The 57671-nt window shown below is 60.9% G+C and carries 49 protein-coding genes and 1 pseudogene (2 of these 50 cut by a window edge); 23 read left to right on the forward strand and 27 right to left on the reverse strand.

What is annotated here, in order from left to right; translation table 11 throughout:
* Positions 1 to 119: the start of a pyridoxal-phosphate dependent enzyme gene (locus HJB91_RS12200; RefSeq protein ID WP_221122893.1), read on the reverse strand. It extends 814 nt beyond the left edge of the window; the window shows 119 of its 933 coding nt (coding positions 1-119); the start codon lies at positions 117 to 119; the stop codon falls past the left edge of the window.
* A 166-nt stretch (positions 120 to 285) separates the two neighbouring features.
* Between HJB91_RS12200 and leuB the strand changes: the two genes are divergently transcribed.
* The gene (gene leuB, locus HJB91_RS12205; protein ID WP_210632762.1) at positions 286 to 1398 is read left to right on the forward strand and encodes a 3-isopropylmalate dehydrogenase; all 1113 of its coding nucleotides are present in this window, start codon (positions 286 to 288) and stop codon (positions 1396 to 1398) included.
* Between the two features lie 176 nt (positions 1399 to 1574).
* On the forward strand, positions 1575 to 2327 hold the full coding sequence (lpxE, locus tag HJB91_RS12210) for a phosphatase PAP2 family protein (protein WP_221154834.1): 753 nt from the start codon (positions 1575 to 1577) through the stop codon (positions 2325 to 2327).
* A 39-nt stretch (positions 2328 to 2366) separates the two neighbouring features.
* On the opposite strand, the gene HJB91_RS12215 is transcribed toward lpxE, so the two are convergent.
* From HJB91_RS12215 to HJB91_RS12235, 5 genes are all read right to left on the reverse strand, one after another.
* Positions 2367 to 4253 (reverse strand): MFS transporter, encoded by a 1887-nt coding sequence (locus HJB91_RS12215; protein ID WP_210632764.1) that lies wholly within the window; start codon positions 4251 to 4253, stop codon positions 2367 to 2369.
* A gap of 187 nt (positions 4254 to 4440) precedes the next feature.
* Complete coding sequence (locus HJB91_RS12220; protein ID WP_221154836.1) at positions 4441 to 5709, reverse strand: FtsX-like permease family protein; 1269 nt, start codon at positions 5707 to 5709, stop codon at positions 4441 to 4443.
* The gene (locus HJB91_RS12225) at positions 5706 to 6398 is read right to left on the reverse strand and encodes an ABC transporter ATP-binding protein (protein WP_221123906.1); all 693 of its coding nucleotides are present in this window, start codon (positions 6396 to 6398) and stop codon (positions 5706 to 5708) included. The genes HJB91_RS12220 and HJB91_RS12225 overlap by 4 nt, the downstream gene beginning before the upstream one ends.
* 6 nt (positions 6399 to 6404) lie before the next feature.
* Positions 6405 to 6866: a hypothetical protein gene (locus tag HJB91_RS12230; protein WP_210632767.1), complete on the reverse strand. Its 462-nt coding sequence runs from the start codon at positions 6864 to 6866 to the stop codon at positions 6405 to 6407.
* 198 nt (positions 6867 to 7064) lie between these two features.
* Positions 7065 to 8819, reverse strand: a complete 1755-nt coding sequence (locus HJB91_RS12235; protein ID WP_221154838.1) for an alkaline phosphatase — start codon at positions 8817 to 8819, stop codon at positions 7065 to 7067.
* A gap of 90 nt (positions 8820 to 8909) precedes the next feature.
* On the opposite strand from HJB91_RS12235, the pseudogene HJB91_RS31135 reads away from it, so the two are divergent.
* The 3 genes and pseudogenes from HJB91_RS31135 to HJB91_RS12250 form a co-directional block, all read left to right on the forward strand.
* A pseudogene (locus tag HJB91_RS31135) lies at positions 8910 to 9119 on the forward strand (hypothetical protein); the annotation flags it as partial.
* A gap of 111 nt (positions 9120 to 9230) precedes the next feature.
* Positions 9231 to 10265 (forward strand): aspartate-semialdehyde dehydrogenase, encoded by a 1035-nt coding sequence (locus HJB91_RS12245; protein WP_210632769.1) that lies wholly within the window; start codon positions 9231 to 9233, stop codon positions 10263 to 10265.
* A gap of 170 nt (positions 10266 to 10435) precedes the next feature.
* Positions 10436 to 11260 (forward strand): lytic transglycosylase domain-containing protein, encoded by an 825-nt coding sequence (locus tag HJB91_RS12250; RefSeq protein WP_221122889.1) that lies wholly within the window; start codon positions 10436 to 10438, stop codon positions 11258 to 11260.
* Between the two features lie 52 nt (positions 11261 to 11312).
* Here HJB91_RS12250 and HJB91_RS12255 read toward each other — a convergent pair whose 3' ends face one another.
* From HJB91_RS12255 to pdxY, 3 genes are all read right to left on the reverse strand, one after another.
* Complete coding sequence (locus HJB91_RS12255) at positions 11313 to 12932, reverse strand: GGDEF domain-containing protein (protein WP_210632771.1); 1620 nt, start codon at positions 12930 to 12932, stop codon at positions 11313 to 11315.
* Between the two features lie 90 nt (positions 12933 to 13022).
* Positions 13023 to 13664, reverse strand: a complete 642-nt coding sequence (locus tag HJB91_RS12260; protein ID WP_210632772.1) for a carbonic anhydrase — start codon at positions 13662 to 13664, stop codon at positions 13023 to 13025.
* Positions 13665 to 13735: 71 nt separating this feature from the next.
* Positions 13736 to 14611 carry a pyridoxal kinase PdxY gene (pdxY, locus tag HJB91_RS12265; protein ID WP_210632773.1) on the reverse strand — a complete coding sequence of 292 codons (876 nt, stop codon included), beginning with the start codon at positions 14609 to 14611 and terminating at the stop codon, positions 13736 to 13738.
* 15 nt (positions 14612 to 14626) lie between these two features.
* Between pdxY and HJB91_RS12270 the strand changes: the two genes are divergently transcribed.
* From HJB91_RS12270 to HJB91_RS12280, 3 genes are read left to right on the forward strand one after another with little or no spacing between them, the layout of a single operon-like run.
* Entirely contained in the window at positions 14627 to 14929 is a 303-nt protein-coding gene (locus HJB91_RS12270) for a hypothetical protein (protein ID WP_210632774.1), read from the forward strand.
* Positions 14889 to 19664, forward strand: a complete 4776-nt coding sequence (locus tag HJB91_RS12275; RefSeq protein WP_221154841.1) for an NAD-glutamate dehydrogenase — start codon at positions 14889 to 14891, stop codon at positions 19662 to 19664. Before HJB91_RS12270 ends, HJB91_RS12275 begins: the two co-directional genes overlap by 41 nt.
* Positions 19665 to 19687: 23 nt before the next feature.
* The gene (locus tag HJB91_RS12280; protein WP_221154842.1) at positions 19688 to 21076 is read left to right on the forward strand and encodes an MFS transporter; all 1389 of its coding nucleotides are present in this window, start codon (positions 19688 to 19690) and stop codon (positions 21074 to 21076) included.
* 17 nt (positions 21077 to 21093) lie between these two features.
* On the opposite strand, the gene purH is transcribed toward HJB91_RS12280, so the two are convergent.
* From purH to htpX, 4 genes are all read right to left on the reverse strand, one after another.
* Positions 21094 to 22710, reverse strand: a complete 1617-nt coding sequence (gene purH / locus HJB91_RS12285; protein ID WP_221154844.1) for a bifunctional phosphoribosylaminoimidazolecarboxamide formyltransferase/IMP cyclohydrolase — start codon at positions 22708 to 22710, stop codon at positions 21094 to 21096.
* 202 nt (positions 22711 to 22912) lie between these two features.
* Positions 22913 to 24586, reverse strand: coding sequence for a heparinase II/III family protein (locus HJB91_RS12290; RefSeq protein WP_221146278.1), 1674 nt, complete (start codon positions 24584 to 24586; stop codon positions 22913 to 22915).
* A gap of 200 nt (positions 24587 to 24786) precedes the next feature.
* The gene (locus tag HJB91_RS12295; RefSeq protein WP_221154847.1) at positions 24787 to 26175 is read right to left on the reverse strand and encodes an RsmB/NOP family class I SAM-dependent RNA methyltransferase; all 1389 of its coding nucleotides are present in this window, start codon (positions 26173 to 26175) and stop codon (positions 24787 to 24789) included.
* Positions 26166 to 27122: a zinc metalloprotease HtpX gene (gene htpX / locus HJB91_RS12300; protein WP_221146282.1), complete on the reverse strand. Its 957-nt coding sequence runs from the start codon at positions 27120 to 27122 to the stop codon at positions 26166 to 26168. Before htpX ends, HJB91_RS12295 begins: the two co-directional genes overlap by 10 nt.
* Before the next feature lie 109 nt (positions 27123 to 27231).
* Here htpX and HJB91_RS12305 point away from each other — a divergent pair, with 109 nt between their 5' ends.
* On the forward strand, positions 27232 to 27456 hold the full coding sequence (locus HJB91_RS12305) for a DUF1674 domain-containing protein (RefSeq protein ID WP_064712464.1): 225 nt from the start codon (positions 27232 to 27234) through the stop codon (positions 27454 to 27456).
* A gap of 109 nt (positions 27457 to 27565) precedes the next feature.
* Here the strand turns inward: HJB91_RS12305 and acs are convergent, their stop codons facing one another.
* Positions 27566 to 29521: an acetate--CoA ligase gene (gene acs / locus HJB91_RS12310; protein ID WP_210632781.1), complete on the reverse strand. Its 1956-nt coding sequence runs from the start codon at positions 29519 to 29521 to the stop codon at positions 27566 to 27568.
* 229 nt (positions 29522 to 29750) lie between these two features.
* Here acs and HJB91_RS12315 point away from each other — a divergent pair, with 229 nt between their 5' ends.
* On the forward strand, positions 29751 to 30452 hold the full coding sequence (locus HJB91_RS12315) for a DUF1013 domain-containing protein (RefSeq protein ID WP_210632782.1): 702 nt from the start codon (positions 29751 to 29753) through the stop codon (positions 30450 to 30452).
* A 90-nt stretch (positions 30453 to 30542) separates the two neighbouring features.
* Here the strand turns inward: HJB91_RS12315 and HJB91_RS12320 are convergent, their stop codons facing one another.
* Both HJB91_RS12320 and HJB91_RS12325 read right to left on the reverse strand, forming a co-directional pair.
* Entirely contained in the window at positions 30543 to 32453 is a 1911-nt protein-coding gene (locus tag HJB91_RS12320; RefSeq protein WP_221154852.1) for a propionyl-CoA synthetase, read from the reverse strand.
* Between the two features lie 81 nt (positions 32454 to 32534).
* Positions 32535 to 33194, reverse strand: a complete 660-nt coding sequence (locus tag HJB91_RS12325; RefSeq protein ID WP_221154883.1) for a YggS family pyridoxal phosphate-dependent enzyme — start codon at positions 33192 to 33194, stop codon at positions 32535 to 32537.
* A 201-nt stretch (positions 33195 to 33395) separates the two neighbouring features.
* Between HJB91_RS12325 and leuS the strand changes: the two genes are divergently transcribed.
* Genes leuS through holA form a run of 3 tightly spaced genes read left to right on the forward strand, consistent with a single transcriptional unit; the run spans position 33396 to position 37576 of the window.
* Positions 33396 to 36026 carry a leucine--tRNA ligase gene (leuS, locus tag HJB91_RS12330; protein ID WP_221154853.1) on the forward strand — a complete coding sequence of 877 codons (2631 nt, stop codon included), beginning with the start codon at positions 33396 to 33398 and terminating at the stop codon, positions 36024 to 36026.
* Positions 36016 to 36525, forward strand: coding sequence for an LPS assembly lipoprotein LptE (lptE, locus tag HJB91_RS12335; RefSeq protein WP_210632785.1), 510 nt, complete (start codon positions 36016 to 36018; stop codon positions 36523 to 36525). The genes leuS and lptE overlap by 11 nt, the downstream gene beginning before the upstream one ends.
* Before the next feature lie 10 nt (positions 36526 to 36535).
* The gene (holA, locus tag HJB91_RS12340; protein ID WP_221146290.1) at positions 36536 to 37576 is read left to right on the forward strand and encodes a DNA polymerase III subunit delta; all 1041 of its coding nucleotides are present in this window, start codon (positions 36536 to 36538) and stop codon (positions 37574 to 37576) included.
* On the opposite strand, the gene HJB91_RS12345 is transcribed toward holA, so the two are convergent.
* The 8 genes from HJB91_RS12345 to hemE all read right to left on the reverse strand — a co-directional run bounded on the left by HJB91_RS12345 (position 37577) and on the right by hemE (position 46363).
* A complete protein-coding gene (locus tag HJB91_RS12345) occupies positions 37577 to 38458 on the reverse strand; it encodes a ParB/RepB/Spo0J family partition protein (RefSeq protein ID WP_210632787.1) in 882 nt (293 codons plus the stop codon).
* Between the two features lie 32 nt (positions 38459 to 38490).
* The gene (locus HJB91_RS12350) at positions 38491 to 39285 is read right to left on the reverse strand and encodes a ParA family protein (RefSeq protein WP_210632788.1); all 795 of its coding nucleotides are present in this window, start codon (positions 39283 to 39285) and stop codon (positions 38491 to 38493) included.
* Between the two features lie 19 nt (positions 39286 to 39304).
* Complete coding sequence (gene rsmG / locus HJB91_RS12355; protein ID WP_210632789.1) at positions 39305 to 39922, reverse strand: 16S rRNA (guanine(527)-N(7))-methyltransferase RsmG; 618 nt, start codon at positions 39920 to 39922, stop codon at positions 39305 to 39307.
* Positions 39923 to 39946: 24 nt separating this feature from the next.
* Positions 39947 to 41824, reverse strand: a complete 1878-nt coding sequence (gene mnmG / locus HJB91_RS12360) for a tRNA uridine-5-carboxymethylaminomethyl(34) synthesis enzyme MnmG (RefSeq protein ID WP_221154854.1) — start codon at positions 41822 to 41824, stop codon at positions 39947 to 39949.
* Between the two features lie 69 nt (positions 41825 to 41893).
* Positions 41894 to 43213, reverse strand: a complete 1320-nt coding sequence (gene mnmE / locus HJB91_RS12365; RefSeq protein ID WP_221154856.1) for a tRNA uridine-5-carboxymethylaminomethyl(34) synthesis GTPase MnmE — start codon at positions 43211 to 43213, stop codon at positions 41894 to 41896.
* A 101-nt stretch (positions 43214 to 43314) separates the two neighbouring features.
* Entirely contained in the window at positions 43315 to 44580 is a 1266-nt protein-coding gene (gene rho, locus HJB91_RS12370) for a transcription termination factor Rho (RefSeq protein WP_003589536.1), read from the reverse strand.
* Between the two features lie 200 nt (positions 44581 to 44780).
* A complete protein-coding gene (gene hemJ, locus HJB91_RS12375) occupies positions 44781 to 45317 on the reverse strand; it encodes a protoporphyrinogen oxidase HemJ (RefSeq protein WP_210633054.1) in 537 nt (178 codons plus the stop codon).
* A gap of 2 nt (positions 45318 to 45319) precedes the next feature.
* Positions 45320 to 46363 carry a uroporphyrinogen decarboxylase gene (gene hemE, locus HJB91_RS12380; protein WP_221146294.1) on the reverse strand — a complete coding sequence of 348 codons (1044 nt, stop codon included), beginning with the start codon at positions 46361 to 46363 and terminating at the stop codon, positions 45320 to 45322.
* A 400-nt stretch (positions 46364 to 46763) separates the two neighbouring features.
* Here hemE and HJB91_RS12385 point away from each other — a divergent pair, with 400 nt between their 5' ends.
* From HJB91_RS12385 to dnaQ, 5 genes are read left to right on the forward strand one after another with little or no spacing between them, the layout of a single operon-like run.
* The gene (locus HJB91_RS12385) at positions 46764 to 47585 is read left to right on the forward strand and encodes a pyruvate, water dikinase regulatory protein (RefSeq protein ID WP_210632793.1); all 822 of its coding nucleotides are present in this window, start codon (positions 46764 to 46766) and stop codon (positions 47583 to 47585) included.
* Positions 47586 to 47617: 32 nt separating this feature from the next.
* On the forward strand, positions 47618 to 48217 hold the full coding sequence (locus HJB91_RS12390; RefSeq protein ID WP_221154859.1) for a Maf-like protein: 600 nt from the start codon (positions 47618 to 47620) through the stop codon (positions 48215 to 48217).
* On the forward strand, positions 48210 to 49067 hold the full coding sequence (locus tag HJB91_RS12395) for a shikimate dehydrogenase (protein WP_210632795.1): 858 nt from the start codon (positions 48210 to 48212) through the stop codon (positions 49065 to 49067). The genes HJB91_RS12390 and HJB91_RS12395 overlap by 8 nt, the downstream gene beginning before the upstream one ends.
* Entirely contained in the window at positions 49067 to 49678 is a 612-nt protein-coding gene (gene coaE, locus HJB91_RS12400; RefSeq protein WP_210632796.1) for a dephospho-CoA kinase, read from the forward strand. The genes HJB91_RS12395 and coaE overlap by 1 nt, the downstream gene beginning before the upstream one ends.
* Entirely contained in the window at positions 49671 to 50393 is a 723-nt protein-coding gene (gene dnaQ, locus HJB91_RS12405) for a DNA polymerase III subunit epsilon (protein WP_210632797.1), read from the forward strand. The genes coaE and dnaQ overlap by 8 nt, the downstream gene beginning before the upstream one ends.
* 52 nt (positions 50394 to 50445) lie before the next feature.
* Here dnaQ and secB read toward each other — a convergent pair whose 3' ends face one another.
* Together secB and HJB91_RS12415 are read right to left on the reverse strand one after the other, a co-directional pair.
* Entirely contained in the window at positions 50446 to 50928 is a 483-nt protein-coding gene (gene secB, locus HJB91_RS12410) for a protein-export chaperone SecB (protein WP_011423412.1), read from the reverse strand.
* Positions 50929 to 51029: 101 nt separating this feature from the next.
* Positions 51030 to 51536: an FxsA family protein gene (locus HJB91_RS12415; protein ID WP_282615116.1), complete on the reverse strand. Its 507-nt coding sequence runs from the start codon at positions 51534 to 51536 to the stop codon at positions 51030 to 51032.
* 131 nt (positions 51537 to 51667) lie between these two features.
* Here HJB91_RS12415 and HJB91_RS12420 point away from each other — a divergent pair, with 131 nt between their 5' ends.
* The 5 genes from HJB91_RS12420 (at position 51668) to gyrB (ending at position 57021) form a co-directional block, all read left to right on the forward strand.
* Positions 51668 to 52372: a Tim44/TimA family putative adaptor protein gene (locus tag HJB91_RS12420; RefSeq protein ID WP_210632799.1), complete on the forward strand. Its 705-nt coding sequence runs from the start codon at positions 51668 to 51670 to the stop codon at positions 52370 to 52372.
* Positions 52365 to 53507 (forward strand): murein transglycosylase A, encoded by a 1143-nt coding sequence (locus HJB91_RS12425; protein ID WP_210632800.1) that lies wholly within the window; start codon positions 52365 to 52367, stop codon positions 53505 to 53507. Before HJB91_RS12420 ends, HJB91_RS12425 begins: the two co-directional genes overlap by 8 nt.
* The gene (locus HJB91_RS12430) at positions 53507 to 54076 is read left to right on the forward strand and encodes a Smr/MutS family protein (protein ID WP_221146300.1); all 570 of its coding nucleotides are present in this window, start codon (positions 53507 to 53509) and stop codon (positions 54074 to 54076) included. The genes HJB91_RS12425 and HJB91_RS12430 overlap by 1 nt, the downstream gene beginning before the upstream one ends.
* Positions 54073 to 54450, forward strand: coding sequence for a helix-turn-helix domain-containing protein (locus tag HJB91_RS12435; protein ID WP_210632802.1), 378 nt, complete (start codon positions 54073 to 54075; stop codon positions 54448 to 54450). Before HJB91_RS12430 ends, HJB91_RS12435 begins: the two co-directional genes overlap by 4 nt.
* Positions 54451 to 54585: 135 nt before the next feature.
* A complete protein-coding gene (gyrB, locus tag HJB91_RS12440; RefSeq protein ID WP_221154860.1) occupies positions 54586 to 57021 on the forward strand; it encodes a DNA topoisomerase (ATP-hydrolyzing) subunit B in 2436 nt (811 codons plus the stop codon).
* A 68-nt stretch (positions 57022 to 57089) separates the two neighbouring features.
* On the opposite strand, the gene HJB91_RS12445 is transcribed toward gyrB, so the two are convergent.
* A protein-coding gene (locus HJB91_RS12445; RefSeq protein WP_210632804.1) for a nitroreductase family protein crosses the window boundary here: on the reverse strand, positions 57090 to 57671 show its 3' portion. The gene runs 18 nt beyond the window's last position; 582 of the gene's 600 nt are visible here — the last part of the coding sequence; the start codon falls outside the window, past its right edge; the stop codon is at positions 57090 to 57092.

Raw genomic sequence — 57671 nt, forward strand, 5'->3', positions numbered from 1 at the left:
TTGAAGCTGCCGGAAGGCTGTAATGCGTCGAGCTTCAGCCAGAGCGGCTTGCCGCTGGCGCTATAGCCAGGGGATGTCCGAACCAGAGGCGTGTCGAGATGGAGAGGTGCTGAAGCCATGGGAACCTCCAGGAAATGAAACTGTGACGGCTGTTCTAATCCGTTTGCGGCCACAGGAGCAACCATCGCGACCGGAAATGAAGCGTACCGATTCACCGCTTCTCTCGCTTGAAATGCCCATTTCCGGGGTCTAAGAAACCGCAACTTGTTTTTCCAGGAGGGTTTCATGACAGCGCGCAATCTTTTCCTGCTGCCGGGTGACGGCATCGGTCCCGAGGCCATGGGCGAGGTCCGCAAGATCATCGCCTATATGAACGAGGCAATGAATGCCGGTTTCGTCACCGATGAAGGTCTTGTCGGCGGTTGCGCCTACGATGCCCATGGCGCGGCGATCTCGGAAGCCGACATGCAGAAGGCGCTTGCCGCCGATGCCGTTCTGTTCGGCGCCGTCGGCGGGCCGAAGTGGGATAGCGTGCCTTACGACGTGCGCCCGGAAGCCGGTCTGCTACGCCTGCGCAAGGATCTGCAACTCTTCGCAAACCTGCGCCCTGCTATCTGCTACCCGGCGCTCGCCTCGGCCTCGTCGCTGAAGCCGGAACTGGTCGAAGGCCTCGACATCCTGATCATCCGCGAGCTGACAGGCGGCGTCTATTTCGGCGAGCCGAAGGAGATCATCGACCTCGGCAACGGCCAGAAGCGCGGCATCGACACGCAGGTCTACGATACCTACGAGATCGAACGCATCGCCGGCGTCGCCTTCGAAATGGCCCGCACAAGGCAGAACCGCGTCTGCTCCATGGAAAAGCGCAACGTCATGAAGTCGGGCGTGCTCTGGAACCAGGTCGTGACCGAAACGCACAAGGCGAAATATTCCGACGTCCAGCTCGAACACATGCTGGCCGACGCCGGCGGCATGCAGTTGGTGCGTCAGCCCAAGCAGTTCGACGTCATCGTCACCGACAATCTTTTCGGCGACATGCTCTCCGACGTCGCCGCCATGCTGACCGGGTCCCTCGGCATGCTGCCGTCGGCCTCGCTCGGCGCGCCTGACGGCAAGACCGGCAAACGCAAGGCGCTCTACGAGCCGGTGCACGGCTCGGCCCCGGATATCGCCGGCAAGGGCATCGCCAATCCGATCGCCATGATCGCCTCCTTCGCCATGTGCCTGCGTTATTCCTTCAACTTGGTGAAGGAAGCCGACAACCTGGAAAGGGCGATCGCCAACGTGCTCGACAAGGGCATTCGCACCGGCGACATCATGGCCGATGGCGCAAGGCAGGTCGGCACTGTCGAGATGGGCGATGCGATCCTCGCCGAGTTCAAGGCGCTTTCTGCCTGATATATTTCACGTGAAACAGTTCAGCCCTTCGCATCACCCATGCGGAGGGCTTTTTCATGTAAGGACGAGCAGCCGCAACCGGGTCGGTCGAATTATCCGACACGGACTATTCTCAGCCACAATCTCGTGTATTTTTGCGCCGAATTTTAACCCGGCAAAATCGAACGGACGACAGGATGCGGGCATTTTGGGCTTCCCTTGATAGGCGCTGGCGCCGCGGCGGCGTCGGCATGCCGCCCTTGCGCTGGCAGGCCTGCCTCTTCATCACCATCAATGCCGTGGTTCTTTCCATGCTGCTCTTCGATGCCCCGGTCGGCGCCAGCGAACGCCCTGCGGCGGTGAAGCAGCTCGGCCAGCTGCTGACCGGCTTCGGCGATTCTGGCTGGCTGATCTGCATCAGCATTCTGCTCTTCTTTCAGGGCAGGGCGGGTTACAAGCTTTTAAAGACCGCGCGCTCCAAGGCGCAGGCGCTTTATGTCAGCTGGATCGGCGCCTATCTGTTCACAACTGTCGTCTTCTCCGGGCTTCTTGCCAATCTCCTGAAACGGGCGATTGGAAGGGCGCGTCCCGACCACTTCCACGATTACGGCATGTTCTCCTTCACGCCCTTTTCGGGCCACGCCGCTTTCGAAAGCTTTCCCTCCGGCCATTCGACGACGGTCGGCGCCTTCTTTGCCGCTTTTGCATTGCTGTTTCCGCGCTACCGCATTCTCTTCATCGCCTGCGCCATCTGGCTTGCCATGACGCGTGTCATGGTAGGCGCCCATTATCCAAGCGACGTCATCGCCGGCCTTGCATTCGGCGGCTGGTTCTCGCTGCTGACGGCCATCGTCTATGCCCGCTGCGGACTTCTTTTTAAGCTGGCGCCGGATGGCTGGCCTCTCGCCAAACGCCTGTTTCCGGACATGGAAAAGCCCGGCGGCTTGTGAGCGCCGGGCCTTTCGCCTGCATGCTTAGCGCAAAGCGCCTCAATCCATGGCGTGGATATCCCTGTTCTTCGTTTCGGGCAGGAAGATCAGGCCGATCACCAGCGTGATCGCCGCAAAGACGATCGGATACCAAAGACCGTAATAGATATCACCCGCGGCAGCGCTCATCGCGAAAGCCGTCGCTGGCAGCAGGCCGCCGAACCAGCCGTTGCCGATATGATAGGGCAGCGACATGCCGGTGTAGCGGATGCGGGTCGGGAAGAGCTCGACCAGGAGGGCCGCGATCGGGCCATAGACCATCGTCACATAGATGACGAGGACGAACAGGATGGCGATCGTGCCGATCCAGTTGACCCGGGTGGGGTCAGCGGTCATGGCGAAGGCGCCGCCATTGGCGATGTTGTAGACTGCCATGTCGGTGACGCCATTGGCCTCGTCCGCCGTTAGCAGCTTGCCTTCGACCAGCTTGGCTGCCGGCACGGTTTCCTTGTCGCCGGCGCGCACCGCATCGGCGTTGAGCGCCAGTTCCGGATTGGCGGCGATGAAGGCATCGAGCTTGCTATCCGGCACCTTGGCGGCCCCGCGCTTCAGCGGATAGCCGGCATCGTGGAGCGCAATGTTGACGCCTTTTTCGAAGGCGGCGGTCATGCCCTTCGCCTTGTCGCCGGCAGCAACAACGTCGAAGCTGGTAATCGTACCGTTACCGACCTTCACCGTCGCCGGCTGTCCGGCGGGACCAGGCACGACGTCATAAGGCACCGAGTTCTTCGTCAGGAATGCTGTCGCCACATCGCAGGAACTGGTGAATTTCGACGTGCCCGTCGGGTTGAACTGGAATTTGCAATCCGACGGATCGGCCGTGACCGTTGCGCGGATCGACGCCTGCGCTTCGGCAAGTGCGGGGTTCGCCGTCCAGGTCATCGCCTTGAACAGCGGATTATAGGTCACCGCCGCGATGAGAAGGCCTGCCATGATGATCGGCTTGCGGCCGATCTTGTCGGAAAGACCGCCGAAGATGACGAAGAACGGCGTGCCGAGGAAGAGCGCAATGGCGACCATGACATTGGCCGAGAACAGATCGACCTTGAGCACGTTCTGCAGGAAAAACAGCGCATAGAACTGGCCGCCATACCAGACGACCGCCTGGCCCATGGTGGCGCCGAGAAGGGCGATGAGCGCGATCTTGGCGTTCTTCCATTGCCCGAAGGCTTCGGTCAGCGGCGCCTTGGAGCCCTTGCCTTCCGCCTTCATGCGCTGGAACGCAGGCGATTCGTTCATCTTCAGACGGATCCAGACGGAAATGCCGAGCAGCACGACTGAGACCAGGAACGGAATGCGCCAGCCCCAGGCTGCGAATTGAACCGGGCCCATCAGGGACTGGACCAGGATGATGACGATCAGCGACAGGAACAGGCCGAGCGTCGCCGTCGTCTGGATCCATGAGGTGAAGTAGCCGCGCCGTCCATTCGGCGCATGTTCGGCGACATAGGTTGCCGCGCCGCCATATTCACCGCCGAGCGCCAGACCCTGCAGCAGACGCAACCCGATGAGAATGATCGGGGCTGCGATGCCGATGGTGGCCGCACCCGGCAGGATACCGACGAGGAAAGTCGACATGCCCATGATCAGGATCGTCACCAGGAAGGTGTATTTGCGGCCGACGAGATCGCCAAGACGGCCGAACACCAGGGCGCCGAAGGGACGCACGAGGAAGCCGGCGGCAAAGGCGAGCAGCGTGAAGATATTGCGCGTTGCCTCGGGGTATTGGGTGAAATAGGTCGCGCCGATATAGGTGGCGAGCGAACCGTAAAGATAGAAATCGTACCATTCGAAAACGGTGCCGAGCGAAGAAGCGAAGATGACCTTCTTCTCTTCGCCCGTCATCGGACCGGCCTTCGCGCCGTCGATGCTTGCGACATTTGCCATTGTCTGTCCTCCACAGAGTGATGAGCAACGCGCGCGACCTACTCTCCTCAAAGCAAATCCCCGGCCGCGACACGCCTGACGAGAGTGTGCCAGAAAACATGGCCCGCAAAGAGAGAGGCTTTGGGATTATGACTTTAGTCTAATGGCAGCGCTTTTGGCGGGCAGGGAAGTCGTCTGCTGGCTCTGTTCACGCCCTCAGCGCCTGCGCCGGCGATTGCCGGTAGGCGAGCACCGCCGGCAGTGCGGCGAGCAGTGCGGAAAAGGCGAGCAACACCCCTGCAAGCCCACCATCTTCGCGGGCGAAGCCGACGGGCATGGCGATGCCGCTCGTTTGCGAGAACATGCCGGACAAGCCAAGCGCCGCGGCAAATCCAAGCCCGAATCCGAGCGCGATCCCAACTGCCACGAGCGCGAAGAATTCCAACCAGACGATGCCGAAGATCGCACTTCGTGGGGCGCCGAAGGCCCTCAATGCGCCGATCTGGCGGCGGCGCTGACCGATATGGATGACCGTGACCAACACCAGCGAGGCTGCGACGAGAGCCTGCGCGCCGGAAGCGATCGCGACGAGGATCTGCTTGGCGTCGCCGAGCGTGGCATAAAGATTGGTCAGCACCTCGCCGGGGAAGACGGCGACGGTATTGCCGCTGCGATAGTCCTGCCGCAGCTTGTAGGCATCGGCGATCGTCTTCGGCTTGACGAGGATGGCGGGAAGGCCGGGAGCATTCGCGGCCCATTTCTCGTCGAGCACGGCAGCCGGGTCGATTTCGCCATGATGTTCCTGATGCGCATGCGCGTCGTGATCGGCGCTCGCCGGCTCATGATCGTCTCCAGGCTCCTCGTGTTCCTCCTCCCCAAGGCCATGGATATGCCAGACGGCCTGGATCGGAACGAGAATGGCTCGGTCCCAGGCTGTCCCCGTCGGCCGCAGGCGGCCGGCAACGTGGTAGACGAGTTCGGTGTGGGTCTCGCCGCCTTCTTCCGCTAGGCCATGCATCGGCTTGATCTCGCCGCCGAGCGAAAGCTTGACGGCCGAGCCGATCACCGCCTCTCCCTCGCGGGCGAAAACCTTCCCCTCGGCAAAGCCGCCCGCCAGCCTGTCCGCCAGGGTCGCAGTCGTGCCGACGATCGGATAGCCGGAGAACGAGTCGCCGAAGCCGATCGGTGCCGCCCAGTCGACACGGGGATCGGCGGCAAGCCTGGCCAGCACCTCGCCCGGCATCAGCGGCAGGGGCGAGGGCTGCAGGAAGACGGAGGATAAAACGAGCTGTGTCTCGCTGCCGCCGGCGCCGATAACGAGATCGAACTTGTCGGCGGCGCGGGCGCTGCCGAGGCGAAGCGCTCGCTCCTGCAGGACAACGGAGACGCCGAGCGCCGTCGCAAGCGCCACCAGCAGCACCACCACCAACGACCCCGCCCAGAGGCGGCGAAGATCGGAAAGGATGAAGCGGATCATGCAGCCTCTCCCGCCGTTGCCGCGGAATCGTCGCTGATCCGGCCCGAGCCGAAGGTGATGCGCCGGTCGAGCCGGCTTGCCAGGCGCTGATCGTGCGAAACGACGATCAGCGTGCTGCCCTCGGCAATGGCAAGATCGAGGAGGAGATCGCCGACGGCCTCACCGCTTTCGGCATCGAGGCTCGCGGTCGGTTCGTCGGCGATGATGACGCCGGGCTTGCGCAACAGCGCCCGGCCGATCGCCACGCGCTGCATCTCGCCGCGCGACATTGTTTCGATCTTCTGGCCCGGGCGGGAAAGACCGACAGTGGTCAAAAGCACATGCGCCCGCTCGATGACGTCAGCTGTGGCGGCCCTGGCAAGCCGCGCCGGCAGAAGCACGTTTTCCAGCGCCGACAGGCCCGGGAAAAGATGGAACTCCTGCATGACCAGGCCGATATTGGCAGCGCGGAACCGGTCGCGCCCGCTTTCGGAAAAACTGGCGATATCCTCGCGGTTCCAGCGGATGCGGCCTTGGCGTGTCCGCTCCAGCCCGGCAATGATGTTGACGAAGGTGCTCTTGCCGGAGCCGGACGCTCCCGTGATGGCGACCCTGCTGCCGGCCTTGATCGACAGGCGGCCGATTGCCAGCGCCGGCGAGGACAGGCCTGGAAAGGTGATGGCAAGGTTTTCGATATCGAGAGCGAGCATATCGGTTCAGACAGCGGAATATTCGGCTTGGCGGATGCGCAACAGACTGACGAAGCCGGTTTCCGGATCCGTCCAGGAACCGTATTCCAGCGTGCCGCGCACTTCGATCGTCTGGCGCGGCTGCACGAATGTCTGCTTCTCCGCGAGATACACGACGACGATATTATCCGGCCAATCCGCATCCGAGGAGCAGAAGGGGCAGAGCGACATTGGCACCTCGGTCAGCACGAAGAACTGCGCCTCGGCCTTCAGTGGCGGCGCCATGAAGCCTTTCATGCTGATGTCCTGGCCGGCAAGACGCTTCACCTTGTCGGAGAATTCGAGGCCCAGCACGCCGAACTTGCCGTAGAGCTCGTCGAAGGAAAGCGATGGCTCGACAGCGCGACCAGCAGACGCCGTAAAAGGGAACGCAATGGCGGCGGCGATCAACCGTCGGCGGCTGAGATGCAGCGAAGGGAATATATCCATGGTGATCTCCAGGAAGCAAATCCCGGCCTCTAGCATCGGCCCGAAATCGGAACGATTTTCGGAAAGCACGATGCTAGCTTCAAAGTGTTACAGCGTCCTTTTGCGCGTCTGAAAGACGCGCGGCGCTGTAAGCGGCCGGGATAGATGATCGACGAAAGAGGCAAGGCCGGCAAGCTGCCCCGCAGGATCGGTTTCCGATCAGTTCGTCTGCTTGGCGCCGAGCGCGAAGGCGTCGGCGAGCACACGGTAGACGTCGCTCTGTTCGAGGTAGCCATGGAAGCCTTCAGCGCCCGGGCCGGCCGACTGCAGGACGACGTCGTCGACCGCATGAACGCCGCTCTCGCTGCTCTTCGGAAGATTGCCCTGCACGAAGACGGCGCCGGGAACATCCTTATACTGCTCGTTGGCGACATATTCCTTCTTTTCGTTCTGGACAGCCGGAACGAAGGGACCGTCGAGCTTCGGACGGAAGGTCTCGTAGTGATCGGGCCCATTGTTGGCACTCAGGAACAGGCGGCGGCTGACGTCGATCTTGTCGGGATAGCCGTCGCCATTTTCGTCCTTGTAGTTCGGGAAGCCGGCTTCAGCATAGGTGCCAACCTTTTCGCGCATTTCCGTACCCGGCTTCTCGTCATCGACGGTTCCGATGATCGAAACACCATGCGTGTGGTCGCCGGTAACGACGATCAGCGTGTCCGGATGCGCCTTCTGGAATTCGCGGGCAACGCCGATCGCCTGGTCGAATTCGATGGTATCGACAACGGCGCGATCCCAATCGAGCGGATGGGACATCTTGTCGATCGAGGAGCCTTCAACCATCAGGAAGAAACCATCCGGATTCTTGGAGAGGCGGTCGAGCGCGGCCTTGGTCATGTCGACGAGGCCCGGCTGGTTCGGGAACTTGTCGACAGTGCCCTTCTTCAGGAATTCGCGGTCGAGCGTCACGTCCATATTGCCGGTGTGGAAGAGACCGAGGAGATTGCCTTCAGCCGACGCATTGGCGGCGAGTTCGTTCTTGTCGGTCGCAAGCTTGTAGCCGGCATCCTGGAACAGCTTGATGTAATCCTGATTGTCCTTGCGCTTGGAACCGGCGACCTCCTTGCCGAGGAAATAGGCCGAGCCGCCGCCCAGCAGGACTTCCGGCTTGACGTCGAGCAGCATGCCGACGACGTCGGCCTTGTCGCCGCGGTTGCGGGTATGGGCAACGACAGCAGCCGGCGTAGCGTCTTCGACTTCAGATGTCGCAACGATGCCGATCGACTTCTTCGTCGTACGGCGGACGGCTTCGCCGAAAGTTTCGACACGCGGATCGTCGAGCGAAGATGGTGTACGGTCCGCGTAGACGCCGATCGCGTTGACGGCTGTCTTATGGCCGGTCATGAAGGCCGACATGGTGTTGGCCGAGTCCGTGGCAACGGCATTCGTCGCCGACGTGCCGATGAAAGCCATGCGATCGAGATCGTCCATGTTCAGACGGCCATTCGCCTTACCTTCGGTCATGCCCTTGGACATGATGCGGGCGGCGGTGCGATGCGCGACGGAAAGCCCGTCGCCGAGCAGGAAGATGATATTCTTGGCCTTCGGCTGGGCAGCGGTTTCGTAAACGTTCCAGGTGACGGACTTGGTTTCGTCGCCGGCAGCGACTTCGATCTTGTAGTCGCCCGGAACGGAAATCTTCAAGCCGCGCAACAGCAGAGCGGAGCCGAGAGCCTTGTCTTCCTTGCCCTTTTCCAGCTCGATGAACTGCGCTTCGCCCCCGAGAACGCTCTTGTAATCCTGGCCGTTGACCGTGATCTTCACGTCCTCAGGCTTGACCTGCTTGTTGAGCTCGACCTTGAAATCGAACGGCGAGCCGACAAGGATCGTGGCGCGATCGAGCGGATAGACCGTCGTCGCCTGAGCGGCGCCCGCAAGGATGGTGGTGGCCGCAAAGGCGGCAAGAAGCGTACGCATGGAAAACCCCCGTTTTCGGTGCAGACATTGACAACCGAGCCGGGATACCTCCCTGGGATGACAGCGGCATGACAAAACGTCGCAGCATCGCGGCGGCCGCTTTCGCCCTCCGCCTCCGAGCGCAAAAACCTTGACTCCTGTGGAAAACCTTCTAAGAGCAACAGCGGAAAAGGAATCTCCATGGTTCGCGACGAACACGCCATTGCCGCATGCAATGACCGGGCACAGGTTGCCGGGGTGGACATTGCCGTTCCGGTTTCTGCCAAAACCAAGGCCAAAACGACGACGAAAACCGTCTGACGTCTCTGGCCTGCCGCTCTCTCCCCGGCTCGGCTGGGGACAGGAAGACGCGATCCGTCGCGCCTTTCCCCTCACCGGACAAGAGGAGAGAAGAGAAAGAGAGCTTGAGAAATGGGTTTCAAAGTAGCAATTGCCGGAGCCACCGGAAATGTCGGCCGGGAGATGCTCAACATCCTCTCCGAACGCGGCTTCCCCGCCGATGAGGTCGTGGCGCTCGCCTCCTCGCGTTCGCAGGGCACTGAGGTGTCCTACGGGGACCGGACGCTGAAGGTCTCCAATCTGGAGAATTACGATTTCTCCGATACCGATATCTGCCTGATGTCGGCCGGCGGCGAGGTCTCGAAGAAATTCTCCCCCAAGATCGGCCAGCAGGGCTGTGTCGTCATCGACAATTCCTCGGCCTGGCGTTACGACGCCGACGTGCCGCTAATCGTGCCGGAAGTGAACCCGGACGCCGTCACGCAGTTCACCAAGCGCAACATCATTGCCAATCCGAACTGCTCGACCGCGCAGCTGGTGGTTGCGCTGAAGCCGCTGCACGACTTCGCCAAGATCAAGCGTGTCGTCGTCTCCACCTATCAGTCGGTCTCCGGCGCCGGCAAGGACGGCATGGACGAGCTCTTCAACCAGACGCGCGCCGTCTTCGTTGCCGATCCGATCGAGAACAAGAAGTTCACCAAACGCATCGCCTTCAACGTCATCCCGCACATCGATAGCTTCATGGAAGACGGCTACACCAAGGAAGAATGGAAGGTGCTGGCCGAGACGAAGAAGATGCTCGATCCGAAGATCAAGGTGACCTGCACGGCGGTGCGTGTGCCCGTCTTCATCGGTCATTCGGAATCGGTCAACATCGAATTCGAGAACGAGATCACCGCCGACCAGGCCCGCGATATCCTGCGCGATGCCCCGGGCTGCCTCGTCATCGACAAGCGCGAGAACGGCGGTTACATCACGCCTTATGAATCCGCCGGCGAAGATGCGACCTATATCTCGCGCATCCGCGAGGACGCGACGGTCGAAAACGGCCTCAATATGTGGGTGGTCTCCGACAACCTGCGCAAGGGCGCGGCGCTGAACGCCATCCAGATCGCCGAGCTGCTCGTCAATCGCGGCCTGGTCAAGCCGCGCAAGCAGGCAGCCTGATACCATTTGTAAACCATAAGATGTTAAAGCCCTGCTCGTTGAGTGGGGCTTTTTCCGGGGCAAATACGACTGTATAAGCGCTCGCTAAACGGTGATCGTGACAAAATCGCGAGTGGCTGGCATTCTCTTGCCCGCTTAAAAACTATGCAGATCGAGAGCGGGGTTTCTCAATGCGCATGACAAAGTTGTTTCTGGCGGCCGCTGCGGCAATGGGCGTCCTCCACGCGGTACCGGCGTTCGCGCAAGGACTGCAATGTGGCAATACCAGCGCCGGCTTCGACGCCTGGGTCGCCGATTTCAAGCAGACGGCAGCGGCCAATGGCGTCAGCCAATCGGTGCTCAGCCGCGCCTTCGCCAACGTCAACTACAACAAGCCGACGATCGCCGCCGATCGCGGCCAGAAAAGCTTCAAGCTCTCTTTCGATGCCTTCATGCAGAAGCGCGGCGGTGCCGCCGTCATTTCCCGCGGCCGGTCGATGAAAGCGGCCAACCAGGCCCTTTTTTCCTCGATCGAACGCCGCTTCGGCGTTCCCGCCGGTCCGCTGATCGCAATCTGGGGCATGGAGACCGGTTTCGGCAGCTATATGGGCAACCAGCATACGCTGTCGGCTGTGTCGACCCTTGCCTATGACTGCCGTCGTTCGGACTATTTCACCGATCAGCTCTATGCTGCGCTTCAGCTGGTCTCCGAAGGTTATCTGAGCCCGCAGGCCAAGGGTGCCGCCCATGGTGAAATCGGCCAGACGCAGTTTCTGCCACGCAACGTCGTGCGCTTCGGCGCCGACGGCGACGGCGACGGCCGGGTCGACATGGTTGGCTCCCGCGCCGATGCGCTGGCCTCGACCGCAAATTTCCTCAAGGGCCACGGCTGGCGTGCCGGCGCCGGCTATCAGCCGGGAGAGCCGAATTTCACTGCGATCCAGGGGTGGAACGCCGCCAGCGTTTATCAGCAGGCGATCGCCTATATCGGCCAACAGATCGACGGCGGCAGATAAGCCTTCATTGACAGCCAGGCTTTTGGAAACGCCGCTGCGAACGCGGCGTTTTTCATATGCGGGAATCAAAACTGCCGCCCGATGCCGTCTTGCGTCGCTCCTCCTGCGGCGGGGCCGGCACGACCGGCCCCGACACGACGCAATTGCGGCCGGAAGCCTTGGCGGCGTAGAGCGCCAGATCGGCGCGTTTGACCAGATCCTCGAAGTTCCGGTTGGCGGCGTCGTTTGCCCGGCCGGCGCATCCGAAGCTCGCCGTGACCTTGAGGAAATCGCCACTCGCAAGCGGGATTTCCGCCGTCTCGATCGCCCGTCGCACGCGCTCGGCGACGATTGCGGCTTCGTCGGGCGTCGAATCCGGTAAAAGAGCCAGGAACTCCTCGCCCCCATGGCGCACCAGGAGATCGAAGGAACGAAAATTCTGGCGCGCAACGCCGGCAACGTGCCGAAGCACGGCGTCGCCAGCGTCATGGCCATGGACATCATTGATCTTCTTGAAATGATCGAGATCGAAGAGAACGACGGAAATCCAGTGCGAGCCGTGCTCGGCCTGCGTAAGGAGCGCCGAGGCGGCGACCTCGAAGCCGCGCCTGTTGTAGAGCCCCGTCAGAAGATCGGTTTGAGCAGCGTTACGCAACTCACCCACCAACGTTTCCCGGTCCCGAGTAAGCTTGTCGATCAGCCGAAGCCCTCTTGCCGCCAGTACCATCACCAGCGTGGCGAGGATGAGCAGGCCTGCACACAGCGCCAGAATCTGCGTCAGGTGTATGTGCGAGAGGGTAGAAAACTGTTCGCCAGTCTCGTGAATATCACTCGCGGCCTCCACCATCTTTTGCTGAAGGAAAGCCATGCGTTCGCGCTGTGCGGCCGCCCAGGCGTCGCCCATTGCGCGCGACGGCCGCGAGCCGGCGAGAATGGCGTCGGTGATCGCATTCGCCTTCATCTGGTCGCTGCGACCGAGATAGGCAACGATGTCGCGCACGACCGGCGCTGAGGAATGGAAGACCATGTGATCCATGCCGGCACCGAGCATGGTCTTGCCCTGAATGAACAGTTCAATCGGAAATCTGGCGGAAACGTCTTGATCGAGGTAGCGGGTGCCAATCCCGGTGATCAACCTTTCGCCGTAGTAGGTGAGCAGGATGCCCATCAACTGGTTGGATTTTTCAAGCAGCACCGGGTCGCTGATCAGCGGTGAAAGTGCGTCGACGACGGCAAGCTGCTTGAGAGCCGCATACCAGTAGATGGAGCCGGGGTTGCTGCCGGAGTAACGGCCCTGGTCGACGGCGCTTCGCGCGGCGATGATGCGGCTATAGGCAAGGCTGAGGGCCGCCAATTCATCTGCAAGCCCTTGATCGAGCGTATCGCGCGACGGCAAGCTGGCATAGAAAGCATGGCGTTCGCGATCCAGCGTCAGCCGGCTTTGCTGCATGTCGACAGCAGTCCCGCTGCTGGGATGCGCGAGATAGCGGCGAGTGGCATCGATTTCGCTCAGGATTTCCGTGGCCGCGATCGACCCGCCGCGCGCAAGTACGTCGGCGAACCGCCGGTCGTTCTCGAGATCTCGGTATTGCAAGATGGAAGTTCGGAGGACAAAAACGCCTTCAATGAGCATGAAGACGAAGGGCAGCAGGATGGCGGCCAGGATAACCTTTTTGATGGTTTCAAACTTCATCGCCAATCGCCACGTAATCAAATGCCGGTCGTGTGCAGCCGATTAGAAGCTTAACAGCAATCCTTAAAAAACTGATAAACCGGTCCGCTCCTAGATTTCGGGACGGATGAAATCGCGTGTTTCAGCGTCCATGACCCAGAGCTCGCCGGTCGAGATATCGAACCAGGCGCCATGAAGGTGCATTTTTCCTGCGTCCTCGAGCGCCTTTATTTCCGGGAAGGTTCTGAGATTGTTGATCGAATTGCGGATGGAGACACGCTCCAGCGCCGTCTGTCGCTCAGCCTCGGTCATCACGTCGTTGCTCTGGATTTGTTCGGCTGCGGGTTTGACCAGCGACATCCACCGACCGATGAAATCGCCGGGCGACAACGGCTCGGCGTTCGGATCGAGTGCCGCGCGGATGCCGCCGCAACGGCCATGGCCCATTACGACGATGTCCGAGACCTTCAGCGCCTGCACGGCAAATTCAAGAGCGGCCGATGTCGAATGGAAATGACCGTCCGGCTGGTAGGGCGGCACCATATTGGCAACGTTGCGGATGACGAAAAGCTCGCCCGGGCCGGCATCGAAGATCAGCTCGGGAGCCGCACGTGAGTCCGAACAGGCAATGACCAGCGTGCTCGGGTTCTGGCCGTTTTCGGCAAGTTGCCTATACCTGTCGCGGGCGTCGGCATAACGCCCGTTCATAAAGTTGCGATAACCGTTCAGAAGGGTGTTTGGAAAACGCTGCATGCCTCTGGATTAGCGCGCGCGGAAGACAAGATCAACTGCCGCACCGCAAAATGCGCACATTGACAAATGCGTCATTTTTTCCGCCGCTGCACCGGGTGCACGAGCCGGCGCATCTGCACCATGGCCATCGGCGTCGACAGGCTGAGCGCATCGCTGGCCAGCATCAGCTCGTTGCTGCCTCGCTTGACCGCACGCGCAAGCACTTCGAACACGCTGGCGGTGGCAAGCTGCAACGCCTTTTCATCCTCGAGGCCGGAGAGCAGGCGCGACAGGAAAACGGCGGCCAGCAGGTCACCGAGACCATTCGGCGGGTTCTCGACGACGCGGTGCTCGGCAAGAAGCGCGTGGCGGCCGGAAAGGTAGAGATTGCCGGTACCGCCCGCCATCATCGGGACCGCCGAGGTGACGAGCATGCGTGACGGCCCAAGCGCCAGCGCCGCCTCCATGATTGCGCTGTTGTCATCGAGCGCTGCTCCCGACAGCCAGGCGAGCTCGTACCGGTTCGGCGTTGCGAGCGACGCGAGCGGAATGAGATGATCCCGAATGGCCTCGGCCGTCGCTTCCGGCACGTAGAGGCCGCCGAGGTCGCCCATGACCGGATCGCAGACATAAAGCAGTTCGGGATTGTTTTGCCGGAGCGCAGCGATCAGCCGAGCGACCGAGCGTGCCTGGGCGGCATTGCCGAAGTAGCCCGAAAGCACCGCCCTGACTTCGCCGATCCAAGGTGCGCGGATCAGATCGTCGATCGCCGCATCGAAATCCGCTTCGGCAAATGTCAGCCGCGTCGAACGGCCATGGCCGGGATGCCAGGGCAGAACGATCGTCGGCAGTGCCCAGACCGGATGGCCGAGCGTCTCCAGCGCAAACACCGCCGCCCGATTGCCAACCGAGCCACGCACGACATGGCTGGAAATAACGATGACTGCGCCCGCTGCATTTTCCGACATTAAACCGAGGTCCGAATGATGATGGCGTTTGATGATCTTTTTGACGCCGGGCTGTCAACCATTCTTCACGTGAGCGTGGAAAAGTGCGGCGGAAGAGAAAACAAAAAGAGAGCCGTTCACGCTTGTTTTGGCTACGAAATCGGAAAAATCTCCGACATTTCCCCATCTCCGGCGTCAAAAAAGCATCAAAACCATCCGGCTGGCCCCCATTTTAGAGATTTTTTCGAAGAATCTTCTGCTAGCTTGCAGAAAATCAGTCTATTGCGGGAGGCGATCCATGGCTGCCAGAAACAATCCCAAACGAGAAAAACAGATTGAGGGCGCGCGAAAGATCGCCAGGGAGAGGGGCGAGGCCCATCTCGATCCGGAAATTCTCTTCGGCCGGGCAAGCAATGACGATCTCGAACGCTACACGCCCGAAATGCTGGCGCTTTCTGCCGTGCATTCGGCAAAAGAACTTGCCGCCTGGAACGCCAAGACGCCGCGCGTCAGCATCGACACCATCGGCGGTGTGACGCCTGACGGCATTGCCGTCTCGGTGCTTTCGGTGACCGACCGGAATATGCCCTTTCTCTATGAATCGGTCATGGGAGAAGTGACGAGCACCCATCGCGATCTCTTCATGGCCGTACATCCCATCCTGGTGATGGAAGGAGACAAGGCTCCCGGGCTCTATTCCGCCGATCAGCCGAGCGATCCCGCCACGCGGGTCAGCCATATCCAGCTTCATATCGCGCCGCTCAATTCCAACCAGGCGGCCGATCTCGTCAAACGTATCCAGATGGTGCTCGAACAGGTCCGCCTGTCGGTTTCGGACTGGAAGCCGATGCTTTCCAAGCTCGACGGGGTGATCGCCGAGCTTGCGGCCAACGGCGCCGGCCGCAGAAAGGCTGAACACGCCGAGGCGATCGCCTTCCTGAGCTGGCTGCGCGACGAGAACTTCACCTTCCTCGGCATGCGCGAATATATCTATTCCGGCAAGGGTGCCGACGCCAAGGTCGAGCGGGACAAGGGGGCGGGCCTCGGCATTCTCTCCAACCCCGATGTTCTCGTGCTGCGCACCGGCAAGGACGCCGTGACGACGACTCCGGAGATCCTCGCCTTCCTCGACGGCCCCGAGTTCCTGATCGTGACCAAGGCGAACGTGAAATCGATCGTCCATCGCCGCGCCTATATGGATTATGTCGGCGTCAAGCGTTTCGACGCCGCGGGCAACGTCACCGGCGAACTGCGCATCGTCGGCCTCTTCACCTCGACGGCCTATACGTCGCTCGCCTCGGAAATCCCGCTGCTGCGCTCCAAGATCGAGAAGGTGAAAGAGCATTTCGGCTTCGACCCGATGAGCCATTCCGGCCGCATGCTCGACAACACGCTGGAATCCTATCCGCGCGATGATCTTTTCCAGATCGACACGACATTGCTTGCCAGCTTTGCCGAGCAGATCAACGATCTCGCCGACCGGCCGCGTGTGCGCGTCCTGCCGCGCATCGACCATTTCGACCGCTTCGTCTCGGTCATCGTCTATGTGCCGCGCGAGGAATATGACTCGATCGTGCGCGAGCGGATCGGCACCTATCTGAAGACGGTCTATGACGGCCGTGTCTCCGCCTATTATCCGGCTTTCCCCGAAGGCGGCGTTGCCCGCGTGCATTTCATCATCGGCCGCTCCGGCGGCAAGACGCCACGCATTCCGCAGGCAAAGCTTGAGCAGACGATCCGCGAAATCACCGCCCGCTGGGACGACCGTTTCGAAGCGCTCGCCGGATCGAAGTCGCCGAGACTATCAGTCGATCAGGCCTTCCAGGATTCCTTTAGCCCTGAAGAGACCGTGGCCGACCTCGCCGATATCGGCGCCTGCGCCGCCGGCGAGCCGCTTCGCATCCAGTTTTATCATCGCCACGAACAACAGGGCCGCGTGCTCTCGCTGAAGATCTTCCATGCCGGCGGCCAGCTGGCCTTGTCGCGCCGCGTGCCGCTTCTCGAGAACCTCGGCTTCAATGTCGTCAGCGAACGCACCTTCGACATTGGGGTACAGGTCGCCGATGGCCCAACCCAACTCGTGGTGCTGCACGACATGGAACTCGAAACCCGCAGCGGCAGCGATATCGACCTGCATCGTTATGGCGCTGCGCTCGAGGAAGCCTTCGTCGCCGCCTTCGCCGGCACGCTCGACAATGACAGCTTCAACCGGCTGATCCTTTCGGCAGGGCTCTCGGCGCGCGAAGCCAATGTGTTGCGCGCCTATGCCCGTTATCTCCGCCAGGCCGGCATCGCCTATTCGCAGGATTACATCGCAACGACGCTCGATAAATATCCTGGTGTGGCCGCCGCCATCTTCCGGCTGTTCCACGACACGCTCGACCCCAAGCTTGCCGACAAAGCCCGTCTCAAGAAGATCGCCGACCTGCATCAGGCGATCGAGGCCGAGCTTGCCGACGTGCCGAGCCTTGACGACGACCGTATCCTGCGCCGCTACGTCAACATCGTCGACGCGACGCTGCGCACCAACTATTTCCAGAAGAACCCTGACGGGTCGCCGAAAGCCATGCTGGCCTTCAAGCTCGATCCGAATCTGGTCGACGGCTTGCCGCAACCGAAACCCTTCCGCGAGATGTTCGTCTACGGCGTCGAGGTCGAAGGCGTGCACCTGCGTTTCGGCCGGGTAGCGCGCGGTGGTCTGCGCTGGTCGGACCGCGCCGAGGACTACCGCACCGAGGTGCTCGGCCTGGTCAAGGCGCAGCAGGTGAAGAACGCCGTCATCGTCCCGGTCGGCGCCAAAGGCGGCTTTTACCCGAAAAGGCTTCCGGTGGGCGGCAGCCGCGACGAAATCTTCAATGCGGGCCGCGAGGCTTACAAGACCTATATTCGCACGCTGCTTTCGATCACCGACAATATCTCCGGCGCCGAGGTCGTGCCGCCGAAGGATACGGTAAGGCTCGATGGCGACGATCCCTATTTCGTCGTCGCCGCCGACAAGGGCACCGCGACCTTCTCCGACACCGCCAATGCGTTGGCGCAGGAAGCCGGCTTCTGGCTGGACGACGCCTTCGCCTCCGGTGGCTCGGCCGGCTACGACCACAAGAAGATGGGCATCACCGCCCGCGGCGCCTGGGAAACCGTGAAACGCCATTTCCGCGAAATGGACATCGACATCCAGACGACGCCCTTTACCGTCGCGGGCGTCGGCGACATGTCGGGCGACGTCTTCGGCAACGGCATGCTGCTCTCCCCGAAGATCCGGCTCGTCGCCGCCTTCGATCACCGCGACATCATCATCGACCCCGATCCCGATATGGAAAGGACGCTGGCCGAGCGCCAACGGCTCTTCAACCTGCCGCGCTCGAGCTGGCAGGACTTCGATAAAAACGTGCTTTCGAAGGGCGCGATGATCATTTCGCGCGCGGCGAAATCGGTGACGCTGACGCCGGAAGCGGTAAGTGCGATCGGCATCGACAAAGCCGTGGCCACGCCTTTCGAGATCATGACGGCGATCCTGAAGAGCCCGGTCGACCTGCTCTGGTTCGGCGGCATCGGCACCTATGTAAAAGCGCCGTCCGAAACCGATACCGAAGTCGGCGACCGCGCCAATGACCCGATCCGCATCACCGCGGCGGAGGTGGGCGCCAAGGTGATCGGCGAGGGCGCAAACCTCGGCGTCACCCAGAAAGGCCGCATCGCCTACGGCCTGAAGGGCGGGCGCTGCAATTCCGACGCCATCGACAATTCGGCTGGCGTCAACACCTCGGACGTCGAGGTCAACATCAAGATCGCGCTGGCGGCGGCCCTGCATGACGGGCGGCTGACGCGGGCAAAACGCGACCAGCTACTTTCGTCGATGACCGGTGAAGTCGCGGCCCTGGTCCTGCGCAACAACTATCTCCAGTCGCTGGCGATCTCACTGACGGAGCGCAAGGGCACGGCCAACGGCCTGGAACTCGGCCGCTTCATGAGCGTGCTCGAGGGGGCCGGTCAGCTGAACCGCAAGGTCGAGACCTTGCCCGACGACCAAACTCTTGCCGAACGTTATGCGGCCGGCAAGCCGCTGACGCGGCCGGAAATCGGCGTGCTGCTGTCCTATGCTAAGATCGTGCTCTTCGATGCGCTTGCCGCGAGCGACCTGCCCGATGACCCTTATTTTGCGGCGACACTGTCGAATTACTTTCCCGTCAGAATGCAGAAGTCGAACGCCGGCGATATCGCCGGCCACCGCCTGCGGCGCGAAATCATCGCGACCGTGCTTGCCAATGAAGCGATCAACCGCGGCGGGCCGAGCTTCACCATTGCCATGATGGACGCAACGGCGGCTTCGGCGCCGGAGGTGGTGCGCGCCGCAATTGTTGCCCGCGACGGTTTCGACCTTAACCGGCTCTGGGCCGAAACGGACGCGCTCGACGGCAAGATATCGGGCGGGGTGCAGAACCGCATTTACGAGGAAATCAGCCACAGCTTTATCGTGCTCACGCGCCTGCTGTTGAAAACCGCCATGACCAAAGCCGATATGGCCGAGGTGATTAGCCGGCTGCGGGCGGCTCTGAAGAAGTTGAGGCCTGCTTTCGCCGAACAGGCGGCCGGCGATGCTGCCGCCCGCCAGTCGGAATATGCCGAAGCGGGCGTGCCCGAAGAGCTGGCAGCCGAAATCGCCAACCTCCAGAGCTTCGCGCTGGTGCCGGAGATCATGCAGATTGCCGAGCGCACCGGCGAGCCGCTGGTGCGCGCGGCCGAAAATTATTTTGCCGTGTCTAAGACCTTTCGGATCGCGCGGTTGCTCGCAGCCGGCGGCCGGATCCTCACCTCCGACCATTACGAAAATCTGGCGCTGGCGCGCAGCATCGACCAGATCGCCAGCGCCCGGCGCGATATCGTCATCTCGGCGCTTTCCGATCACGGCAAGGAGAAGCTGCCCGTCCAGGCCTGGCATGCGCAGGATCGCGTCCGTATCAACCGCATCGTCGAGGAGCTTTCGAGCCTCAGCGATAGTGGCGATCCCAATCTTGCGCGCATCACTGTTGCCGCAGGCATCCTGACCGATCTTGCGCGCGACCGGGCGAGGTGAGACAGTCCGCGAAAAAGGAGCGGATGTTGAATCGCATAGACTGGACAGGAACGCAGCCGCCGAAAGCCACGGAGAAGGGCATCTGGGCGTGGATGTTCTTCGATTGGGCGGCCCAGCCTTTCTTCACTGTGGTCACCACCTTCATCTTTGGGCCCTATTTCGTCTCCCGCCTGACGGATGACCCGGTGTCGGCGCAGACGACGTGGAGCAACATGGCGACGATTTCGTCTGTGATCATTGCCCTGCTCTCGCCCGTTCTCGGCTCGATCGCCGACCAGTCCGGCGCGCGCAAACCGTGGATCGGCTTCTTCGCCATCATCAAGATAGCCAGCCTCTTCGGCCTGTGGTTCGCAGCCCCCGGTTCGCCTGTCCTCTATCCCGTGATCTTTATGATCCTCGCCTCGGTTTCAGCCGAGTTTTCGATCGTCTTCAACGATTCGATGATGCCGCGGCTGGTCGGCAAGCACGAGGTCGGCAAACTCTCCAACACCGCTTGGGGGATCGGTTACCTCGGCGGCATGATCGTGCTAATTGCCGTCGTTACGCTTCTGGCGGCAAGCCCGGAAAGCGGCAAGACCGTTCTCGGCCTCGATCCGCTTTTCGGCCTCGATCCCAAGACCGGCCAGGACGCACGCATCACCGGGCCGATCTCAGCCGTCTGGTACCTGATTTTTATCCTGCCGATGTTCTTCTTCACACCCGATGTTCGCAGAGGCCTGCCCTTCGGCACCGCCATCCGCGCCGGCCTGCGGGAACTGAGAAACACGCTCGGCGAACTCAAGGAACGCCGCGGCACCCTGAAATTCCTGATTGCCCGCATGATCTATCAGGATGGCGTCAACGGCCTGTTGATCCTCGGCGGCGTTTTCGCCGCCGGCATGTTCGGCTGGGCGACGATCGAAATCGGCCTCTACGGCATCATCCTGAACGTCGTCGCGATCTTCGGCTGCCTGATCGCCGGCCGGATCGACAAGGGCGTCGGTTCGAAAGTGACCGTCGCCATCAGCCTCACCATGCTGCTTCTCGCCACCATCGGCATCATCTCGACCGGGCCGGGCTACACCCTGTTTGGCCTGATGGCGCTGCCGACGGCCGATTCCGGCGGCCTCTTCGGCACCGCCGCGGAAAAGGCCTATATCCTTTACGGCCTGCTGATCGGGCTCGCCTTCGGGCCGGTGCAGGCCTCGTCGCGCTCTTATCTCGCGCGCAGCGTCAGCCTTGAGGAAGCCGGCCGCTACTTCGGCCTCTATGCGCTTTCGGGACGCGCCACCAGTTTCATGGCGACGCTGCTCTTCTCGCTGGTGACCTATATGAGCGGCTCAGCGCGGCTCGGAATGGCAACGCTGATCCTGTTTCTCGCCGGCGGGCTGGTGCTGCTGATCCGCACGCCTTATCCCGCCGACCGATCCTGACAATTCTCCGGCACGCGTCAGTGCCGGAAATGGCGCATGCCGGTGAAGACCATCGCGACGCCGTGTTCGTTGGCGGCATCGATGACCTCCTGGTCTCGCATCGAACCGCCCGGCTGAATGACCGCTGTCGCCCCTGCGGCGATCATCGACAGAAGACCATCGGCAAATGGCAGGAAGGCTTCGGAAGCAACCGCCGAGCCTTGCGTCATCGGCGAGGGGAGGCCAAGCGCCTTGGCGGCCTCTTCGGCCTTCAGCGCGGCAATGCGGGCGGAATCCACCCGGCTCATCTGGCCGGCGCCGATTCCAGCCGTCTGGCCATCCTTGGCATAGACCACGGCATTCGATTTGACATGTTTGCCGACTTTGAAGGCAAACTTCATATCATCAAGCTCCTGCGCCGTCGGCGCACGCTTGGTGACGACCTTGAGCTCCAGATCCTCGATCATGCCGTTGTCGCGACTCTGGACGAGCAGGCCGCCGGAAACGGTCTTCGCCGTCAGTCCTGGGGCGCGCGGATCGGGCAGGCCACCGGCCGACAGCAGCCGCAGGTTCGGCTTGCGAGCGACGATAGCCCTGGCCTCCTCGGTGACATCGGGCGCGATGATCACTTCGGTGAAGAGCTTGACGATCAACTCCGCCGTTTCGGCATCCAATATCCGGTTGAGGGCGATGATGCCGCCGAATGCGGAAACGGAATCGCAGGCAAGCGCCCGCTGATAGGCTTCCACCAGGCTCGAGCCGGTGGCGACGCCGCAGGGATTGGCATGTTTGATGATCGCGCAGGCGGGCGCCTTTTCCGGCAGGAATTCGGCGACGAGTTCATAGGCGGCATCGGTGTCGTTGATATTGTTATAGGAGAGCTGCTTGCCCTGCAGCAGGACGGCCGTCGAAACGCCCGGGCGCTTCTCGCCCGTGACGTAGAAGGCCGCCTTCTGGTGCGGATTTTCGCCGTAACGCATCTCGTCCTTCAGCACACCGCCGATGACGCGGTGGCGCGGCGTGTCGATCGCCAGCGCTTCGGCAAACCAGTTGGAAATCGTGGCATCATAGGCCGCGGTTCGGGCATAGGCCTTGGCAGCCATGCGCTGGCGGAAGGCATAGGCGGTCTTGCCGTCATCCGCCGAAAGCTGCTCCTTGAACTCGGCATAATCGTCTGGGTCTGTCAGGATGGTCACATAGGCATGGTTCTTGGCCGATGCACGGATCATCGCCGGACCGCCGATGTCGATATTTTCGACGGTCGTCGGATAATCGCCGCCGGCCGCGCGTACCTCTTCGAAAGGATAGAGGTTGATGACGGCCAGATCGATGCCCTCGATCCCGTGCTTTTTCATCGCTTCCTGGTGTTCGCCGTCGTCGCGGATCGCCAGCAGGCCGCCATGCACGATCGGATGCAGCGTCTTGACGCGCCCATCCATGATCTCGGGAAAGCCGGTGATCTCGGAGACGTCGGTGACCACCAGACCGGCAGCGGCGATCGCCTTGTAGGTGCCGCCGGTCGACAGCAGCCGCACGCCTCTTTCGGACAATGTCCGGGCGAGCTCGACGATGCCGGTCTTGTCGAACACGGAGAGGAGTGCGGTCTTGATTTCGACCTTGTCCGGGGCGGGGATCTTTTTGGAAATGACGGCCATGAACCTTCTCCGTTCGGGCTTCGGAAGATATCCGCTAGAGCATGAGGCCGAAAAGTGTGAGCGGCTTTCGGACGAAATCTGCCTTAGGGACGTTTTCTTGCTGCCGCCGCGTTAGCACAGCTTTGACGTCACGCAAACAGCGCTGATGCTCTGCCTTTCGATTTAGTCCCGAATTTGAATTTTGGCCAGTTGGCCGTCCCGTCTAAGCTTTACGGGAGAGAAACCAGCGGATCTCCGTCTTCTCGGCCAGATCGAAATCGATCTCGATCTGGTCCGAGCCACAAATGCCGGAGCTGTCGGCAAAGAAGATGTCCTCGGAAACCAGGACTTCATTTCCGGGCGCGGAAAACAGCCAGCTTTCGCCGTCCGGCGCCGTCAGCAGCACGGATTCTCCATCGCTCTGCTGCAGAACGATGGAAGGATGAATATGAAAACGGGCGACGGCCTTCAGGGGGTCGTCACTTTCATATCCTTCACGCCGGATGAGCCGGTCGTGGCCTGTCACCATCGAACCCGCGGCATTGAGCGTCAGCTCACGCTCGTGCAGCACGCCGAACGGCTTGAGATAACCGTCATGGCTGAGCTTGATGCTGTCGCGCCCATCCTCCGTTTCGACACGTTCGACGGTGACGGTTTTCACCGGTTCGGTGATTGCGTGATCGAGGAAAGGCGAGCGTGAAAAACGGCTGGATGAGGTGTCGTTGAGGATGACGGTCGAATGCGCCGCGGTCGTGCGCGCCATCTGCACATAGCGGTGTCCGGCAAATTTCGGCGAGCCGGAATTGACGATGAAGCGATGGCGGCCGGACGACATTTCGAATGAAAGGCTGCCGGCATGCGCGGTGCGCACTGCGCCGCCCGAAGGCGGCGTCCCGGTATCGGCGATTATGACGGTCTTGCCCCCGGAAAGCCGCTGATAGCGCGACTGCGGCAAAGCCTTGAACGGCTGGCCGGCGGTCTCGTCATATCTGAGCACCGACATCAGCTCATTGGCGAGCGTCGAGGTTGCGCCGTTGAAAAGCGCCAGGTCCCCGTCCTGATGCCGGAAAAACCGCAAAGCGGGATACATGCGGTCGATGCCGGAGATCAGCTTCTGCGGCAGGTCATGGCCGAGATTGACGTAAGTCTGCCGCAGCGGCAGCAGGTCGAGCAACAGTTCCAAGCCGATGCGCGGGTTGCGCGAGATGTGGCCGCCATCCGGCAGAATCTGGCTATCGAATTGACGGTCGAGCGCCTGCGCCGCTCTCCGAAGCGTGGAGGCGCGGGCCGGCATGGCGACGGAGGCCATGGCGAGCGCGATGCGTAGCCGGAACAGCTCCAGACCGCCAAGCGTATAGGGCGCCACGCGATGCAGGAACCTGACCTGGAAAGCGAGCGACTTCATGAAGCGCCGATAAAAGCCGCGATCGGCGTTCTGCAGCACAACAGGCGAATGTGACAGCCAGGCAATGACGCGCTGGGCGGTGACGTCGGTCTCCCAGGCAATTCCTTCCATGCGGCCGGCATGGATGGAAAGCCAGCTGTCGACGATCGCTCGGGCAACCGCCGCGCTGCGTTCCGTCTTGTGCGCACGCATGTGCCGCAGCCAGCCGAAGCTGTGCAGGCGGGTCGCAAAGGGCCGCGAAGGCAGGGTGAAGGTGAAGGGCGATTTGCCGTTCGTTTCCAGCATGCGCCCGGCCAGGAGGAAACGTCCATTGAGAATTTCGTCCGCCACATGTGAATCGATGCCGCGAAGATCGGTCGGGGCGACGATCAGGCGCTCGGGCGGTTTGATCGAATGGCGAATGAGCTTCAGGCGCAGCAACGCGACGCGGCGCAAGGCGCGCCGCCAAGCCTCCCGAACATACATGCTCGCAAAACGCCGACCGGACTGCATATTCTATTGTCTATTGACCCTCATGGTTAAGAATAGGTGAAAAGCAGCCGATTTCATCGCCCACAATGAATTAATTCGTTACAAATTTCGAATATACGAAAATTGTTGCACGTAATTCCGTCGCTACGCAAAGAACGACAGCTGTGCTGCGGGCGTGTAATCAGCGCATGAGACGGTTTCGGGCGACGAGGTTGAAGCAATCAGGCGGCTCGCCGCAGCATCACCGCGTAGAAGCCGTCGAGGCCGGAGGCAATGCCGTCCGGCATTTTCAGCATGGTCGGAAGCGTGCGGAATTCACCGAGCGGCGTGATCGCCGCTTCAAGACCGGGCCAGTCGCCCGCGCTGATCGGCACACGCTCGATCGCGTCCGTATTGGAAACAACGCGGGCGACCACCTCCTCGCCTTCGGCCGGATCGAGCGAGCAGTTCGAAAACACCAGCGTGCCTCCGGGTTTCAGCAAGGTCAGCGCATGACGCAGCAGCCGCTCCTGCAGCGCCGCCAGCCTCGCAATATCATCCGGCCCCTTGGTCCACAGCACGTCAGGGTGCCGGCGCGTCGTGCCGGTGGAAGAGCAGGGGGCGTCGAGCAGGATGGCATCGAAGCCTTCCGTCGGCTTGAATGTCGTCAGATCCGTCGCAACCGTTTTCGCGTTGAGGCCAAGCCGGTCGAGATTCGACCGCAGCCGTCTCAGCCGGCTTTCCGACTGATCGAGTGCGGTCACCGCGCCGCCGGCAAGGATGAGCTGCGCTGTCTTGCCGCCAGGCGCAGCACAGAGATCGGCGGCACGTTTGCCCGACAGATCACCGAAAAGCCTGGCCGGAATGCTTGCCGCCGCATCCTGCACCCACCACGCACCGTCGTCGAAGCCCTCGAGTGAAGGAATTCCGCCGTCAAAGGCGGCAAGCCGCACGCCGCCCGTCGGCAGGGCAACGCCGTTCAGCTTCTTCGCCCAGGCTTCGGCGTCGGATTTGACGGTCAAATCGATCGCCGCAGGTTCGAGCTGCGATTGCGCGATCGCCAGCGCCGCGTCGCGGCCATAAGCCTTTTCCAGCCGTGCGAGGAACCAGCCCGGCATCGGCGGAACCTTACCGATCTTCTCCAGCACCTCGTCCTTTTCACGGCCGAGCCGGCGCAGCACCGCATTGACCAGCTTTGCGAAGCGGCGATTGCGGGGATCCAGGTTGGCCTGCTCTACGGCAAGATCGACGGCCGAATGATCCGGCACGTCGAGATAAAGGATCTGCGCCGCCGCGATTGCCAGAACATGGTGTAAGGCCCGCGCACCCTCCGGCAGCGGCGATTCCAGCAGCGAGGCAATTGCGGCGTCGATGCGCGGCAGGTGGCGCAGCGTCGTGTTGAGAATGGCGCGGACGAGGGCGCGATCGCTTTCGCCAAGCGCCTTGTAGGCCGGATTGCCGTGTTCATGATCGAGAGCGCCGTCGAGCGACAGCTTTCGGTCGACGACGGCTGCCAGAATTTTTGCGGCCGCCGCCCGGGTCTGCAGGCCCGGCTTGGCTGGCGCCGATCGGCCGGCGAAGGGTTTCTGTTGGCGGAATGGCTTTTTCGTGCCGTCTGAATTCAAGACCACGGACCTTTTGGCGGTTGCGAACCACCGCGACCCGTATTCGGAACAGAGCGCGATTTGCGCGACGGATTAGCAGCACGCACCGGTCCCGTCGAGACACTCATGCCGCTTTGCGCCATCTCCTGCAGCGCGGCAATGCGGTTTTCCGTGTTCGGGTGGGTGGAAAACAGATTGTCCATGCGTTCGCCGGAAAGCGGATTGATGATGAACATATGCGCCGTCGCCGGATTGCGCTCGGCATCCTCATTCGGCACATGAGCCGCGCCGCGGGCAATCTTTCCAAGTGCGGAAGCGAGCCAGAGCGGATTGCCGCAGATTTCGGCGCCGTGGCGGTCGGCCGAATATTCACGCGTGCGGCTGATCGCCATCTGCACCAGCATGGCGGCGAGCGGTGCGACGATCATCGCGACGAGAACGCCGATGAAACCGAGGGGATTATTGTTGTTGTCGCGGTTGCCGCCGAAGAAGAAAGCGAAGTTGCCGAGCATCGAGATCGCGCCGGCAAGCGTTGCCGTGATCGTCATGGTCAGCGTGTCGCGGTTCCGGATATGGGCGAGCTCATGCGCCATCACGCCGGCGACCTCCTCGGGAGACAAGGCGGAAAGCAGGCCGGTCGAGGCGGCGACGGCGGCATTTTCGGGATTGCGGCCGGTGGCGAAGGCATTCGGCTGCGGGCTGTCGTATAGATAGACCTTCGGCATCGGCAGACCGGCATTACGAGCGAGATCGCGCACGATCGCAAAGAATTCCGGCGCATTGCGTTCGTCGATCTGCTGCGCGCGATAGGCCGCTAGCACCATCCGATCGGAGTTCCAATAAGAGAAGAAATTCATGCCGGCGGCAATGAGAAAGGCGATCATCATGCCGCCTCGACCGCCGATCAGAAAACCGACGAACATGAAAAGCGCCGTCATGAAGGCAAGCAACATGGCAGTGCGAACGAGGTTCATTGCGAATCTCCAACTCGATTACGGCGTCGCAAGCTTTCATTCCCGGCGACCGCGCATTATGATTTGGTTATTCACCCGCCATTTTCAATATTTCCGGCAGGAGAAGGCCATGCAGGAAGCCGACAACGACAATAGCCAGACGCCGACGGTGGAGGGATCGGAGCCGCCGCGCAAGGTACTGTCTCCGGCGGCCCGACGTGCGCTTGCCGAGGCTGAAGAAAGACGCAAGAACCAGAAGCCGCTGGATCTGCCACCCGAGATCGGCGGCCGCGGCGGAGCCGAGCCTGCACGCTTCGGCGATTACGAGATCAATGGCCGGGCGATCGATTTTTAAGGCCGGATTGTCGGGCCCAAATCCGGGCCTCATGCAGGCCGTCCAAATTCAGCCAGCCAAAGCAAAGTGAGCCGCCCCGGGACTCGGATGGCCGGAGCGGCTCTTTATATCAGGCAGTCACCTTGTTCTGCCGGTTCGCGATCAGATCGTCGACGACGGCGGGATCGGCGAGCGTCGAGGTATCGCCGAGAGCGCCGAAATCGTCTTCGGCAATCTTACGCAGGATGCGGCGCATGATCTTGCCGGAGCGGGTCTTCGGCAGGCCGGGCGCGAACTGGATCTTGTCGGGCGCCGCGATCGGCCCGATTTCGGCGCGCACATGTTTCACCAGTTCCTGGCGAAGCGTGTCGGTGCCTTCGTGGCCGGCCATCAAGGTCACATAGCAATAGATGCCCTGACCCTTGATTGAATGCGGATAGCCGACGACGGCAGCTTCCGACACCAGATTGTGCGAGACGAGGGCGGACTCAACCTCCGCCGTTCCGAGCCGGTGGCCGGAGACGTTGAGCACGTCGTCGACACGGCCGGTGATCCAGTAATAGCCGTCTTCGTCGCGCCGGCAGCCGTCACCGGTGAAATACTTGCCCTTGTAGGTGGAGAAATAGGTCTGGATGAAGCGGTCGTGGTCGCCATAGACGGTGCGCATCTGGCCCGGCCAGCTGTCGGTGATGCAAAGATTGCCGTCGGCAGCCCCTTCCAGCACTTTGCCTTCATTGTCGACCAGCTGCGGCTTGACGCCGAAGAACGGCATCGTCGCCGAACCGGGCTTGAGGTCCGTGGCGCCCGGCAGCGGCGTGATCATGTGGCCGCCGGTTTCCGTCTGCCACCAGGTGTCGATGACCGGGCAGCGCTTGTCGCCGACGACATTATAATACCACTCCCAGGCTTCCGGGTTGATCGGTTCGCCGACCGTGCCGAGCAGCCGCAGCGACGAGCGGGAGGAGCGCGTGACGAATTCGTCGCCCGCGCCCATCAGCGAGCGGATTGCCGTCGGCGCGGTATAGAAAATGTTGACCTTGTGCTTGTCGATCACTTCCCAGAAACGGCCCTGATCCGGGAAATTCGGCACGCCCTCGAACATCAGCGTGGTCGCGCAGTTCGCCAGCGGCCCATAGACGATATAGGAATGGCCTGTGACCCAGCCGACATCGGCCGTGCACCAGTAAATGTCGCCGTGGTGGTAGTCGAAGACATATTCATGCGTCATCGCCGCATAGACGAGATAACCGCCGGTCGTATGCAGCACGCCCTTCGGCTTGCCGGTGGAACCTGACGTGTAGAGAATGAACAGCGGATCTTCCGCCTTCATCTTCACCGGCGGGCATTCCGCCTTCACGCTGGCGATTTCCTGATGAAACCAGAGGTCGCGTCCCGGCGCCCAGCCAGTCTTGCCGCCGGTGCGGCGAACGACGAGGACCTTGCTGACGGTGACGTGCTGACGGGCAGCGATATGGATCGCCGTATCGGTGTTGTCCTTCAGCGGTACCGGCTTGCCGCCGCGCACACCTTCGTCGCAGGTGATCACGAAGGTGGATTCGCAATCGACGATGCGCCCTGCCAGCGCCTCCGGCGAGAAGCCGCCGAAGACGACGGAATGCACCGCGCCGATGCGAGCACAGGCGAGCATCGCATAGGCTGCTTCCGGGATCATTGGCATGTAGATGGTGACGCGATCACCCTTCTTGACGCCATGCTTCTTCAACACGTTCGCCGTCCGGCAAACATGCTCGTAGAGCTCGTTATAGGTGATCTTCTTGTCGACGTAAGGGTTATCGCCTTCCCAGATGATCGCCACCTGGTCGCCATTCGTCTTCAGATGGCGGTCGATGCAATTGTAGGAGACGTTCGTCTGGCCGTCTTCGAACCATTTGATCGAGACCTTGCCGGTAAAGGAGGTGTTCTTGACCTTCGTGTAAGGCTTGAACCAGTCGATCCGCTTGCCGTGCTTGCCCCAGAACTTGTCCGGATTTTCAATGCTTTCATCGTACCATTTCAGGTACTTCTCCTTATCGATCAGGGCGCGCGCCTTCACCGGCTTCGTGACCGGATAGATCTTCTCCGACATGGAACTCCTCCTCATGGGACATGCGACGGACCGCCAGCTATGCAGGGCCGAACTTCAAATCACGGCAATTCATAGCAGTTCGCATCGCCACGGCAATTAGACAAAGGTCATTTGATTTCGGAAGAATTGCAATTCTGCGACAGTCCGGTTATATAGCGCCATATTTCCCGGACATTGTGGTGACAATCCACGGACCGCGACCGGCGCGGACGATAGAAGGACTATATCCATGGCTCAAACATTGCTCATGCCGAAGGCGACTGCCATCTGGCTTGTCGACAACACGGCGCTGTCTTTCGATCAGATCGCGCAGTTCTGCAAACTGCATCCGCTCGAGGTCAAGGCGATTGCTGACGGCGAAGCCGCGCAGGGCATCAAGGGTCTCGACCCGATCTCGACGGGACAGCTCTCCCGTGACGAGATCGCCCGCGCCGAAGCCAACCCGAACCACAAGCTGAAGCTTTCCGAACCGAAGGTGCGCGTGCCGGAATCCAAGCGCCGCGGCCCGCGTTACACGCCGGTCTCCAAGCGTCAGGACCGCCCGAACGCCATTCTCTGGCTGGTGCGCAATCATCCCGAGTTGAAGGACGCGCAGATTTCCCGACTGGTCGGCACGACGAAATCGACGATCGAGCAGATCCGCGAGCGCACCCACTGGAACTCCGCCAACCTGGCGCCGATGGATCCGGTCACGCTCGGCCTCTGCAGCCAGATCGACCTCGACATGGAAGTGGAAAAGGCATCCAAGGGTCGTCCGCTGCCGACCGCCGCGGAGCTTGGCGCAACGCTGCAATCGGCGCAGGAGACCGAACGGCTGACCCCGAACTACGAGCGCGAAGAGGAAAAGGAAATCGACGCCGACGCCGTCTTCCGCAAGCTGAGCTCGCTGCGCTCGGCCCCGAAGGACGAGGATGACGAAGATCAGTACTGAGATATCGGTCATCTCCGCAAAAACCCTGCCGGCCGGCAGGGTTTTTTATTGCGATAACGACGTGCGGAACCAGGCCCGTCGATATCTGGCTTACATCGGCAGGGAGCCAAAACCACGCTTGCGCAGTGCCTCTGCGATCTCTTCCAGAATCGCCGGATCATCGATGGTTGCCGGCATTTTCCAGGGTATGCCGTCAGCGATCTTCTGCATGGTTCCGCGCAGGATTTTGCCGGAGCGTGTTTTCGGCAGGCGATTGACGGTGATGGCCGTTTTGAAGGCCGCGACCGGGCCGATCGACTGGCGGATCATCGCCACGACCTCCGATTCGATCGCCGGCGTTTCACGGGAAACATCGCATTTCAGCACCAGGAAACCACAGGGCACCTGACCCTTCACCGCATCGGTCACACCGATGACCGCGCACTCGGCGACATCGGGATGGCGCGCGCAGACCTCCTCCATCGCCCCGGTGGAAAGCCGGTGACCAGCGCAATTGATGATGTCATCGGTGCGCGACATGATGAAAAGATAACCGTCCTCGTCGACATAGCCGGCATCGGCGGTCTTGTAGTAGCCAGGAAATTCATCGAGGTAAGCCGACCGGAAGCGATCGTCGGCGTTCCAGAGGGTCGGCAGGCAACCCGGCGGCAAGGGCAGCTTTATGACGATATTGCCGAGCGTTCCCGACTCGACCGGGTGACCGGCATCGTCGAGCACCGCGATGTCATAACCGGGCATCGGCAATGTCGGTGAGCCATGCTTGACGGGGAGGGCGCCAAGACCAAGCGGGTTGGCGGCGATCGGCCAGCCGGTCTCCGTCTGCCACCAGTGATCGATGACCGGAACGCCGAGCATGCGCTCCGCCCATTTCAGTGTCTCTGGGTCCGCCCTCTCACCGGCCAGAAATAGTGCCCGAAAATCCGGCATTGGATATTGTCGCAGCAGTTCGCCCTCACCATCCTCCCGCCGAATGGCGCGGAATGCGGTCGGTGCCGTAAAGAGCACACGCACCTTGTATTCCGAGACGACCCGCCAGAAGACGCCGGCATCCGGGGTGCCGACCGGCTTTCCCTCGTAGATCAGCGTGGTCACGCCCGCGATCAGCGGTGCATAGACGATGTAGGAATGGCCGACGACCCAGCCGATATCGGACGCCGTCCAGAAGACCTCTCCCGGCTTCAGCCCGTAAATATTGCGCATCGACCAGTTGAGCGCGACCATATGGCCGCCATTGTCGCGCACCACGCCCTTCGGCTGGCCCGTCGTCCCGGAGGTGTAGAGGATATAGAGCGGATCGGTCGCTTTGACGGGAACACAGGCCAGCTCCGCGCCGCGATGGCGCGCCACCGCCGCCTCGAAATCCTGATCGCGGCCGCTGACGAGATCTGCCGGAAGCTGCGGCCGCTGCAGCACCAGGCAGCGCTCCGGCTTCATCCGTGCAAGCTCGATCGCCTGATCGACCAGCGGCTTATAGGCGACGACTCGGCCGGGCTCGAGGCCGCAGCTCGCGGTGATCACCAGCTTGGCGCCGCTGTCGTCGATGCGCGCGGCAAGCTCGCTGGCGGCAAAGCCGCCGAAAACGACCGAATGGACCGCACCGATGCGAGCGCAGGCGAGCATCGCAAACACCGCCTGTGGCACCATCGGCATATAAAGGATCACGCGGTCGCCTTTGCCGATGCCGAGCCCGAGCAGCGTCGCGGCGATCGCCTTCACCTCGCCAAGCGCCTCGTCATAGGTGAAGCGGCGTTTCTCGCCGCTCATCGCGCTGTCGAACAGGATCGCCGTCTCGCCCCCGCGTCCCGCCATGACATGCCGGTCCAGACAATTGTGACAGGTGTTGGTTTCCGCACCTGAGAACCAGCGGCCATAGGCGCCGTCATCGGGCGAAAATATCCGCTCCGGAGGCGTGAACCAGTTGATATCGGTGGCCGCTTCGCGCCAGAAGCCTTCGGGATCGCCTTTCCAGGCCGCATAGACTTGATGATAGCCGTTTTGCATCTGCTCCTCCCCAGGACATGCAAGTCTCGATATCAATTTAGGCTGGGCCGGGGAGGACGGAAAGCCCGACGAAAGCAGGTATCAGCGCGCGCCGAAAATCGCCGATCCCACCCGTATGCTGGTGGCGCCGAAGGCGATCGCCGTCTCGTAATCGCCCGACATGCCCATGGAGAGTTTTTCGACGCCGCATTTCAGTGCGAGCTTTGCCAGCAGGGCGAAATGCGGCCCGGGATTTTCGTCGGCCGGCGGAATGCACATCAACCCGTCGATGGCAAGGCCGAGCTCATCGCGGCAGAGGGCGACGAAACCAGGCGTATCCTCGGGAGCGATGCCTGCCTTCTGTGGCTCCAGTCCGGTATTGACCTGGACGTAGAGCCGCGGCGTCCTGCCTTGCCGCTTCATCTCTTCGGTAAGGGCGCGGGCGATCTTTTCGCGGTCCACCGTCTCGATGACATCGAAAAGCGCCACCGCATCCGCCGCCTTGTTCGATTGCAGCGGCCCGATCAGGTGCAGTTCGATATCAGCATGCTCGGCCTTCAGATCAGGCCATTTGCCCTGGCTTTCCTGTACCCTGTTCTCACCGAACACCCGCTGCCCCGCCTCGATCGCCGGGCGGATCGCATCCGCCTCGAACGTTTTCGATACGGCGACGAGCTGAACGGAACCAGCCGGACGGCCTGCCTGGCGTTCCGCCGCCGCGACCCGCGACCGCACGTCATTCAACCGCTCTTGAAGGTCCATCATTCTGCCTCGACATATCTCAGTGAAAAGAATTGGCAATGAACTAGCCAGCCATTCGGTGCTTGCCAAGACCCGCTCCGGCGAAATCGCTTCGGCGGCATGAAGATCGGACGCTTGCAACGCCTGCAAAACTTGACGCTACGGTGGTTTCATGGTGAAGGTCTCGACCAACTCCCCTGATTTTCTGGAATTCTGAATACCATGGCCACCGAACGTTATAATCCGCGCGACGCCGAGCCCCGCTGGCAGCAAAAATGGAACGAAGAGAAGGTCTTCGAGACCGACAATTCGGATCCGCGCGAAAAATATTATGTCCTCGAAATGTTCCCCTATCCCTCGGGGCGCATTCATATGGGCCATGTCCGCAATTACGCCATGGGCGACGTGGTCGCCCGTTACAAGCGTGCCCGGGGCTATAACGTGCTGCATCCGATGGGTTGGGACGCCTTCGGCATGCCGGCGGAAAACGCCGCCATGGAGCGCGGTGTGCACCCCGCGTCCTGGACCTACCAGAACATCGCTTCGATGAAGGCGCAGTTGAAGGCCATGGGGCTGTCGCTGGACTGGAGCCGCGAATTCGCCACCTGCGACGTTGACTATTACCAGCACCAGCAGCATCTGTTCCTGGACTTCCTGGAAAAAGGTCTGGTCTACCGCAAGCAGTCGAAGGTGAACTGGGATCCGGTCGACAATACCGTTCTTGCCAACGAACAGGTGATCGACGGCCGCGGCTGGCGCTCCGGCGCGCTGGTCGAACAGCGCGAACTGACGCAGTGGTTCTTCAAGATCACCGATTTCAGCCAGGACCTGCTGGACGCGCTGGATACGCTCGACCAGTGGCCGGAAAAAGTGCGCCTGATGCAGAAGAACTGGATCGGCCGTTCCGAAGGCTTGACGGTCCGGTGGGAGATCGTGCCGGAGACGGCGCCCGCCGGTGAGACCGAAATCACGGTCTATACGACACGGCCGGATACCTTGTTCGGCGCCTCCTTCCTGGCGATCGCCGCCGATCATCCGCTGGCCAAGGATGCGGCGGCGAAGAATGTCGAGATCGAAGCCTTCTGCGAGGAGTGCCGCCGCGCCGGCACCTCGCTCGCCGCGCTCGAGACCGCCGAAAAGAAGGGCATGGATACCGGCATCCGGGTCAGGCATCCGCTCGATCCCTCCTGGGAACTGCCGGTCTACATCGCCAATTTCGTGCTGATGGATTACGGTACCGGCGCGATCTTCGGCTGCCCGTCGGGAGACCAGCGCGACCTCGATTTTGCCCGGAAATATGGCCTGCCGGTTGTGCCGGTCGTCATGCCGAAGGATGGTGACGCCGCAAGCTTTTCCGTCGGCGACACCGCTTATGACGGCGACGGCGTGATGATCAATTCGCGTTTCCTCGACGGCAAGACGACGGAGGAAGCCTTCAATATCGTCGCCGACCGGCTTTCGGCGGCTTGCCTCGGCAATGCGCCGCAGGGCGAGCGGATGATCAATTTCCGCCTGCGCGACTGGGGCATTTCGCGCCAGCGCTACTGGGGCTGCCCGATCCCGGTCATCCATTGCGACGCCTGCGGGGTTGTGCCGGTGCCGAAGAAGGATCTGCCGGTCAAGCTGCCCGAGGACGTAACCTTCGACCAGCCCGGCAATCCGCTCGACCGCCATCCGACTTGGCGTCATGTCGCCTGCCCGAACTGCGGCAAGGACGCTCGCCGCGAGACGGATACGATGGACACCTTCGTCGATTCAAGCTGGTATTTCACCCGCTTTACCGCGCCATGGGAAGCCAAGCCGACCGATCCTGAGGCGGCTAATCGCTGGCTGCCGGTCGACCAGTATATCGGCGGCATCGAGCATGCGATCCTGCATCTGCTCTATTCCCGTTTCTTCACCCGCGCGATGCGCGAGACCGGCCATGTCGCCGCCACCGAACCCTTCAAGGGTCTTTTCACCCAGGGCATGGTGGTCCATGAGACCTATAGCCGCGGTTCCGGCGCCAGCCGCGAGTGGGTGGCTCCCGCCGATATCCGTATCGAGGAGATCGACGGTAAACGCCGTGCCTTCTTGCTGGCGTCAGACGAGGAGATCGCCATCGGCTCGATCGAGAAGATGTCGAAGTCGAAGAAGAACGTCGTCGATCCGGACGATATTATCGCCTCCTATGGCGCCGATACTGCCCGCTTCTTCGTTCTGTCCGATTCGCCGCCGGAGCGTGACGTCATCTGGTCCGAGGCCGGGGTCGAAGGTGCCCATCGCTTCACCCAGCGCCTGTGGCGTCTGATTTCCGAAGCCGCTAACGGCCTGTCGAGCGTTGCCCCCGCACCGGCAAGCGAAGGGGAGGCTCTGGCAGTCTCGCAGGCGGCGCACAAGACGCTGAAGGCCGTTCAGAACGATTACGACAAGCTTTGGTTCAACAAGGCCGTCGCCCGTATCTATGAGCTCGTCAATGCGCTCGCCGCGCCGCTGACGAGGGTTGCGGCGGGTGAAGGCGATATCGCCTATCGTGCCGCCGTGCGTGACGCTGCCGAGATCCTGATCCAGCTCGTCGCACCGATGACGCCGCATCTTGCCGAGGAATGCTGGGCCACGCTCGGCAATGCCGGGCTGCTCGCCCGCACGGAATGGCCGCGCTACATGGAAGCGCTGGTCATGGAAAATGACGTCGTTCTGCCCGTCCAGATCAACGGCAAGAAGCGCGCTGAATTGACAATTTCTCGCGACGCAGATCAGAATGCCGTCACCAACGCTGTGCTGGAACTGGATGCGGTGAAGAACGTGCTGAACGGTCAGGCGCCGAAGAAGATCATCGTGGTTCCCCAAAGGATTGTGAACATTGTCGTCTGATATCACCCGCAATGCCGGCATCGCCATGATCCTTGCCGCCTCGGCCTTTCTTGCGGCCTGCCAGGTTCGGCCGCTTTATTCGGAGAACTCGGGTGTTGCGGAAAAGCTGTCCTCGGTCGGCTTTTCCGATGCGGCAAGTCGCGTCGAGCAGCAGGTGCGCAATCACCTGATCTTCCTGGCATCGCGAGGCGCCGGCGAAGCGGTAAATCCACAATATCACGTCCAAATGCGCGCTACATCGATCGTCGCCGATACACTGCTGCGTCAATCCGGCGATACCTCCCGCGCCGGTCGCGTCACCGTCACCGTCACCTATACGCTGAGCTCGGTAGCCGATGGTCGCGTGATCAAGGCCGGCAGTCGCCAGACGACGGCTCTGGTCGATTTCTCCGAGCAGGAATTCGCCAAGCAAAGGGCGATCCGCGATGCCGAAAACCGCGCGGCCGACCAGGCGGCGGAATTCGTAGGAGCCGATCTCGCCGCCGCCCTCAGCCGCTGAGGGCGGGGCAGTGGCTGAAATCAAGTCCCATGAATTCGAGACTTTCCTGCAGAAATCGGCGGGGAATTACCGGATTTTCGTCATTTACGGGCCGGACCGCGGTCTGGTTTCCGAACGGGCCGGCCAGATCGCCGGTAAGACCGGCGTCGCGCTCGATGATCCTTTCTCGATGACCAAACTCGATATCGGCGATCTGCAAAAGGATCCCGGACGGTTGCTTGACGAGGCTCAGTCTATCGGGCTGTTCGGCGGCGAGAAACTCATCTGGATCCGCGGTGCCGCCAACGAGAAATACCTCGTCGACTCGCTGGCGGTGCTGGCTGAAAAACCGCTCGAAGCCGCCCACCTGATCGTCGAGGCCGGCGATCTGAAAAAAGGATCCCTGCTTCGCAAGACTGCGGAAGCCATGCGATCCATCATGACGATCCCCTCCTACGCCGACGACAGCCGCGCTCTGAACGGCTTGATCGACGCTGAACTCGGGGCGGAGAAGCTTGGTATTACCCCGGCGGCCCGTCAGGCGCTGATTGCACTGATCGGCGGTGATCGCATCGCTTCTCGTAACGAAGTGCGCAAGCTCGCCCTCTATTGCAGCGGCCTCAACACGGTTGAGGAACATCACGTAACCGAAATAATTGGCGACGCCAGCGCGATATCCGTCGATGACGCCGTCGATGCTATCCTCGGCGGTGATCTCCACGGTTTCCTACATGCCATGCAAAAGATCAGCAGTTCAAAAACCGCGATCTTTCTGGTGCTGCAGGCCTGTCTGAAGCAATTCCAGCTTCTGGACATGATGCGCGCTGAAATGGAAGAAAAAAGGGTACAGGCGCCTCAGGTCATGCAGACGATGGGTCGGCATCTGCATTTTCGTCGCAAGCCGATCATCGAGCAGGCACTACGCCACTGGTCGGCGGAAAACATTGCGCGTGAATCCAATCGCCTGCAAGCGGCGATCCTCCAGAGTCGGCGGCGACAGGTGCTGGAAGACAGCGTTGCAATGCAAACACTTCTCTCCACCACCCTTCAATCCGGCCGCAGATCCGCGTAATCATCGCCTTTCCAGCAGGCGGCAGACTTCCTCGAGTTGTTCCAGCGACTTGTAAGCAATCTTGATCTGGCCGCCGCCGGATTTGTGATTGATTGAAACCTCAAGCCCAAGGGCATCAGAAAGCGTTCGTTCGAGCGCCAGCGTATCCGAATCCTTCTGATCACGACGCAAGGCCGGCTGCTGCGGCTCCGATTGCGCCTTGATATTGTTCTGCGCCAACTTCTCGGCATCACGCACCGACATGCCCTTGGCGACGATGGTGCGGGCAAGGCTTGCCGGGTCGGGTGTCGAAACAAGCGCGCGTGCATGTCCGGCCGAAAGGCTGCCGGCAGCAAGAAGATCGCGAACCGGATCGGGCAATTTCAGCAAACGCAACGAGTTGGCGACATGACTGCGGCTTTTGCCGATGATCTCGCCAAGATCATTTTGGGTATAGCCATACTCGGCGATCAGCTGCTCATAGCCCAATGCCTCTTCGAGAGGATTGAGATCGGCTCGCTGCACGTTTTCGACAATCGCAATCTCAAGCGCGGTCTTGTCGTCAACGTCCCGAATAATGACGGGGATTTCAATCAGGCCGGCGAGCTGAGCTGCACGCCAGCGCCGTTCACCGGCTATGATTTCATATCGGTCTTGCGACATCGTCCGCACCACGATCGGCTGAACGATGCCGTGCTGGCGGATGGAACTCGCAAGGTCATGCAGTTCGGTGTCGTCGAAGAAACGGCGCGGGTTGCGTGGGTTACGGCTGACGAATTCGATCGGAATCATCCGGTCGGCGCTGACGGTGCGTTCAGCTTCGACCGGAACAGGCTGATCCATTTCACCAATCAGTGCTGCAAGGCCGCGACCCAGTCGTCTTTTCGATACGTCGTCATTCATATTCTACACTCACCTATACCCCGGAAATGATCTTACGCGGCCAGTCTCTGGCGCTCACGCTGAATGACCTCGGAGGCCAGTTGCAGATAGGCCTGGCTACCCGCACATTTCAGATCATAGAGAATAGCAGGCTTGCCGTAGGATGGCGCCTCGGACACCCGGACGTTACGGGGGATTAACGTATGATAAACCTTTTCCCCGAGATGGGTCCGCACATCATTGACCACCTGCTGGGCCAAATTGTTACGCGCATCGAACATCGTCAAAACGATGCCCTGGATGTCCAGCCGCGGATTTACTGTCCGCCGAATCTGACTGACGGTCTCGAGCAGCTGGCTCAGCCCCTCCAGCGCAAAGAATTCGCATTGCAGCGGCACCAGCACCGAATGGGCGGCCGCCATGGCATTCATCGTCAGCAGATTGAAAGAGGGCGGGCAATCCAGAAGAATATAGGAGAATGCCATAGCCTCGGGAGAGGACAGTGCCTTCCGCAATCTAAACACCCGATCGCTCTGCTGCGAGATCTCCATCTCGATGCCGAGCAGATCCATGGTCGAAGGAACGATGAAGAGGTTGGGAACGGCTGTCTCCAGCGTCACGTCGCCGATCCCGCGTTCGCCGACCATCAGGTCATAGGAGGAGAGCTTGCGATCACGACGGTCGATACCCAGGCCGGTGCTGGCATTGCCCTGCGGATCCAGATCGATGATCAGGACACGCTCGCCGATGGCGGCCAGCGCCGTTGCCAGATTGATTGCAGTGGTCGTCTTGCCAACGCCACCTTTCTGATTTGCGATGGTTATTATCCGATGTCGTTCGCCAGCCATTGCTGCAATATCCGATCTGTTAAACCAAGCGCCGGAGATTGGATACTTCCAAAATCACGGATTCCTGCTCGACGGCGCTCTCATGTTCTATCAGATCGAATTCCCACCGACCACGGGCTTCGGCAATTTCTCTCAGGTAATCCCGGCCTTTGTGAAAAAACCCCCGGCAATTTTCCTTGCCAAGCATCCAGGGGGCTGTATAGGCGATCAACCCATCAAGATCGGCAAGGGCTCGCGCTGAGATCGCTTCGCAATCGCCGATCTCCGCATAGGCGTCTTCGATTCGAGTGGCGTGTACGCTTCCCCGTGCATTCGTCTCTCGTAGCGCCGTTCGCAAGAACGCAGCCTTTTTGTGGTTGCTTTCGACAAGATGCACCCAACCGTCCTGCAGCTCTGCCAGGAAGATGGCGGTAATCACACCGGGAAAGCCGCCGCCACTGCCGAGATCAACCCAGGTGACAGGCCGCGGGCAGATCTGAAAAATCTGACTGCTATCAGCGATATGGCGGCGCCACAGTGCATCGAGCGTCGACGGCGCCACCAAGTTGATCGTTTTGGCCCATTTTTGAAACAGTGTCGCAAAATGTTGAAGTCGTTCCTGTGTTTCACGTGAAACACGCAAACCGTTCAATTCCATTCTCACAGACTCTCACATCTTGTATCAGGCGCTTTGGCGTTCGAATCCCTGCTGCCGACGCAAGTGCACCAGCAACAGCGCAATGGCGGCGGGGGTCATGCCCTCGACAATCGCCGCCTGGGCAACGTTGAACGGGCGAGCAGCATTGAGCTTAGCCTTAAGTTCATTCGAAAGCCCGGAGAGAGCGTCATAATTGAAATCCGCCGGTATCCGCCGCTCCTCGTCGCGCTGCTGGTCGGCAATCGCCGCCGCTTGCCGATCGAGGTAAACCGAGTAACCCGCCTCAATCTCCAACGCCTCCATGACTTTTGGCCGGAGCCCACCCAATTCTTGCGGCCAAACCTGTCGAAGTGCGGCGAAATCATAGGCCGGATAGGACAAGAGATCGTAGGCCGTCCGGCGCTGGCCATCGAGGTTGATGTTCAGGCCCGCCCGTCGCGCCTGGTTGGGCGTCACCGTCAGCGCCATCAGTTGGGCGCGGCCAGCGTCAATCTCGGCCTGATAGGCCGTGAATCGCTCGGCGCGCTCGGCGCCCACACATCCAAGCTCCATTGCCAGCGGTGTCAGCCGCGCGTCCGCGTTGTCGGCGCGCAAAGTCAGGCGGTATTCCGCACGCGAGGTAAACATTCGATACGGCTCCGTAACGCCACGCGACGTCAGGTCGTCGATCATCACGCCAATATAGGAGCTTGTACGGCTGAAATGGAACGGTTCCGAATCGGAACTGCGTAGTGCGGCATTCAATCCAGCTGCCAGTCCCTGGGCCGCGGCCTCCTCATAGCCGGTGGTGCCATTAATCTGGCCCGCGAGGAACAGACCTCTCAGTCGCTTGACCTCAAGCGATGGGGTAAGCTCTCTTGGATCGACATGGTCATATTCGATGGCATAACCCGGCTGCAGTATCTTGGCAGATTCGAGGCCCGGAATGGTCTTGATGAAAGCAGCTTGAACTTCGGCCGGCAGCGACGTCGAAATGCCGTTCGGATAAACCGTGTCGTCATCCAGTCCCTCAGGTTCAAGAAAGACCTGATGCCCGTCGCGTTCTCCGAATTTCACCAGCTTATCTTCGATGGACGGGCAGTAGCGCGGCCCGACGCCTTCGATCTGGCCGGAATACATCGCCGAGCGCTTGATATTCTCGATAATGATGCGGTGTGTCGCCTCGGTCGTCCTGGTAACGCCGCATTCAACCTGCCGCGTGGTGATGGAATTCGTCATGAGGGAAAAGGGCACAAGTTCCTCATCCGCACCCTGTCGGCCGACGGAGTCCCAGTCGATCGTCTTGCCATCAAGCCGGGCCGGCGTTCCGGTCTTCAACCGTCCCAGCCGCAGCCCCAACCGCGCCAGGGTGGCGGACAGGCCGATCGACGGAGCTTCGCCGACACGACCAGCAGGCGTCTTTGCAGCGCCGATATGAATAAGGCCGCGCAGGAAGGTGCCGGTTGTCAAGACCACCGCCGGCGCCTGAAGCCGTCGACCGTCTTTCATGATGACGCCAGCAACACGGCCATCGAGCACATCGAGATCAAATGCGTCGCCCTCGATAATGTCCAAGCCTGGCATTGCTTCGATTGCGGCGAGCATCGCCAGCCGGTAAAGCTTTCGGTCTGCCTGGGTCCGTGGACCCCGCACAGCGGCGCCCTTTTTGCGGTTCAGCATTCTGAACTGGATGCCGGCAACATCGGCAACCCGGCCCATCAGGCCATCCATCGCGTCGATCTCACGAACCAGATGTCCCTTTCCGAGCCCGCCGATCGCCGGATTGCAGGACATGACCCCGATCGTGTCTCGTCTGTGAGTAATCAGCGCAGTTTTCGCACCGAGGCGCGCAGCCGCACTGGCTGCCTCGGCCCCTGCATGGCCGCCGCCGATGACGATCACATCATAGCCACTATCGGTCATATCAAAACTCCAAAACAGCAGGGTTTCACGTGAACCTGAGAGGCGCCGCCGGAAAAGGTTTCACGTGAATCACTTGCCGATGCAAAACTCCGAGAAGATCACGTCGAGCAGCTGTTCGACATCCACCCGCCCGGTAATTCTCCCCAGGTATTCAGCCGCAAGCCGAAGCTGTTCGGTGCGCAGTTCAAGATCTGCGTCAATCTCCGAGATTGCCGCGTCGAGCGCCGCCAAACATTTCGTCAGCGAATCCTTGTGCCGCTGCCGGCTGGGGATGGCCAGAGACAGGCCACTGAAACGCTCGGCGACAATGCCCCCGATCAGCTGGCGCAACTCCGACAGACCGTCACCGGTCAGCGTCGAAATCTGCAGGTCATAGCGATCCGAACCAGTTTCAATGAGATCCTTCTTCGTTCCGACAGTAACATGGGGCAAAGTCTGCTCCAAGTCGCCGGGAATCAACGGATTGCTCATGTCGACCAATAGCAGCGCAAGATCGGCATCACGAAGCGCAACACGCGCGCGTCGCACGCCCTCCATTTCCACCCGGTCGTCCACCTGGCGCAGACCGGCGGTGTCATAGAGTTTGACAAGATAGCCGTCAATATCGAGATCGACTTGCAGCACATCACGGGTCGTTCCGGCAATGTCCGTGACGATTGCGACGTCACGCCGGGCCAGAGCGTTCAGCAGGCTCGATTTTCCGGCATTCGGAGCGCCGGCGATCACCACTTTAAAGCCGTCCCTGATGATTTCGCCCGCCGAGGCCGATTTGAGATGAAGGCCAATATCGTCACGAAGCCGCTTCATGTCGGTCCAGACCATATCCGAGACGGAACCAGGAACGTCGTCTTCGTCGGGGAAATCAAACTCAGCCTCGATCAGGGCCCGAGCCCGGGTTAATCGTTCCGCCCACGAATCGTAAATTGCCGAGACACCGCCGGCACTCTGCTCCACGGCGAGACGACGCTGCATTTCTGTTTCGGCGCCGATCAGGTCGGCGAGCCCCTCAACCTCGACAAGATCAAGCTTGCCGTTTTCAAAGGCCCGCCGCGAAAACTCGCCTTCGTTGGCCATACGAACACCCGGAATATCGCCGAGTTCGGAGAACAATGCCGCCAGCACGGCCTTACTGCCGTGGATCTGCAACTCGGCCACATCCTCGCCGGTGAAGGAGTGCGGGGCGGGAAAAAACAGCACCAAGCCGTTGTCGATCGGCTGGCTGTTACGAGTCCGAATCGTTCTGTAGGAAGCCGATCGGTCCGCCGGCACGGATCCCGCCAGCCGGGCCAATATATCTCTGGTCAGCGGACCGCTGACGCGGACGACTGAAACACCCGAGGGCGGAGCACCGCTCGAAAGCGCATAGATGGTATCATTCAACATGGCCATGCGTCCGGTTTTCAGTTCGAGTCCGAATCGATTCCCTCAAACAAAAAGCTGGCGACATCGAGACGATGCGCCAGCTCTCACAATCGGAATCCGGCTAAGGATTAGGTATTCATCGAATCGAAGAAGTCCGAATTGTTTTTCGTCTGTTTGAGTTTGTCGATCAGGAATTCGATCGCATCGGTGGTGCCCATAGGCGCAAGAATACGGCGTAGAACGAAGATCTTCTGCAGATCCTGGCGCGGAACAAGAAGGTCCTCCTTGCGTGTGCCGGACTTCAGAATATCCATCGCCGGGAAGATGCGCTTATCGGCAACCTTGCGGTCAAGGACGATTTCGGAGTTGCCGGTACCCTTGAACTCTTCAAAGATGACTTCGTCCATGCGGCTGCCCGTATCGATCAACGCGGTAGCGATGATCGTCAGAGAACCGCCTTCCTCGATGTTGCGCGCGGCGCCGAAGAAGCGCTTCGGCCGCTGCAGCGCGTTGGCATCGACGCCACCTGTCAGAACCTTGCCGGAGGAGGGAACGACCGTGTTATAGGCGCGGCCCAGACGTGTAATCGAATCGAGCAGGATGACGACATCGCGCCCGTGCTCAACCAGACGCTTTGCTTTTTCGATGACCATTTCGGCCACCTGGACGTGACGCACCGCCGGTTCGTCGAAGGTCGAGGAGATAACCTCGCCGCGGACCGAGCGCTGCATATCGGTCACTTCCTCGGGACGTTCGTCGATCAGGAGAACGATGAGATAACATTCCGGATGGTTGGCCGTGATCGAGTGCGCGATGTTCTGGAGAAGCACGGTCTTACCGGTCCGCGGCGGCGCGACGATCAGTCCGCGTTGGCCCTTGCCGAGCGGCGCCACGAGGTCGATCACACGCGGCGACAGATCCTTGGAGGTCGGGATCTCGAGTTCCATCTTGAAGCGCTCGTTCGGGTAGAGCGGCGTCAGGTTGTCGAAATGAACCTTGTGACGAATCTTTTCCGGATCGTCAAAATTGATGGTGTTGACCTTCAGCAGCGCGAAATAACGCTCGCCTTCCTTTGGCCCGCGGATCGGTCCCTCGACCGTGTCGCCGGTTTTCAGCGAGAAACGGCGGATCTGCGACGGCGAGATGTAGATGTCGTCGGGACCGGGCAGGTAGTTTGCGTTCGCCGAACGCAGAAAGCCGAAACCGTCCTGCAGCACCTCGACGACCCCTTCGCCGATGATTTCCACATCCTGGCTGGCAAGCATTTTGAGGATCGCAAACATCAGCTCCTGCTTACGCATCGTGCTTGCATTCTCGACCTCGAGCGATTCGGCGAAAGCCAGAAGATCCGTCGGGGATTTGCTCTTAAGTTCCTGAAGCTTCATTTCAGCCATGAAGTGACCAATACTCTTTTCAATTTCGAAGGGGAAAGGCGATGTTGGGTCGTATTCGGTACTGCGAAAGGGGCTCGCAGACGACTGAAATCTACACACATGCCACGTAGATGAGATGCGCGGAAAATAGCGACTCGTTATCGCCGCCGCAAGGGGGCTGCTTAAAATGAAGCAAATTTAACCTGAGAGAGGATTTCTCGTCAGAACGGCTTCACCACGACGAGGATCACGATCGCGATCATCAGCAATGTCGGCGCCTCGTTCATGAACCGCCAGTAGCGCGCAGAACGGCGATTTTCATCCCGCTCGAACGCCCGCACGGCGCTGCTGAAGAACATATGGATCGCGGTCAGCAGCACCACCAGACCGATCTTCGCATGCAGCCAGCCGCCCTGGAACCCGTAGACCGACCAGGCGAGATAGAGACCGAAGATCCAGGTCAGCATCATCGCCGGCGTCATGATGATGCGAAGCAGCCGGCGCTCCATCACCTTGAAGGTTTCCGACTGCACCGAGCCTGGTTCGGCCTCCGTATGATAGATGAACAACCGCGGCATATAGAACAGCCCTGCCATCCAGGAGATGACGGCGATGATATGAAGCGCCTTGATCCAGAGATAGAGGTTGTCGGGATTCCAGGCGAAAAGCCCGACCGCCATCAGCGCGAAGAAGGACAGGGCAAAATGCGCGCGGCGCCGGGCGTAAGCGCCAGCTCTGCGGTCCGTCTCTTTTTCCATCGTCACGCCCGGGGCATCCGTAAACCCCGCACGCGCTCGACCAGCAAACGCACCTGTTCGGGGTCGGCTTGCGGCGTGATGCCGTGGCCGAGATTGAAGATCAGCGGTCCATTGCCGAGATGATGAAGAATATCATCGATACCCTCTTCCAGCGCCAGGCCGCCGGCAACGACGCGCATCGGATCGAGATTGCCCTGAACCGGACCATCCTTCTGAAGATCGGCGGCAAAGGCCAACGGAACGGACCAGTCTAGACCGATCGCATCCGTTCCAGTCTTCTGGCGATAGGTCTTCAGCTGGTATCCCGCACCCTTGGCGAAGGCGATAATGCGCGCCTGCGGCCGTCGCGCCTTGATCGAGGCGATCATCCGTGCAACCGGCTTGACAGCGAAGGCGTCGAACTCTTTCTCACCGAGAACACCCGCCCAGGAATCGAAAATCTGCACGGCATCGGCGCCGGCATCGATCTGCGCCACCAGATAATCGGCCGAAACGTCGGCAAGCAGCATCAGCAGATGCTCGAAGGCGCGGGGATGTTTGTAGGCGAAGAGACGGGCAGGGGCCTGATCCGCGGTGCCATGGCCGGCGATCATGTACGTCGCAACCGTCCAAGGCGCGCCGCAGAAACCAAGCAGAGCCGTTTCTTCAGGCAATTCGTGCCGCAACCGCCGCACCGTTTCCAGAACCGGTCTGAGATAATCGACAACGTCGTCGCCGTTCAATCTGCCGATGCCCGCTTCATCGATTGGATCCATCTCCGGTCCGTGACCTTCAGTGAAACGAACATTCCGCTTCATCGCGTCGGGAATGACGAGGATGTCGGAAAATAGGATCGCTGCATCGAAGCCATAGCGGCGGATTGGCTGCAAGGTCACTTCGACGGCGTAATCGGGCGTGTAGCAGAGATCGAGGAAACTGCCGGCCTTTGCCCGAATCTCCCTGTATTCCGGCAGATAGCGTCCAGCCTGTCTCATCAGCCAGAGAGGAGGAGGGAAAACGCATTCGCCGTCGAGAACCCTCATGATCTTTCGCCGCGTATCGCTCAAGCGCGTCTTCCCTATAAAAAATCAAAGATATTTTAAAAGGTTTCTATTTCTTAGAGTCGGTGTCTATCAAGGATTAAAATCCATCCACTGCCGATGCCATTTGTCGCGTGTTCGAAGAGAAACTCGAAAGAATTTCTCCATTCCCGTCAATTTCCGGGGAGAATCTGAATCCGAAAGCGATTCCAGATCCTTGCCGGGAGACGTGTTTCTTCGCGCCTGTGGATAGGCTGTGGGTGGCTGGACGACAAGTTGATTTCATCCCCAGCCTCCACAGGAGCGATCGAAACCGGTTAGCAAAATTCGAAATGTGGATAAGCAGGCATGTTTTCCCTTGCTCGAGGCAGCCTCGCCGCCTTAGCTCTCCATCATCCAGTCTTTTCAACAGGCAGCGGAAAATAACGTGGAGAACAGAACGAACTTCTTTCATCTGCACCTGATTTCTGACTCGACCGGAGAGACTCTCATCTCCGCCGGCCGCGCCGCTTCGGCTCAGTTCAGATCCGCTCAGCCGATCGAGCATGTCTATCCGCTGATCCGCAATCGCAAACAACTGCTGCCGGTTCTTCAGGCGATCGATGATGCGCCCGGGATCGTGCTCTACACGATTGTCGACCGCGATCTGGCGAGCCTGATCGACGAACGCTGCGTCGAGATGGGGGTCGCTTCCGTCAATGTCTTGGAGCCGGTCATGAACGCGTTCCAGATCTATCTCGGCGCCCCGTCCCGCCGCCGGGTCGGCGCCCAGCATGTGATGAATGCCGGTTACTTCGCACGCATCGAGGCGTTGAACTTCACCATGGATCATGACGACGGCCAGATGCCGGATGACTACAATGATGCCGATGTCGTCATCATCGGGATCAGCCGGACATCGAAGACGCCGACCAGCATCTATCTCGCCAATCGCGGTATCAAGACCGCGAATATTCCGATCGTCTACGGCGTACCCTTGCCGGAGAGCCTGCTCGCAGCAACAAAACCGCTGATCGTCTGCCTGATCGCCACCACCGACCGCATTTCCCAGGTCCGGGAAAATCGCGTGCTCGGGACGACGCAAGGTTTCGACCGGGAGCACTATACCGATCGAGCCACGATCTCGGAGGAGCTGAAATATGCCCGCTCCCTCTGCGCCCGCCACGGATGGCCGCTGATCGACGTTACTCGCCGCTCAATCGAGGAAACGGCGGCCGCCATTGTTGCCCTCCGCCCGAAGCTGCGCTAAGCGCAGACGAAAAGCCGGGAGTGGGAGAATCCATGACACCGAAACTCATCCTTGCATCGTCAAGCCCTTTTCGGCGAATGCTGATGGAAAATGCCGGTCTCTCCTTTGAGGCACATCCCGCTGAGATCGACGAAAGGGCGGTTGAGGCGCCGCTGGAAAAAGCCGCTGCGAAGCCGGATACCGTCGCCTGCATCCTGGCCAAGGCTAAAGCCGAAGACGTCAGCACCCGTTTTCTCGAGAGCCTCGTTATCGGTTCGGATCAGACGATGTCGCTCGGCGACCGCGTTTTCCACAAACCGAAGGACATGGCCGACGCAGCGAACCATCTTCGCGCCCTGTCGGGCACGACCCATCGGCTGAACAGCGCCATCGCTATCGTCCGCGGCGGCGCCGTTTTGTGGGAGTATGTCGGCCATGCGGAACTGACGATGCGACCCCTGACGGAAGATTTCATCGCCAGGCACTTGGCGCGGGTCGGCGAACGTGCGCTCTCCAGCGTCGGCGCCTACCAGCTGGAAGGCGAGGGCATTCAACTCTTCGAGAAGATCGAGGGCGACTATTTCACCATACTGGGGTTGCCGATGCTTCCGCTCCTGAGAAAATTGCGAGAATTCGGAACGATCGATGGATGATTCACGTGAAACACTGGGGCCGAACGCATTTGTCACGGGCTTTCCCGTCAAGCATTCACGCTCGCCGCTGATCCATGGATACTGGCTGAAGAGACTTGGCCTGCCGGGCAGCTACTGCGCCCACGAGGTGGCGCCGGATGCCTTTCCGTATTTCATTGCCTCGCTGAAGGACGGCAGTTCCGGTTTTATCGGAGGCAATGTCACCATCCCCCACAAGGAACTTGCCTTCCGGCTCGCCGACAAGCCGGACGATCTGGCGCATGAGCTCGGTGCCTCGAATACGCTCTGGTTGGAGAATGGCCTCCTGCACGCCACCAATACCGACGGCCGCGGCTTCACCGCCAATCTCGACGAGCGCCATCCCGGCTGGGACCGTCATGATACGGCCGTGGTCTTCGGCGCCGGCGGCGCAAGCCGGGCGATCATTCAGGCGGTCCGCGATCGTGGCTTCAGGGAAATCCATGTCGTCAACCGCACCGTCGAACGCGCGCGCGAACTGGCCGATCGCTTCGGCCCGAGAATTCGAGCCCATCCGGTGGGCGCGCTTGCCGACGTCATGCATGGCGCTGGCCTCTTCATCAACACGACCTCGCTCGGCATGGATGGCGAAGCGGCGCCGTTGATCGATTTTGCGCCGCTTGCAGCAGATGCCGTCGTCACCGATATCGTCTACGTCCCCTTGAAGACACCGATCCTGAGACAGGCGGAAGAGCAGGGACTGTCGGTCGTCGATGGTCTCGGCATGCTGCTGCACCAGGCTGTTCCCGGTTTCGAAAAATGGTTCGGCGAGCGCCCTGTGGTTGATGCGGCACTGCGAGCTCTGATCATTGCTGACATGGAAGCGCACTGATGCTGAAGATCGGACTCACGGGCTCAATCGGAATGGGCAAGTCGACGGTCGGCAAACTCTTTGCCGAAGCGGGAATCCCCTTGAACGATTCCGACGCTGTGGTCCACGATCTCTACTCCGGGGAGGCAGCGCCGTTGGTGAACGCCGCTTTTCCCGGCACGATGACGGATGGAGCGGTCGACCGGCATGAGCTAGGCCGCCAGCTCGCGCTTGATCCCGAAGGCTTTAAACGTCTCGAAGCGATCGTTCATCCGCTGGTTCGCAAACGGGAAACGGAATTTCTGGCGCGACAGCAGGCCGCCGGCGCTGAAATGGTGCTGCTCGATATTCCGCTGCTCTTCGAAACCGGCGCCTGGGAAAGAGTGGATGTCATCGTCGTCGTCAGCACCGATCCACAGATTCAGCGTCAGCGGGTGCTTGCACGCGACGACATGACCGAAGAAAAATTCGATATGATTCTCGCTCGCCAGACCCCGGATGCGGAAAAACGACGCCGCGCCGATTATCTGGTCGACACCAGCCACAGCATTGCCGAGACGCGGGCGCAGGTGCTTGAGATCATCGCCGAACTGAAAATGCGGATTGCCAAGGGAGATTTCCGGAATGCGTGAGATCATCTTCGATACGGAAACCACCGGCCTCGATAACCGCGCCGACCGTATCATCGAAATCGGCGGCATCGAGCTCTTCAACCATTTTCCGACCGGCAACACGCTGCATATCTACATCAATCCGGGAGACCAGAAGGTCCATCCGGATGCACTTGCGGTACACGGCATCACCGATGAATTCCTGAAGGACAAGAAGCCTTTCGCCGCGGTGGCCGACGAAATCCTCGCCTTCTTCGGCGACGGCAAGTGGATTGCTCATAACGCGACCTTCGATATGGGCTTCATCAACGCCGAATTCGCGCGCATTGGTTTGCCGCCAATCCTGCCGGACAAGGTGGTCGATACGCTGTCGATGGCGCGGCGCAAGCACCCGATGGGACCGAACTCGCTCGACGCCCTTTGCCGGCGTTACGGCATCGACAACTCGCACCGTACCAAACACGGCGCGCTGCTCGACTCCGAACTATTGGCCGAAGTCTATATCGAGATGATCGGCGGCAGACAGGCAGCGTTCGGCCTGAGCATATCGGGTCAACCCGGCCAGGCGGCCCGCGGTGAAATGGCGATGGAAGACGATATGGCGTTTGCTGCGGCGCTCGAACGCCCTCGTCCGCTTGGCTCCCGCCTCAGTCAGTCCGAAGCACAGGCGCATGAGGCGCTGGTCGCCAAGCTCGGCGAAAAGGGCATCTGGGCGAAATACGCCAGCTCGAATTGAAAATGCCCGGGACCGGCCCGGGCATCCGCATGTCAGAATCATAAGAATTCGATCAGTTCGGAACGGCCTGAACCTTGGCGCGGGCCTGTTCTTCGGCAACGCGCTGAGCGAACATCTGCGTGAAGTCGATTGGGTCGATCATCAACGGCGGGAAGCCGCCATTGCGGGTCACGTCGGCGATGATCTGACGGGCGAAGGGGAAGAGCATGCGCGGGCACTCGATGAAGAGTACCGGCAGCATGTGCTCCTGCGGGAAGCCGGCAACGCGGAAGACGCCGCCATAGACGAGTTCGGTGTGGAACACCGTCTTGTCGCCGTCCTTGGCTTCGGCATTCAGCGACAGCACGACATCAAAATCCGTGTCGGAAAGCGGGTTGGCGTTGACGTTCACATTGATGTTGATCGTCGGCGCCTTGTCGCGGGCCTGCAGAGAACGCGGCGCGCCCGGATTTTCGAAGGAGAGGTCCTTGGTATATTGCGCAAGGATCGAAAGAGTGGGGTTCGTCGCACCGTTGCTGTTGTTATCGTCTGCCATTGGCTTTTCCTCGAAGGGCATGGGAATGGTGCCGCCATCTAACATTTCGGGGAGGGGCTTACAACCCTGGGCGCAAGCCGCACCCTATCGCCGGCAAAGCCTCAGTCACCGAGATGTTTGCCGGACCATGGCGAGTTCCGGTTCGGCTCTCTATGATAGTCCTCCTCGTCGAGATCGACCACCTTTGAATTCGGGTTGCGATCGCGGAAACCAGGTTTCGGGCCAGCGCCAAAGCCGCCCTTGGCGTTGACGACGACGAAGCGTTTGGCGATCGATCGCCAGACGAAATCCCGCAGCGGCGGAATGAGAATGAGGATGGCGATGATATCCGTGAGGAAGCCGGGAATGATCAGGAGCAGCGCGGCAATGACCGTCATCGCCGGCTTCAGCAGATCGCGTCCGGGCATGACGCCGTTCCGTCCTTCGCTCGACATGCGCCGCAGGATACCGATCCCCTGCCGGCGCAGCAAGACCACGCCGAGGAGGAAGCTCGCCATGACGAGCGCAAGCGTCAGCGCCAGGCCGATCGCCCGACCGACGACGACGAAGCCGGCAATTTCGCCAAGCGGTAGCAACAGAATGAAAGCCGGCAGAATTGAAAAACGCATGGTCGTCATGTCCCGGGCTTACCGGTCTCCTCGTGGCGCCGGCGAAGATGCCAGCCATGATTTGAATCATCTGTATAGGCGGACTATATGGGAGTACAAATCAGAGATGTTAACGGCGGTTGCGACAGGATATGAGTTCGAACGACTTCATCACATTATTCTTCCTGGTGGCGGCGGTGCTGATTTTCTTTCAGCTCCGTTCCGTGCTCGGGCGCCGCACTGGCAATGAGAAGCCGCCGCGCGATCTCTATAGCCCGCGCGATGCGGCTCCGCCCGAGGCCGCTGATGCCGGTAAGGTCGTGACCCTCCCGCGCCGTGATGCGACAGCCGACGATGAGGATCGCTTCTCCGCCATCGACGCCTTTGCCGCACCGGGGACACCGCTCAACGAATCGCTGCGCGCCCTGAACAAGGCCGATCCTTCCTTCAGCCCGAAGGAGTTTCTGAACGGCGCCCGCATGGCCTACGAAATGGTCGTCATGGCCTATGCCGATGGTGACCGCAAAACGCTGAAGAGCCTTTTGTCCCGCGAGGTCTATGACGGGTTCGAGGCGGCCATCGCCGAGCGTGAAACCCGGGGCGAGAAGGTCAAGTCCACCTTCGTCGGTATCGACAAGGCCGAAATCACCCATGCCGAGACGAAGGGCAGCGAAGCACAGATCACCGTGCGCATCGTCAGCCAGCTGATATCGGCGACTTACGACAAGGCGGATGTCCTGATCGAGGGCGACGCCGAAAACGTCGCCGAGGTCAACGACCTCTGGACCTTCGCCCGCGACACCCGCTCGCGCGATCCGAACTGGAAACTTGTGGCGACCGAATCGGAACATGAGTGATCAGGCATCGGACTTCGTCCTGCAAGCCATCAGCTTCGATCGTTTGGAAGGCTGGAAGGATGATGATCCCTCCGGCCTTTTTGAAGTGATGCGACACTGCCGGCGGCAGATCACCGACGTCAAACCCTACCGCACCGGGTCGCTCGGCCTGAGCGCGGAGGACTTGCTTCCGCTTCTGATGGACGCTGAAAATTTTACGCCGTCGTCGCCGGCAGCGGCGCGCACTTTTTTCGAAACGCGTTGCCTGCCCTTTCTGATCCGCCGCAAGGACGGCAAGTCCGGTTTCGTCACCGCCTTTTACGAGCCGGAGATCGAGGTATCGGATCGGCCAAACGAGGTTTTCCGTTTTCCCTTCTACAGCCGTCCGAACGATCTGATCGATCTCGATGACGGCAATCGTCCGGCCGAATTGGATGGATCCTATGCTTTCGGCCGACTGCATGACGACGGCCGCATTGGCGCTTATCCGGATCGCCGCGAGATCGATCAGGGCTTTCTCGACGGCCGCGGCCTCGAAATCGCCTGGGCGAAATCGAAGGTCGATGTTTTCTTCGTCCACGTGCAGGGCGCCGCGCGCCTGCGTTATCGAGACGGGCGTATCGGCCGTATCACTTACGCGGCAAAAGCAGGGCATCCCTTCTCGGCAATCGGCAAGCTCTTGATCGACCGCGGTGAAATCGACCGTGGCGAGATTTCCATGCAGTCGATCCGCGCCTGGCTAGCCCGCAATTCCGAGCGGGTGGATGAGGTTCTATGGCATAACCGCTCTTATATTTTCTTCCGCGAAACGCCCTCGCGGGCTATCAGCCTGCGAACCGCTGATACTGAGGCCGGTCCGATCGCCGCCGCCAAGGTGCCGCTTCTCGCCGGGCGCTCGCTTGCGGTCGACCGGCTGATCCATACCTTCGGTTTCCCCTTTTTCATCCGCGCCGACAGCCTCACTCATCTTGATCATGGCCGCCCCTTCCGCCGGCTGATGCTGGCGCTCGATACAGGCTCGGCGATCGTCGGGCCTGCGCGCGGCGATATTTTTACCGGTTCGGGGGACTTGGCCGGAGAACGCGCCGGCACCGTCCGAAACGATGCCGATTTCGTCATCCTCATCCCCAACGCCGCCGCCGGACGTTTCAACTGATGGCCAGGGATCGCAAGCTCAGCGCCGATGAGAGGATTCTGTGGGGCAAGGTTGCCCGCAGCACGCGGCCGATGCCCGGCAAGGCGAACGAGTTGACCGAGCTTGACGCTTTTCTTGCCGAAACCGAAGCGGCAGCCGAACGGCAGACAGCCGAAAAGCAGACCTCCGTTTCGCCGACGGCGGCACAGCCGGCCCCACCGTCGACGCCGAGACAGCCGGCTAAGGTGCACCATCCGCTGGAAAGGCCGGTCAAGCGCAAGATCGCCAAGGGCCGTCTGGCGCTCGAGGCGCGCATCGATCTGCATGGCCTGGTGCAGAGCGAGGCCCATGTCATCCTCCTCGATTTTTTGATCCGCGCCCATGAGCGCGGCATGCGCCATGTGCTTGTCATCACCGGCAAGGGCAGCTCCCTGGGCAGCGAAGGTGCATTGAAGCGGGCCGTCCCCCTGTGGTTCGCGAAGCCCGAATTCCGCTACCTGATCTCCTCCTACGAGTCCGCCGCGCAGCATCATGGCGGCGACGGCGCGCTCTATATTCGCCTGTCGCGGCGGCATGGGGAAAAGCCATGACTCCCTTCGGAGAGGCGGTTCGCAGGCTGAGAGCCCGCAAGGGCGTCTCGCAGAAGGAGATGGCCGAAGCGCTGAACGTCTCCCCCGCCTATCTCTCGGCGCTCGAACATGGCAAGCGCGGCCTGCCGACATTCGACCTGCTGCAGCGCATCGCCGGCTATTTCAACATCATCTGGGACGAGGCCGAGGAACTGTTCCTGCTTGCCCGTTCCTCCAACCCCCGCGTGGTCATCGACACCTCGGGCCTGCCGCCGGAATATACCGAATTCGCCAACCGGCTGGCCCGGCGGATCCGCAGCCTTGACAGTGCAGAGATAGGCCGGCTATCGGCTGTTCTCGAAAATGACGGCAAAGGCGACGGAAAAGCGTCATAATCCCCTGTTTTATGGCTTGTTCAGGGGACTTGCCATTGGGAACCGGGCTCAAAAAACCTATATACGAGAGTGAAGAAAGCCGGTGATTCGCAGGGCGCGCCGCCGCTTTACGACAACAGGGAAAATCTCGACAGAATGAGCGATACATCCGCGACGGAAAACGGCGTAAGCAGCGAATATGGCGCAGATTCCATCAAGGTCCTGAAGGGCCTCGACGCCGTGCGCAAGCGCCCCGGCATGTATATCGGCGACACTGACGATGGCTCCGGCCTCCACCACATGGTCTATGAAGTTGTCGACAACGCGATCGACGAAGCGCTTGCCGGTCATGCCGACATCGTCACCGTCACTCTCAATCCGGATGGTTCGGTAACGGTCACCGACAACGGCCGCGGCATCCCGACCGACATCCATAGCGGCGAAGGCGTGTCGGCAGCGGAAGTCATCATGACGCAGCTGCATGCCGGCGGCAAATTCGACCAGAATTCCTACAAGGTCTCCGGCGGTCTGCACGGCGTCGGTGTTTCCGTAGTCAACGCGCTCTCGGTCTGGCTGAAGCTGAAGATCCGCCGCCATGGCAAGATCCATGAAATGAGCTTCACTCATGGCGTCGCCGATGCTCCGCTGAAGGTCACGGGCGATGCCCCCGATTCGACCGGTACGGAAGTCAGCTTCATGCCGAGCAGCGAAACCTTCACCATGACCGAATTCGATTACGGGACGCTGGAGCACCGCCTGCGTGAACTCGCATTTCTGAATTCCGGCGTCCGTATTCTCCTGGCCGACAAGCGTCATTCCGATATCAAGCAGGAGGAAATGCGCTATGACGGCGGCCTCGAGGCCTTCGTCTCTTATCTCGACCGCGCCAAGAAGCCGCTCGTCGACAAGCCGGTCGCCATCCGCGGCGAAAAGGACGGCATCACCGTCGAAGTGGCGATGTGGTGGAACGACAGCTATCACGAGAACGTGCTCTGCTTCACCAACAACATTCCCCAGCGCGACGGCGGCACCCATATGGCCGGTTTCCGCGCGGCCTTGACCCGTCAGGTGGTTTCCTATGCCGACAATTCCGGCATCACCAAAAAGGAAAAGGTGACGCTGCAGGGGGAAGACTGCCGCGAGGGTCTGACGGCAGTTCTGTCGGTCAAGGTGCCCGATCCGAAATTCTCGTCGCAGACGAAGGACAAGCTTGTTTCCTCGGAAGTCCGCCCTGTCGTCGAAAGCCTCGTCAACGAGGCGCTGAACACCTGGTTCGAAGAACATCCGAGCGAAGCCAAGATCCTCGTCGGCAAGGTCGTCGAGGCGGCAGCCGCGCGCGAAGCGGCCCGCAAGGCCCGTGAATTGACCCGCCGCAAGGGTGCGCTCGATATCGCCTCGCTACCGGGCAAGCTCGCCGACTGCTCCGAACGAGACCCGGCCAAATCCGAAGTCTTCCTGGTCGAGGGCGATTCCGCCGGCGGCTCGGCCAAGCAGGGCCGGTCGCGCGAAAACCAGGCGATCCTGCCGCTGCGCGGCAAGATCCTGAATGTGGAACGGGCCCGTTTCGACAAGATGCTCTCCAGCCAGGAAATTGGCACGCTGATTACCGCGCTCGGCACCGGCATCGGCAAGGACGAGTTCAACGCCGAAAAGCTACGTTATCACAAGATCATCATCATGACGGACGCCGATGTCGACGGCGCCCACATCCGTACCCTGCTGCTCACCTTCTTCTTCCGCCAGATGCCGGAACTGATCGAGCGCGGCCATCTCTACATCGCCCAGCCACCGCTCTATAAGGTCGCACGCGGCAAATCGGTGCAGTATCTGAAGGATGAGAAGGCGCTCGAGGAATATCTCATCGCCCAGGGTCTCGAAGATGCGGCGTTGAGGCTCGGCAGCGGCGAGGTCCGCACCGGCCAGGACCTGCGCGAAGTTATCCTCGATGCGCTGCGCATGCGCGCTTTGCTCGACAATCTCCATTCGCGCTACAATCGCGCCGTCGTCGAACAGGCGGCGATCGCCGGCGCGCTCAATGCCGAGCTCGTCAGCGATCAGGCAAGTGCGCAGGCATTGGCGAGCGAGGTCGCAAGCCGCCTCGACATCATCGCCGAAGAGACTGAGCGCGGCTGGCAGGGCGACCTGGCGAGCGATGGCGGCCTGCGCCTCGAGCGCATGGTCCGCGGCGTCAAGGAAGTGGTCGTGCTCGACATGGCGTTGATCGGCTCCTCCGATGCCCGTCACATCGACCAGCTGACCGCGCGCCTCAAGGAAATCTACCAGACACCGCCGTCGCTGCACCGGCGCGAAGGCGACATCGAGATTTCAGGGCCGCGCGCCCTGCTCGACGCGATCTTCGCCAGCGGCCGCAAGGGTCTCAGCATGCAGCGCTACAAGGGTCTCGGTGAGATGAATGCCGAGCAACTCTGGGAAACGACGCTCGATCCGAATGTCCGTTCGCTGCTGCAGGTCAAGGTTGCCGACGCCACCGATGCCGATGGGCTCTTTGCCCGCCTGATGGGGGACGAAGTCGAGCCACGGCGCGAATTCATCCAGGACAATGCGCTAAGCGTCGCAAACCTCGATATCTGATCGATATGCCTTCAACAAAAAGCCCCGCCGTCGCAGGACGGCGGGGCTTTCGCTTATTCTGATGTCGCTCAGTTGGCTAGGAAATGGCCGTTAAAGGCGAGATCGGAGAGCGGCTTGCGCTGGCTCGGGATTTCGCGCGCCTGATTGCGTTCTGAAAGGACGCGCTTGTCGGCCAGACGGCCGACGGCAACGCCTGCTTCGACCCGGTAGCCCTCGGGGATATCGAACGTTTTTTTGATGTCCTCATGTTTGATGCCGCCCATGCCATGGGCATAGAAGCCGGAAAGGCGCGCCTGCAGCGCCAGATATCCCCAGGCTGCACCGGCGTCGAAGGAATGGGTGTAGCTCGGCTTTTCCTCGCCGGATCCGGCAACGCCGGTGAAGCTGCGTGAGACGACGAAGATCAGCGCCGATGCGTTCTTCGCCCATTCCTGATTGGCATCGACAAGCAGTGCGACGAATTTCTCCCAATGCTCCGAGCCCTTGAGGGCATAGATGAAGCGCCAGGGCTGCTGGTTGGACGAGGACGGCGCCCAATGGGCGGCTTCGAGCAGGCTGAGCAGCTGTGCCTCCTCGATGATTTCGCCGGTAAAGGCGCGCGGCGACCAACGGTCGAGAAACATCGGATCGATCGGATATTGGGATTCGCG

Source organism: Rhizobium sp. NLR10b, from assembly GCF_019685435.1.
Classification (GTDB): Bacteria; Pseudomonadota; Alphaproteobacteria; order Rhizobiales; family Rhizobiaceae; genus Rhizobium.

What these genes read in the sequence shown, in the direction of transcription:
- mnmG (WP_221154854.1), bottom strand. Translation starts at nt 41,824, where the DNA reads ATGACCGATAGTGGCTATGATGTGATCGTCATCGGCGGCGGCCATGCA.
- HJB91_RS12305 (WP_064712464.1), top strand. Translation starts at nt 27,232, where the DNA reads ATGCAGGAAGCCGACAACGACAATAGCCAGACGCCGACGGTGGAGGGA.
- HJB91_RS12250 (WP_221122889.1), top strand. Translation starts at nt 10,436, where the DNA reads ATGCGCATGACAAAGTTGTTTCTGGCGGCCGCTGCGGCAATGGGCGTC.
- HJB91_RS12255 (WP_210632771.1), bottom strand. Translation starts at nt 12,932, where the DNA reads ATGAAGTTTGAAACCATCAAAAAGGTTATCCTGGCCGCCATCCTGCTG.
- HJB91_RS12420 (WP_210632799.1), top strand. Translation starts at nt 51,668, where the DNA reads ATGAGTTCGAACGACTTCATCACATTATTCTTCCTGGTGGCGGCGGTG.
- HJB91_RS12270 (WP_210632774.1), top strand. Translation starts at nt 14,627, where the DNA reads ATGATGATGGCGTTTGATGATCTTTTTGACGCCGGGCTGTCAACCATT.
- HJB91_RS12435 (WP_210632802.1), top strand. Translation starts at nt 54,073, where the DNA reads ATGACTCCCTTCGGAGAGGCGGTTCGCAGGCTGAGAGCCCGCAAGGGC.
- leuS (WP_221154853.1), top strand. Translation starts at nt 33,396, where the DNA reads ATGGCCACCGAACGTTATAATCCGCGCGACGCCGAGCCCCGCTGGCAG.
- HJB91_RS12290 (WP_221146278.1), bottom strand. Translation starts at nt 24,586, where the DNA reads ATGCAGTCCGGTCGGCGTTTTGCGAGCATGTATGTTCGGGAGGCTTGG.
- HJB91_RS12320 (WP_221154852.1), bottom strand. Translation starts at nt 32,453, where the DNA reads ATGCAAAACGGCTATCATCAAGTCTATGCGGCCTGGAAAGGCGATCCC.
- coaE (WP_210632796.1), top strand. Translation starts at nt 49,067, where the DNA reads ATGCTGAAGATCGGACTCACGGGCTCAATCGGAATGGGCAAGTCGACG.
- rsmG (WP_210632789.1), bottom strand. Translation starts at nt 39,922, where the DNA reads ATGGAATTGAACGGTTTGCGTGTTTCACGTGAAACACAGGAACGACTT.
- secB (WP_011423412.1), bottom strand. Translation starts at nt 50,928, where the DNA reads ATGGCAGACGATAACAACAGCAACGGTGCGACGAACCCCACTCTTTCG.
- HJB91_RS12220 (WP_221154836.1), bottom strand. Translation starts at nt 5,709, where the DNA reads ATGATCCGCTTCATCCTTTCCGATCTTCGCCGCCTCTGGGCGGGGTCG.
- gyrB (WP_221154860.1), top strand. Translation starts at nt 54,586, where the DNA reads ATGAGCGATACATCCGCGACGGAAAACGGCGTAAGCAGCGAATATGGC.
- acs (WP_210632781.1), bottom strand. Translation starts at nt 29,521, where the DNA reads ATGTCGGAGAAGATCTATCCGGTCACGAAGCCGGTGAAGGCGCGCGCC.
- HJB91_RS12395 (WP_210632795.1), top strand. Translation starts at nt 48,210, where the DNA reads ATGGATGATTCACGTGAAACACTGGGGCCGAACGCATTTGTCACGGGC.
- hemJ (WP_210633054.1), bottom strand. Translation starts at nt 45,317, where the DNA reads ATGGAAAAAGAGACGGACCGCAGAGCTGGCGCTTACGCCCGGCGCCGC.
- HJB91_RS12235 (WP_221154838.1), bottom strand. Translation starts at nt 8,819, where the DNA reads ATGCGTACGCTTCTTGCCGCCTTTGCGGCCACCACCATCCTTGCGGGC.
- HJB91_RS12390 (WP_221154859.1), top strand. Translation starts at nt 47,618, where the DNA reads ATGACACCGAAACTCATCCTTGCATCGTCAAGCCCTTTTCGGCGAATG.
- HJB91_RS12415 (WP_282615116.1), bottom strand. Translation starts at nt 51,536, where the DNA reads ATGCGTTTTTCAATTCTGCCGGCTTTCATTCTGTTGCTACCGCTTGGC.
- rho (WP_003589536.1), bottom strand. Translation starts at nt 44,580, where the DNA reads ATGGCTGAAATGAAGCTTCAGGAACTTAAGAGCAAATCCCCGACGGAT.
- HJB91_RS12425 (WP_210632800.1), top strand. Translation starts at nt 52,365, where the DNA reads ATGAGTGATCAGGCATCGGACTTCGTCCTGCAAGCCATCAGCTTCGAT.
- HJB91_RS12345 (WP_210632787.1), bottom strand. Translation starts at nt 38,458, where the DNA reads ATGAATGACGACGTATCGAAAAGACGACTGGGTCGCGGCCTTGCAGCA.
- purH (WP_221154844.1), bottom strand. Translation starts at nt 22,710, where the DNA reads ATGGCCGTCATTTCCAAAAAGATCCCCGCCCCGGACAAGGTCGAAATC.
- HJB91_RS12280 (WP_221154842.1), top strand. Translation starts at nt 19,688, where the DNA reads ATGTTGAATCGCATAGACTGGACAGGAACGCAGCCGCCGAAAGCCACG.
- HJB91_RS12245 (WP_210632769.1), top strand. Translation starts at nt 9,231, where the DNA reads ATGGGTTTCAAAGTAGCAATTGCCGGAGCCACCGGAAATGTCGGCCGG.
- HJB91_RS12260 (WP_210632772.1), bottom strand. Translation starts at nt 13,664, where the DNA reads ATGCAGCGTTTTCCAAACACCCTTCTGAACGGTTATCGCAACTTTATG.
- mnmE (WP_221154856.1), bottom strand. Translation starts at nt 43,213, where the DNA reads ATGGCCATGTTGAATGATACCATCTATGCGCTTTCGAGCGGTGCTCCG.
- htpX (WP_221146282.1), bottom strand. Translation starts at nt 27,122, where the DNA reads ATGAACCTCGTTCGCACTGCCATGTTGCTTGCCTTCATGACGGCGCTT.
- HJB91_RS12225 (WP_221123906.1), bottom strand. Translation starts at nt 6,398, where the DNA reads ATGCTCGCTCTCGATATCGAAAACCTTGCCATCACCTTTCCAGGCCTG.
- dnaQ (WP_210632797.1), top strand. Translation starts at nt 49,671, where the DNA reads ATGCGTGAGATCATCTTCGATACGGAAACCACCGGCCTCGATAACCGC.
- leuB (WP_210632762.1), top strand. Translation starts at nt 286, where the DNA reads ATGACAGCGCGCAATCTTTTCCTGCTGCCGGGTGACGGCATCGGTCCC.
- HJB91_RS12215 (WP_210632764.1), bottom strand. Translation starts at nt 4,253, where the DNA reads ATGGCAAATGTCGCAAGCATCGACGGCGCGAAGGCCGGTCCGATGACG.
- HJB91_RS12275 (WP_221154841.1), top strand. Translation starts at nt 14,889, where the DNA reads ATGGCTGCCAGAAACAATCCCAAACGAGAAAAACAGATTGAGGGCGCG.
- HJB91_RS12325 (WP_221154883.1), bottom strand. Translation starts at nt 33,194, where the DNA reads ATGGACCTTCAAGAGCGGTTGAATGACGTGCGGTCGCGGGTCGCGGCG.
- HJB91_RS12230 (WP_210632767.1), bottom strand. Translation starts at nt 6,866, where the DNA reads ATGGATATATTCCCTTCGCTGCATCTCAGCCGCCGACGGTTGATCGCC.
- HJB91_RS12315 (WP_210632782.1), top strand. Translation starts at nt 29,751, where the DNA reads ATGGCTCAAACATTGCTCATGCCGAAGGCGACTGCCATCTGGCTTGTC.
- HJB91_RS12350 (WP_210632788.1), bottom strand. Translation starts at nt 39,285, where the DNA reads ATGGCTGGCGAACGACATCGGATAATAACCATCGCAAATCAGAAAGGT.
- pdxY (WP_210632773.1), bottom strand. Translation starts at nt 14,611, where the DNA reads ATGTCGGAAAATGCAGCGGGCGCAGTCATCGTTATTTCCAGCCATGTC.
- HJB91_RS12430 (WP_221146300.1), top strand. Translation starts at nt 53,507, where the DNA reads ATGGCCAGGGATCGCAAGCTCAGCGCCGATGAGAGGATTCTGTGGGGC.
- lpxE (WP_221154834.1), top strand. Translation starts at nt 1,575, where the DNA reads ATGCGGGCATTTTGGGCTTCCCTTGATAGGCGCTGGCGCCGCGGCGGC.